Genomic DNA, 43,385 nt, shown 5'->3' on the forward strand with positions numbered 1-43,385 from the left:
CCGCGGGCCACTGCCTCGGGCGTCCGGCCCGCCCGAGGCGTCCGGACGGTGGGCACTGCTGCCGGCGGTCGAGAGCGAGCCGACGGTGCTCGCCGCGGCGCGTGCCGAGGTGCTGCTCGACCGGTACGGCGTGGTCACCCGGGGCAGCGTCGCCAACGAGGAGGTGACCGGTGGTTTCGCCGGCGCCTACCGGGTGTTCAGCGCGCTGGAGGAGGCCGGCCAGGTGCGCCGCGGCTACTTCGTCGAGGGTTTGGGTGCCGCCCAGTTCAGCGACCGGCACGCCATCGACCTGCTGCGCGAAGCGCCCGCGGCGCCGGGCGCGTTGGTGCTGGCCGCCACCGATCCGGCCAACCCCTACGGCGCCGCCCTGCCCTGGCCGGCGCGCGCCGAGGGTACCAAACACCAGCCCGGACGCAAGGCCGGCGCCCTGGTCGTACTCGCCGACGGCGACCTCACCCTCTACGTCGAACGCGGCGGCCGCACCCTGCTGTCCTTCGCCGACGACGCCGACCAGTTGGCCGCTGCCGCCCGAGCACTCGCCGAAGCGGTGCACGCCGGTGTGCTCGGCAGGCTCACGGTCGCCAAGATCGACGGCGCCGATGTCCTGGGCTCCGATCATGCGCTGGCGCAAGCCCTGGCCGCAGCGGGTTTCCGGCTGACGCCGCAGGGCCTGCGGCTGCGGCGGTAGGAGACCAACACGACCTCGGCTGCTAGCCTCATCCCTAGTCGAGTGGGTGCCGAGGAAATCCGCCCCAGCGACGGGCACTCCTCACGTAGGTGACTTCGACAAACGCGTGCCACTACGTTTCGTTTCACCTCGTCACCACCTTGGAGCGTCGATGACTGCCACCGGGCGATCTACCCGCGATTTTCTCCGCTCGATCAGTCCCACACTGCTGATCGCCGTCGGCTGCACTGTGCTCGGGCTGGTCGTCGGACTCCTGATCGGAACGCAGATCCCGGGCGGCACTCAGCCGGCACCCGTACAGGTCACCGTCCTTCCGCAAGCCGGAACAGGAGGCGAGACCGATGTCGTCATGCCCGATGTCCGCGGACTCACCGAGCCCCAGGCCCGCCAGGCGCTGGCCGACCACGGCGTTCCAAGCTCAGTGGTCACGATCAATCGGCGCCCTCACCTCGCCAATGAGGGAATCGTTGTCGCCCAAGACCCGATCGCCGGCACGGCGGGTCCAACGAAAGTGCTGCTCTCCTTGCCCGAGAAGGCTTTCGTACCGAAGCTGACCGGCACTCCCGAGGCGCAGGCGCGTGCGGCTTTGCAAGAGCAGGGTGCCGAAGTGTCGATTGCCCGTGAATATGACGCCTCAGCCGAGGTCGGCACGGTGTTACGCAGCAAACCGGCTGAAGGTAAACCGCTCACTGACGAAGTGACTCTGATCGTCGCGGCGCCACCGGCATCGGCGGCGCTCGGCGAGGTCGAGTCGTCCGGATCGTGCTCCGCGGGCAGTGCCGCTATCAACGGCAACGCGTTCACAACCGCGACCAACTGCTCCGCGTATGCGGCCGGCGCTGAAACTGTCTGGCTGCTCAATCGCCGAGTGGCCGCCCTCACTGCAACGGTCGGCCTTGACGATCATTCCGACCCGAACGCAACCGTTCAACTCACCATTACCGGTGATGGCAAGCGGCTCTATCGAAATAGTTTCGGCTACGGCGTCGACCGCCCGCTGAGCATCAAACTCAAGGGCGTCCTGCGCTTGGTGGTCACCATCAAACGCACCGACGCCGGAACTGATTCGGCCACGGTGTCGTTCGGTGACGCGGCACTCTTGGGCGCCCAGGCCGACCTCGACTCCTTGGAGCGTTGACCGTGCGCCGCGTGATCCTCCTCGGCCTTGCCGTGTCGCTGGCCGCTATCGGAGCAGTCGTTTCCGTCCCGCGCGCGGCTGCCGACGAGGTCGTCCGGAATACCGTGTTGCTGCTCCTTGACACCTCGGGCTCGATGGCCGAGGCCGACGACAACGGAAGAATCAAGATCGAAGGCGCGAAGGCGGGCATCGGCTCGCTCATCAACTCGCTGCCCAGCGCGGCCCGGGTCGGCCTGATGACCTACCCCGGCCAGGGGGACTGCGGCGCCCCGAAGACCATCTATCCGATCCGCAAGCTCGACAGCGCCACCTTCACCCGCGGAGTGTCGGCTCTGGCGAGCCCGAGTGGAGGCACGCCCACCGCGGACGCCTTGCGCGCGGCCGCCGACACTGTCCAAGCGGACGGCCACAGCGGCACGATCGTGCTGGTCTCCGACGGTGAGTCGAACTGCGATGCCGATCCCTGCGCTGTCGCAACCGACATCGCCGCCGCCGGCATCGATCTCACGGTCAACACCGTTGGCTTCAGCATCGACGACGATGGCCGCAAGGAGTTGGAGTGCATCGCGAATGCAACGAACGGCCGCTACGTCGACGTTCAGGACGGCGATGCACTCGGTGATGAACTCGCCAAACAGATGTCGCCGCTCCTCGCCCTGTCCACCCAGATTCCGGGCGATCCGGTCGCTGTCAACGCGACGTCCGTATCCGTTTCTGCCACCGTCACCAACGAGTCCGGTCTCACCGCGACCAATGTGCAGGTGAGTCTGGTGCCGACCACGACCGGCGACCAGCTTCTCGGTGTTCTTCGGCCGTTCGTGAGTCTGGGAAATCTGGCCGCCGGGCAATCCCGCACTATTACCTGGTCGGTTCAAGTATCGCATTTGCTGGCGGGGCAGAAGGCTTCCCTGCGCGTCCGCGCCCAGGCCACCAATGCAAAGTCGGTCTCAGCCGAAGGTGTCCTCAGCTTCGTCCAGCCTGGCGGTAGTTTGCTGAGCCCATCGTCGCCACTGGCCCAGGTGCGAAGGGCCGCGGTGCTCGGAGATTCCTTTTCCGCCGGCGACGGTGCCCATGCAACGGTGGGCGATTATGCGGACGCCGAATGCCGTCGCTCAGCCAAGCAGTACGCCTATCGACTGTTCCCCGATGCGGTGGACAACTTCGCCTGCACCGGCGCCGTGATGTCTGATCTGACGTCCCAAGGGCCCTCGCACCGCCCCTCCCAGCTCCAGCAGCTGAGGAACGCGCTGAACGCCGGCAGCAACTACGATGCGGTACTCCTCACCATCGGTGGGAACGACATCGGGTTCGTGAGCATCGCCCGCAACTGCTTGGCACAGCACATGCTGGTCGGACCGAGCAGAGGTGCGGCTTTCCTCCCGTTCCTCAACCCGTGTAGCGCAGACCCCGGCTCCGCCCTGTATTCGGAGCAGATGGCGTTGATCGATGCGCAGAAGGTGCTGCTGCAAGACACCTACGCGCAGATCGCGCAGACCTTTGTGAGCGCGGGCCGCCAAGCGCCTCCGATCATCGTTTCGCCGTACCCGCTGATGGTGCCCTACGAAGTAAGTCTGCGACGGTCGTGTGGTCGGTTCTTCAGCCTTACCAACGCAGGATTCAGTCTCGACCAACTGGGCGATTTCAACGCCCTCCAACGACGGCTCAACGCGGTCATCCAGCAGGCGGTCGAAAGCGCGCGAGCCGAGGACGGCGTACCGGTCTACTTCGCCGGCCCGGTCGAAATGGCGGTGCAGCCGAGCCACACGCTGTGCTCGGATGACCAATGGATCGTTCCCCTGACACTGGGCAACGCCTCAGGTGGCACCGGTGACACGCCGATGCATCCGAACGCGAATGGTCATCTCGCGATCGCGCTGGCGCTGTCCCGGTGGTCGGAGACCCCCGGGCTTGAGTTGAGGGGCGCCACAAGTGGAGCCTGGCCGGGCCGCTTCAGCCTGCTCGATGCTGCCCCGGTCGGCCAGTTGAACGGGAACACCGGTGGCAGGGTCACCTCGGGTCCGGTCGATTTCGTCGTCGACGGATTGGCACCGCATTCTCTGCTGATCGTGACGATCAGATCGAGCCCCTACCCGCTGGTATTCGGCGAAGCGGATGCGAACGGTCGCTTCGCCGCTCGCGTGACCATCGACCCGGCGCTGGTTCTCCCCGGTGACCATGAACTGCGACTCGGCGTAGTCAATCGCGACGGGGTCGCTGAAGTGCGTGCCGTGCCGATCACGGTGAGCAGGCCTATTCCCTACTGGTATTGGGCACTCGGTTTGCTCGGCTTGGGTGCGCTGGGCGCAGGCCTGATGCTTCGCCACCGCGCCAAGCGGTCGCCGTCCTCGGTCAGCCCCGCCGGATGATCAGGCGAGACCCAGCACCAGGACGTCGCCGTCCCGCCTGCTGGTGACGTCACCAGGTCCGGTGGCTTCTGGATCCGCGACGAGGCGGATGGTTCGCACGCCGTCCAGATCACCGGCGCGCTCGATCAAGAGCAGCTGGTCGTTCACCCTGCCCCGCAATGCCTCGATCGCGAATCTGGCGCCGGCACGGGCACTCCAACCGTCCAATAGCCGGTCGAGCGCTCCCGGCTCCCAGCGCAGCGCAAGCCCGCGAACTGCAGCTGCGTCTGCCAGTTCCCCGAGTTGCCGGGTGACCAGTTGGACGCCGGCAGCACGACTCAACGGCTGGAAGGTGAACCATTCGTCGATGCGGGCAAGGAACGGCTCCGAGAAGCCTGCATCGGTCAATGCCGACCTCGACGACCCGGGAGAGGCGGCGGAGGTCTGGCCCGTGGTTGAGAATCCCACCTCTGCCAATTCGCGATGGGCCATCCCCGCGTTGGTGGTGAAGACCACGAACGAACGCCGGAAGTCGAGGACGTTGCCGTCCGAGTCTGTTATCTGTCCCTCGTCCATCAACTGCAGCAGCAGGTCGGCGATCACCGGATGCGCCTTCTCTACTTCATCGAAGAGGACGATGCTCTCGGGTGCCTGCCGGATTACCGAGAGCAACCCTCCTTCGCCTCGCGAGTACCCGACAAAGCCTCGGCTGACCCCGATCAGGCGACTGATCGCCTGTCCCGGATCGGGTGATCGACCAAGGGTGTTGCAGTCGATTCGGATCAGCGCAGGCCGGCCCGAGCCGATGAGCTTGGCGAGTTGCGCGGCGGTCTCGGTCTTGCCGGTTCCCGTCGGCCCGCAGAACATCCAGCAGCCGCGCGGGCCGCGTCGTTCCAGCCACGGATCGGCGAGCCGGCTGACGAAGCGATCGGCCACCCGGGCGATCAGTGCGTCCTGCCCCACGATGGCAGCTGCCAAACGGGCACGGGCCGCCTCGACGGACAGTTCACCGAGTGCCTCCGGCCTACCGGCTTCCTCTGCGAGAGCGAGGTCGACATGGGTCAGGTGGACCTCGTCGCCACCCGCTGCCTGAACCTCGGCGCATGCCTCGTCGAGCAGATCGAGTGCCTTGTCGGGCTGGTGGCGGGCCGGAAGATACTTCTCGGACTGCTCGACACACACCTGCAGGATGCGGTCCGGCACCGCGATACCGCCGTAGTGAGCCTGGAACTCCGCGCGCCGTTGGCGCAGGATACGCAACGTATCGGTGGGCGTCGGTGGGTCGAGCCGCACGATCCCGAATCGCCGCACGAGAGCGCCGTCGGGCTCGATGAAGTGGCGATACTCGGCGAGCGTGGTCGCGCCGATCACCGCGAAGCGGCCGTCACCGAGTGCTTGCTTGAAGGCCTGGTCGCCCTGGCTGAAGGCCGACCGCTCGTGCATCGCGCTGGCCAACAACTGGTGGACTTCATCGATGAACAGGATGATCTCGGGGTTGGCGTTCAACGTGTCGATGAGGACGGCCATTCGGTTCTCATAGCGTCCACGCTCGGCAGAATCGCTGCGGAACCGCGTGACCGACAGCTCGAACACGTCGCGGTCACGCAGGGCGGGTAGCAGCTGGTCGGGATCGCGCGCGATCGTCCGCGCCAGCTCCCGCACCAGCGACGTCTTGCCGGTGCCCGGGTAGCCGAGCAGCAGCGCATGCGGGCGACGCATCTTGATCAGGTTCTTCTGCAGCGCAGTGAGCCGATGCGGTTGGTGAAACGGACGCCGGGTCGGGATCGGCTCCAAGGTGAGCGTGCGCCCCCACGGCGCAAGCGTCGCTATCGCAGCATCCCGGCGTTCGCTACGTCGCCATGGTTCGTCCGGCGAGCTCACGGCGCTGCGGCTGCGCCCGTCCTCGACCGCCTCGAGCAAGGCGGTCACCGCCGTCAGCAGTCCCTCCATCGCGGCCAGGTCCGGCGGTCGATAGTCAACTGCGCTGCTGAGCGCTCCGGTGGCCGGGTTCCACGCCGTTCGGACGGGAGCATGCCTGGTGTTGAGGCCGTTCAACCAGCCGGGCGCGACCGGCTCGATGCGCCAGGATTCGATCCCGGCCCGCACACCCTCCGCAGACAGTTCAATCGTCACGAAGTGCGGGCCGGTGGTGCCGTCGAGCACTGCGATCATGCCACCCTCGGCGGCGGGCACCACGGTGCCGCCGGCCCGCTCCACGAGGGCAACGGCACGTGCCAGGGTGCTGGTCGAGGTCATCGCTCGGGCCCGTCCGTCTCCTGACTGTCGCTCTGGTCGATCTCGTCGCGTTCGACCTGAACAGTGTGGTCGACGTCTGTGACGCGGGCGTCCCGTGCAGAGAGCTCCATGTGCCGCGTGATCAGATCGCGATGAAGCCGGGCTGTCACAGTGACGCCGGCAGCCAGCTCGCGGATCGCCTGCCGCGGTGGATGCTCCAGCCAATAGCCATGCAGCCACTCCGACAGGTTCGCGTCGTCGAGAACGGCCCGCGCCTGAAAGGCTGTGAAGCCGGTGAACGTGGCCTTGACCAGCTCGACCCGATGAAGTCCCGGCATGACTCCGAACGGATAACGCTCGGCTACGTCGGCCAACTCATCAATGAGGTCGTCATCGCTTAGAGTCTCGTCGCCTGGTCCGTCGGTCATGGTCAGATCTCCGTCGCACGGTTGACTGCGCCAGGTCTGGTGTGAGCGGCACAGACGGCGACACAGTTGGGCGAGCTGGCCCGGACGTGGTCAATGTAGCGAGTTTCCGCCTGGTGGACTTGTTCGGCCGCGCCACCCGGGCGCCCGGCGTCCCCATCGTCCAGTGCGCGCCGATCAACCCTGGTTCCGAACTCATCGGTGGTGTGCACCTTGCCCGCTGCCGACATCAGCGCGCGGCGATCCTCGGTGTAGCCGGCCGACATCCATGCGTCGGCCACATCGAGATGGCGTGCGATGCAGCGTGGGTGGCGCAGCGAGCCGCGGTGTGCCAGCACACCGGCCAGATAGCGGGTGAACCACACGGCATCCGCCACCTTCTTCAGGCGTGCCGCCACGGTCGTGGTGCTGATGCCCAGCGACTCCGCGGTGGCTGCCCGAAGGCCGTCGCGCCTCCTCCGCGAGCGCCCCGCGCGCCTGGCCGTCCAGTCTCTCGCCCATTCCTCTCGCTCCCGCTGGTTGCGGCGGATCTGTTCGGCGTGCAGCGTGTCGTCGTCGGCCGGACCAGACGCAGCCGACGGGCGCTCCGCATCGCGACGAACCTGCGCGTAGGTCTGCAGGGTCTGCCACTCGTCGGCGGTGATGTGCGTTGCGATTCCGGAGCCACCGCGAGCACACAGCACCCGCACGACCGCACCCAAAGCCTGCAGGCGACGCTCGCTGTCGAGTCGTTCGACCACCCCGCCCTCCAGATCCTCGGACTCGACGTAGGCAGGCTTGGGCTCCGGAAGACCACCGTCATCCTCACCTAGGGCGAGCTTCCTGTTCCTGTCGAAATCGTCGATGGCCGCGTTGCGCGCTGCCCGCACGAGCCCGCGCTGCCAGTAGGCGAGGAACTCCGTGTGAGCGGCCTCATCGTCGGCGAGCCCTTCCAGCTGCTCGAATGCTTGGGTGAGCGCCTCCGAGACCCATCGCTCGGCATCGAAGCCGGCGGGTGTCCGCCCGGCGACCGCCGTCACCTGCCTGGTCACTGCGGCGCACAACACCGGGTATCGCGCGATGACGAAATCGGCCAGCTCATTCTGGCTCTGGGCCGTCCTGGACTCGCATGCCGTCATCGCCGCCGCCCCGGTAGCCTCGGCGTTCGCTCAGCTCGGAAGATCACCGGGCTAGCTTGCGGCAGCTGCCGGTTGACGGACAACTCATGGACGCCTCGTGCTGATCGCTTGCCCCGTAGGCGCACGCGCTGTTTGCTGACCGAAGGCGACGGAAGGGGCGCATCGTGCCGAGTATCTGGGCAATCGACATTGCCGGCGTGCAGAGTGCGCATGCGCACCCGTCGGGTGTCCACAACTTCCTGTCCGAGTGGTTCGCCGAATCGCATGCCGAGCATCACGAACAGAAGAGCTATAGCCTTCGCGGACGGATTGATGACCCGGAGGGTAAGGGCATGCGGGTCATCCTGGGAACGACCAGCGACGCCCTGGCCGATTCCATCGAACGCATAGGGCCCGGCAAACGCATTACGTTCGGCAACTCGGGCCGACACATCGGCACGGTGATCGACTCGCCGACGCTGTTGACCAGGGCGAGCTGGAACGACCTTGCTCGCCCTCGCGCAGTGAACCAGTGGCGTATCTGGATGAGCACACCGCTGGCCTTTCGCCGCAACGGTGTCGACCAGCCGTGGCCCGCTCCGTTCCAGGTTCTCGCTGGCATGCAGCGGCGCTGGCCCCGTGACTCCGTTCCCGTCGATGCCGGTGAGATCGACCTGTTGGCGCGGGGAGTCGCAGTGACCGACGTCGAGATCCGGACCACGTTGTGCGAGTGGCCACCCGCCAACGCCTGGGGTGCGGAAGGAATGGTCGAATGGACGTGGCTGGGCCTCCGTGGCGATGCCACGGGTCCGTCGTCGGAGACCTTCGCAATAGACAGCCTGCTCCGCCTGGCGGAGTTCTGTGGGGTAGGCGGCTACCCGCAGCATGGAATGGGTTCGGTCAGGGTCGACGCATTCCGGGTCAAACCGCGGAATCCACGCGGAGAAGCGGTCGCTGTGGCTCATCACGCAGGCTGACCGACGTCGACCGGGGAATCCTCGAACATCCCGGCCGGGTCGTGAATCGCTACCAGTGCGAACTCATCGCTCCACGGGCTGGTGGCTGAATTGCTGGCAAGGAAGGTGGCGGGCATCACGCCTGCCTGCTTGGCGGCCTCCAGCAGCGTGATGGTGCACAGCGAGTTGTCAGTGGTGACGTCGACGATCGTGCCGTCGGCAGGCAACAGCCGGAGCTCCTGCGCCAGCTTCGCCACCGTGGCATCACCGGGCCGATGCCGGTCGACCTCGGTGTGGAGCCGCCTCACCGAGACGGCGGGCTTCGCTACCGTGAGCCATTGCTCCAGCTGATCGATCTGCGATTCCTCACCTGGGCAGATGACCGCGTAGACGGTCGCCACGTTCGACAGGTTCCGAACCAGGCTCTTGAAGGCCTTCTCGTGGGGGGCGTCCACGTTGGAGACCATCGTGACGACCCCGGTGATGATGCCCAGCTGGTCGTTGCTGATCTTGTTCGTGATCAGGTTCACCGCTTCTCTGCGCCGAACCGCGATGGAGTTGTACACCATGACCCCGAAGGTCGCCACCAACAGCGTGACGATGGCGGTGGAAACCAGCCAAGCCGGCACCGTCTCGTTGGCGAGCAGCAGGATCTGACTGATCAATGACGGCAGCATCCACAGCGTCATCCAGCCGCTGGAGAACGAGCCGCGCAGCACTTCCTTCGTGGTCGAGCCGACCCAGCCAGCCGGAAGTTGCTTGGCCATGACACCCCTTTCACACCGTCCTTGTGAGCGGCTGGCTCCACGGTAGGACTCGCCGAGTATGAGCCGCCTCTGCGATGGACAGTTTGGGGTCGAAATGTCCTGCTCCACTGCCATCCTGCCGCGGCGACGTGATCGCATAGCGCCTGACGGAGAGGGCGAGCATTGTCTGGAGCACTGTTCCACCGGTTGCTGTCGGCAGCGGCGCTGACGACAGCCTGGGAGGACGTGCTCGCCAATGATGCTGACGACGGTGAGATCCAGCCCGCAATCACCCGGTTCGCGGCGCAGGCCGATGCTCGTATCGCCGACCTCGCGGATGACCTCGCCCGCGGCACCTTCACCCCGAATGACCTTGTCGAGGTGCAGATCGCCAAGGCGAACGGCACTCATCGGGTGCTTCACATTCCGAGCATCGGCGATCGGATCATCGAGCGTGCACTTCTTCGCGGTCTGAATCCGATCATCGATCCTCACCTGGGCGCCAGCTCCTATGGATACCGTCCCGGGCTGGGGGTGGTGGACGCAGTGCAGGCGGTCGTCGCACTCCGCGACGAGGGCTTGGGGTGGGTGTTGCGATCAGACATTCACGACTGCTTCCCGTCGATCGATGTCACCCGCGTGATGCGGCTGCTGGAGGCATTCATCGACGATGCGGTGTTGCTCAGGCTGATTGACGCCCTGCTCGCCCGCTGCGTGGTGGGCGGTTTCCGCGGTCGGCGGGTCGCACCAGGATTGCCACAAGGCAGCCCGCTTTCGCCGCTGTTCTGCAATCTCGTGCTGACCTCGTTCGATGACGCTCTCCGCCGCGCCGGCTTCCCGATGATCAGGTATGCCGATGATTTCACCGTTGCCGCCCGTTCACGGTCTGCGGCCGAAGCCGCGTTGCACGTCGCTCGCACCGCATTGAAGGAGTTGGACATGGCACTGAGTGAGGACAAGACGCAGCTCATGTCCTTCGACGAGGGCTTCTGCTTCCTCGGGGAGGACTTCGGGGCGCGCTATCCCCCCATGGTGGTGGACCATCGTGTCGAGGAAGCGGCCGCCGGCAAGGTCGTGTATGTCGGACGCCAGGGCAGCCGGGTGCGGATTCAGTCGGGTCGGCTGCTGGTCGAGTCGAAGGACAATGCGGAGCTACTCAACCTGCCGCAGTCCCACGTCAGCCGGGTGGTCTGCTTCGGATCGGTGGGATTCAGCGCGGGCGCTCACGACTGGGCATTCGGATCTGGAACCTCGGTGGTCTTCCTCTCGCGGAGAGGCAGCTACTCCGGCCAACTCCTCGGCGGTGGAAAGACTCGGGTGTCTCGCCTTCGTTGTCAGCTGGGAGTGACCGCGGAACGTTCCCTCACGCTCGGACGGCGGGCGATCGAGGGAAAGCTCGTGAAGCAGGGCGTCCTGTTGCGGCACTTCGTCCGCGACGACAACGCCGCCGAGGTGTCACGCGCCATCGGTGTCATTGACGCCATGGCCGCGATGCTGCCCACCGCGTCCAGCACCGACGAGATCATGGGCCTCGAGGGTGCGGCGGCCAAGGCATATTTCGACGGCCTGAGGGCGATCCTGCCCAGTGAGCTAGCTTTCCGCGGGCGCAATCGACAGCCGCCGCTCGACGTGGTCAATGCCGCACTCTCCTACGGTTACACGGTGCTGCTCGGCGAGTGCACCTCTGCGCTAGTGGCGGCCGGTCTCGACCCTGCCATCGGAAACCTGCATAGCGAAGCCGGCAACCGTCCGGCTCTGGCCCTCGACCTGATGGAAGAGTTCCGGCCGCTCATCGTCGACCAGGTGGTCGTCCAGTTGTGCCGTGCCCGCAGCCTCACCGGCAAGCACGGCACGACAACTGCCGGCAAGCCCGGCGTGCTGTTGACGAAGGCCGGGAAGGAGGCGCTGCTGGGCAGCTATGAACGCCGAATGCTCACCCGAGTGCGGAACGCCTCGGACTTCGCTGGGTCGTGGCGTCGTCAGCTCTATCGCCAGGCTCAGCGCCTCGCCATGGGGATCGCCGGCGATGACCTTGCCTACCGGGGGCTCTCATGGCGTTGACCACCGTGATCGCCTACGACGTGAGCGAGGACGGACGTCGCGCGCGACTCGCCGCGTTGCTGCAGCGCTACGGCGACCGAATCCAGTTCAGCGTGTACCTCTGCCGCCTCGATGAGGACGACCTCAATCAGTTGGTACAGGCTGCCGAACGCATCATCAACCTCAACACGGACTCGCTGTACGTGTTGCGTCAGTGTCCGACATGCTGGGAGCGGATGGACTGTAGGGGCCAGTCCCGGCCCCCTGAGCGTGTGCTGTACTGGCTCGCGTTCTAATCGGAGGGGTGCGCGTGAGCTACCGTCAACGTGCTCGGGTCTGCATGCCAGCTGACAAGGGCAAACGCTCGGTTCGTTGGCTGTACGCAGGTTCCAGCAAACCTGCCGCCGTCAGGGTCTGCAGAATGCTAGTATCACCCCTAGTCGTATGGCCGTAAGAAGGCTAGGGGTGCGTAAGCACTTCCTCACGTAAGTGAATTGAGACACCTCGGGGTTGTCCTCGATGCCACAATCCGTGTCGTGCGTAAGCACTTCCTCACGTAAGTGAATTGAGACGAAATCTCGCGGCTTATCGGTCTCCCGAATGTAGGTGCGTAAGCACTTCCTCACGTAAGTGAATTGAGACGTCCGCGTTCACGGACAACTCGGTTGCACAGACTGTGCGTAAGCACTTCCTCACGTAAGTGAATTGAGACCCGACTGGGCCCAGTCGTTCAACCCCGAGGGGTCGGCGAACTGTGCGTAAGCACTTCCTCACGTAAGTGAATTGAGACTCTGGTGGGGGGCTCGCCACGTCAGGGCGTGGTGCGTAAGCACTTCCTCACGTAAGTGAATTGAGACCGTCCTGACCATGGTGTCACGGCAATCGCCGTGTGCGTAAGCACTTCCTCACGTAAGTGAATTGAGACTCTGCCATCTATAGTGACCAGGTCGGCGTACGCGTGCGTAAGCACTTCCTCACGTAAATGAATTGAGACACGACCCAGCGGGTGCTCCCGGCGGTCGCGAACGGGTGCGTAAGCACTTCCTCACGTAAGTGAATTGAGACGCGACCTGTCCGGCCGTCTGCTCCGACGTCGTGCGTAAGCACTTCCTCACGTAAGTGAATTGAGACAGGGCGAGGCCAAACGGTTCATTGCTCATAAGCCGTGTGCGTAAGCACTTCCTCACGTAAGTGAATTGAGACCGATCCCAGGCCGGATCGTTGGCGCGGTCGGTGCGTAAGCACTTCCTCACGTAAGTGAATTGAGACTACTCGAGTTTTGCGGGGAGAACACCCAGCAGTGCGCAAGCACTTCCTCACGTAAGTGAATTGAGACTGGCCAGCTCGTCGGCGAGCGAGCTGGCGATCTTCTGGTGCGTAAGCACTTCCTCACGTAAGTGAATTGAGACCCCTCCGGCCCCAAGTCGATCGCCATGCCGGTCTGTGCGTAAGCACTTCCTCACGTAAGTGAATTGAGACTGGAGCGTTGCGCGCCCGTTGGAAAGATCTTGTGCGTAAGCACTTCCTCACGTAAGTGAATTGAGACGAGTACTGGGGCCACTAGGCGTCGTCTCTTGTGCGTAAGCACTTCCTCACGTAAGTGAATTGAGACGTTGAACGGTCGGTGATTCCACGGACGAATGAACAGTGCGTAAGCACTTCCTCACGTAAGTGAATTGAGACCCGTCGACGTGACCGTCCCCCCGACGATGCGTGCGTAAGCACTTCCTCACGTAAGTGAATTGAGACGATTACTGTCGGTTCAGTTTAAGCGACCTCTCTACCGTGCGTAAGCACTTCCTCACGTAAGTGAATTGAGACGCAAAGTAACCAAGACTGGCATACATGCCACGAGGTGCGTAAGCACTTCCTCACGTAAGTTAATTGAGACATCCTTCAGGCGTCCGGCCCCATCGATGGTGACCAAATCAGGTGCGTAAGCACTTCCTCACGTAAGTGAATTGAGACTTCGTCCGCTCCTCATCCGACCTGACTGTCCACAGTGCGTAAGCACTTCCTCACGTAAGTGAATTGAGACCGGTTGCACACACGGCGGTCCAGCCGGCGTACTGGTGCGTAAGCACTTCCTCACTTAAGTGAATTGAGACAGGTGGTATCCTTCTTCGTGTCAGCGAAGTAGTGCGTAAGCACTTCATCACGTAAGTGAATTGAGACCTTCGGATCGGGGGCCGAGTCGGGCTTCTTTCGTGTGCGTAAGCACCTCCTCACGTAAGTGAATGGAGACGACCCGACCGTCGGCTACCGCGATCTTGATCCATGCGTAAGCACTTCCTCACGTAAGCGAATTGAGACGACGTCGCTCCAGCTGAACCCCGTCTTGGGAGTGCGTAAGCACTTCCTCACGTAAGTGAATTGAGACGTGGCGTCCTTGAACGTCTTCTTGGTTTCAGCCGTGGTGCGTAAGCACTTCCTCACGTAAGTGAATTGAAACGGGGAATGTCTCCACCTTGCCGTTCACCTTGACAATGTGCGTAAGCACTTCCTCACGTAAGTGAATTGAGACACATCACATCTTGCCGAAACCGTTGGACGCCCAGAGTGCATAAGCACTACCTCACGTAAGTGAATTGAGACTCGCTCATTCCTGAGCCTCTCTAATAGGGAACGTCGTGCGTAAGCACCTCCTCACGCAAGTGAATTTAGACTGGGACACCCAGCACAACTCCACCGAACTGTAGTGCGTAAGCACTTCCTCACGTAAGTGAATTGAGACTGGATTGCCCGTGAGGGCTGGGCGGGTTGCTACTGTCGTGCGTAAGCACTTCCTCACGTAAGTGAATTGAGACTTACGCTTGCGCGCCTTCGTCAGCGCGAAGGTCATCAGTGCGTAAGCACTTCCTCACGTAAGTGAATTGAGACGGTGTTGCCCTTGCGGGTCTCGACGTAGCGAAGTGCGTAAGCACCTCCTCACGTAAGTGAATTGAGACGGTCTCGGGGCTGCTGGAGACCATGGACGCCTCGAGTGCGTCAGCACTTCCTCACGTAAGTGAATTGAGACACGTCCTCCTCGTTCGCCGGTACGGTGAACGATCGTGCGTAAGCACTTCCTCACGTAAGTGAAGTGAGACAGAGCTGAGCGCAGTACTTTGTCTTTACCCTTCGCGATGCGTAAGAACTTCCTCACGTAAGTGAATTTGGACACAACGCCGCCACTCTTGGCCTCGATGACCCACGTGCGTACGCACTTCCTCACCCAAGCAGATTGCGATGCAGACAAGTCCGGCGAGTGGGAGACGCTTGGACCTGCTGCGCAAGCACTTCCTGGTGCAAGTGATGGCGACGTCGCCGTGGCTGTCGGAGTTGCGGACGGTGAGTGCGTACGCCCTTCCCTGCGCACGCGAATTAATGCATCCCTATCGTCGTCGCTTGGTCACTACTTTCGTGCCGTGCGCAGCACTGCCCACGTGGCTGACGGAGACGGGTCATGATCGTCTGATCGAGGAATCTCTATCGCGCCGGCGCATGCACCTGCTTCCTAACGGTGTCGAGCCAACGCTCCGAGATCCCGGCGTGCGCCGGGATGACGTACACAAAGCAGCACAACGCCCGAACCGTGTCGAGTCAACGCTCGCAGATGCCGGCATGCGCCGGGATGACGTACACAAAGCAGTACGACGACCTAACTGTGTCGAGTCAACGGTCGCAGATCCCGGCGTTCGCCGGGATGACGTACACCTGCCGTTCAGTTGGCCGCCGTCGCGCGTCGCGCCTTTCACGGGTACACGAGGTTCAGGGCCTCGCGTTCAGCCGGCAAGCGAGGGTGCGCAGCAGCCCTCAGTCCACGTCTAGGTTGGCCAAACGGTCACCCGGCGCCCAGCGGGGGTCATGGGAGACAACGACGATGTAGGCCGGCAGCTTCGGGTCGAACACCGCGACTGCGGCGAAGCGGTGCACCAGGTGGTGGGTAAGCACCGCCATGCCCGCCAGCGAGCAGGCACCGTTGATGCCGAGAAGGCCCCCGCCTTCCAGTTCGCCGGCCGCCTCGAGTTCATCGAGGCCGCGCACGATGTCCTTCACGATGAGGTCGCCGGGAGCCGAGACGCCGAAATTCAGCTTGAGCATGCGCCCATGGCGGGCGAGCACGAACGGACGGTCGGGTGCGGTCACGGGTGCCTCCAGGGAGATCTTGGTCATGGACAGTATGGCTGTGGCCAGCGAGTCGATCGCCGGATGTGGCTCGTCGAGCACTCCGCGCTCCAGGTGATGGATCACTGCCCGGAACGGCAGCCCGGCCTCCAACACCCGATCCTCGGTGGCGTCGTAGTCCGACTGAAGCTCGGCCAGGACGACCAGGTCGAGGGCGCGTGCGAACTCCCGCCACTGGGTGAGGTCTGGGTCCGCGCGGTACAGGATGACGATATGAGTGGCACCGGCACAGATCGAACGCTGCTTGTCGTCGATGAGGCCGCCGATATCGACCAGCACCAGCGGCTCCGAGCAGTCGGCCACGTGCTGCGCGATCCGTTCAGCGAACGCTTCGGTGAAGGGCCTCTTGTGACCCGATCGATGATGGTCGGCACCCGCGCGATCACGGCTGGCCGCCTCCTGATACCAGGACCCTTCACCGTCGGGGCTGGCATCGATTGCGTACGGATAGATGCCCTGGCTCGCGGCGCCCGGCACCAGCGCGCGTTTCAGATGCTCACGCAGGCAGCTCTTGCCGGTGTGCGGGCCGCCTGCCAACACAATCTTCATTTCACTCCCTTCGGCGTCCATCGATCGGCGTTCGGATTGTTCGGCAACATCTCCGGGCCGTTCGCGCGGTGCAGCAGCGGCAACGCGTGTTTACGTCCACGCTTCGGGTCGTCGTTCGCGACGAACCACTTGTAGGTCTCAACCTGGGGCGGTAGCTCCCCGGTCTGCTGGGCACCTTCCGGCACCCGCGGGTAGTGCACCACCATCCCCGTCCCGAGCGTGGCTGCGGCGATCGATCGGTAGACGGCGGGTGCGCGCGTACAGAACTCCTCCTCGAACCAGTCCGCCAATCGCTTGGCTTCAGCTTCGCTGTCGTTCGCCCCACCGGCGACGAGCATCCGGTAGGCCTGCCGCACCTGCTCGTGCGACTGGACGGTCGACTGTTCCCAGTTGATGCCGACCCGAACGCTCCCGAAACCAAGCGGCTTCCCCATGCCCAGCTTCAAGAAGTGCTCGCCATCGCCGGCCAAGCTCAGAATCCACAGCAGTGCAGCGAGTTCGCTCTCGGTCGCGTTGGAGACGTACAGGTTCACCGTGAAGGTAGTGCCGACGTCGACCCAGTCCGTGATGGCCACCGAGACCGCACCCGTGGCGCCTTCGCGAACGGACAGGAAGTTCTTGAAGTGCCCGTCGCTGTCCTTCGGGTGAGAGCCCGTGCCGGCTGTGGGCCAGCCCCCAGCCGGCAGCGTCCAGTATGTGCCGTCCCGGTGCTGATGCGGGTACACCTTGTGACCGGCCAGTTGATCACCCGGCTTGAAGCCGTCCCGCTTGGGACGGTCATGCGTCGGATTGCCAAGACCATCCCTGGTGTAGAAGCGGGCATGAGAGGGTTTGGGCGAGTTCAGCGTGGCCAACTGCCACGAAACGTCGCCGGACGGGCCGCCTCCCCCGGCACCGCAGACCGGGCTGCCCACACGCAACTGCCCACGATGCGCCGGCTCGCTGCTGCCACGTGGGGGAACCCAACCAAACAGGCGTTCAGCAGGAGTCAACGCCGCGCGTCCGTCAGCGGGCAGCAGAGCTGGATCGAGCAGGTCACTCGGCGCCTGCACCAGCGACTCGCGAGTGATGAGCGCCGGGTAGAACTCGAGCCGCCCGTTGCCCTTCTCGTAGCGGTAGTAGACCGTCTGCCCCGGCGCCAGCTTCGCCCAGTGCCGGTCGGTGACGTACGCACCCACCTGCAGCTGGGTGGCCGGCGGTGGTTCTGTGTTGAACGACTCGAGCTTTCCGCGCCACGCCGCGACCGTGCGCCGGTAGCCTTCCCCGGTCAACGCGGTAAGCAGCCGATTCGTGAGACTCGCCCCCGGCGTGAGCACCGCATCGACGAAGAGCCGTTCTGCCCGCTTCCTTCCGAACGTCGGCCCTGTAGCGTGCAACGTGCCCTTGATCAGGACCAGCGGTTGGCTCTCAACCTTCGTGTTCCAGCTGGACGGTGGATTCGGCTCCGACGGAGGGTTGGCCGGGTTGGGTGAGGTGTCGTGCAGCGTGCCCACCACCCGCCACCAGAAATAGTGGGCTGCACCCTTGCGGTGCTCGAGCAACTGCAGCCACGCGTACACCACGGCGCCCTGCTGCCGGCCACCAAGGATCGCCCGGGGAACTGTGACTGGCGAGTTGATCTGCTCACCGTCAAGTGTCAGTGCGCTGGGGAAGATTCGGCCCTGCTCACGCAGCACCAGTCGTTCCGCCTCGGAGTCGTGCGCTTCCACCTTGGCGAAATCCAGTTGCAGCGCGTCAGTGTGAACCGAGCGCACCGACAGCGGTTTGTCGTGGGCGAAGATGCCGAGCCGTGAACCGGTCGCCTGCTCGTACACGGAGCGCAGCATGCCCTTGACTGCTGAACCCGCGAGAATCGGCACACCGTCGGCGTCCCGCCGCACCGACAGGATGGTCGGCTCGTTGTCCTGTTTTCCTGTGATCTCCATGGTCAGCAGTGGGGTGGCCGTGGTCAGTTCGATGGCAAGCTTCGCCCGATAGGTCGTCGGTGCGGCTGACGCATGGAGGAACGGTGCGTGTTCGGACAGTCCTTCGAGTTCCCTGAGCTTGGTGCTGAACGGCACGAAGTTGTACGGGTTGGCGAAGTAGCCCGCACGATGGAGCGGCCGGCTCACGGATTCCTGGTTAGCTGTGGCCAGGCGACTGGTCTCCTTCGACGGAAGCGTCTGCCTAGCCCGGACGAGTTCGACCTTCTCAACCGCAGAACCGTTACGCGTCACCAACACGCGAGCGCCATTGGCGAGCCCCTGCCGGAGTGCGGTCGGGCAGGTCGCCTTGCTATGCCCGTGCGGCGGTGGGGAATCCTCCGGCACCAGGTACCACGTCCCGCGGGACCGCTGAAGTCGGTAGATCGCCTGACTCATGACAGCTCCTGCACCGTGGTGAACCGCTCGGCGATCACACCCACGTTTCCGTGCTCGTCCCGTTTCACGTACTCGACGACGCCCAGTGCGAGATGCCGTCCGACCACTGCCTCGACCGGCACCCACAACGGACGTGAGTGCCCGTCGTGTAGCTTCGACCAGCCGTCGGCGACGGCTTTCACCGGGCCGCGCAGCACGCGTTGAGCGGGCGGGTCGAGAGCCCACCACGACCGCGCCTTCGCCGCGGCATCGTCGAGAACGCTGTGACGACCCTCGCCGAGCGACTGATCCCACCACCAGTGGAACTCGGCGCCCGCGGTGAACAAGCGGGCGTCGTAGACCCAGTCAAGGTCGACCGAGCCGCGATGGTCGCGCAACGCTCCTGCTGTGCGCCGGACAAACATCGAGCCCTGCGGGGACTCGACGAAACCGACCTCAAACTCTGCCGGGAGCCCGGTCAGTGCCTCAACGAGTGACGCCATCGTGCGCCCCTTCCTTGTTCGCGTCCGCAATCGTCGACAGCTCGGCCAACCAGCCTCCGAGCAGCAACTCCCGCACGTCGTCGAGCGCTCCGTGGTCGGGGTCGAGTAGTTCGGCCAGAGTGAAGCTGCGACCGGCGACCGTCGCCAACCCGTCGGGAAGCTGAGCCCCGAACGTCCAGGTGACCTTGGCGGAGTCGACGTCCACCTCGCCGTACCCCCTGGTCGTGCCGTGCCCGATTCCGATCCATCCGTCACACAGGTCACGCAGCACAAGTGCGAGTAGGGCGAACTCGGAAGCGCGGTCACCCACGCTGTTCGGACGCGAAAGGTCGATCTCTAGCACGATTGGCTGCCAATAGTCGGGGTGCGGCAGCGGCGCGACGGTGGCGAAGAGCTTGCCGTCGTCGGCACCACCGGTCCACCTGCTGATGGCCACATGGTCGTTGATACGTAGCAGACCTCGGCCTTGCCGCAGCGCCTCGGCTGCCGCACGTCGAAGCTGCACGCGCCTGGTCAGTCCGGCCTCGCCCTTCTCGGTCGGCCGTGGCTCGACCAGGACCGCGAGGATGTCATCCCAGTTGTCGACCGGCTCGACCGCCAGCACCTCGGCGACGCGCATCGCGCCCTTCATGCCTGCCTTGCGCGCCTTGCCGCGTCCCATCGGCGGTTTGCCGAACAGCCGCTGGACCGGGCCCAACGGAGCCGCCATCTGATCGAGCGGCTCGACCGGCGCCCCGACGGACGCCGCGGTGCGGACGATCCATTCGGCTCGTGAGCGCAACGCCCCCTTCAGCGACGTTCCGGGGATCACCAACCGGCGCTCTTGACCGCGCAGCCGGGTGCTCTGCGGCATCCGGTCCACCAGTCCGTTCAGCGGCACCGAGACGAGCAGGGGCCCGACCGCCCGCCAAGGCACCTCGATCCGCAACCCCGCTGGTGCGGGTGGCTCGAGAGTCAGCGGCTCCCCTTGGGCATCGGGGTTGTCGAGAAACCGGAGGAGCTCTTTCCGATCGCCGATGCCGATCCATTGCAGGCGGCCGTTCGCCAGCCGGACGCGCCCGAGCCCGGCCGAGGTGCCTCCACCCAGGCTGATGCCCCCCGTCAGCACGTTGGCGATCGTGGTGACCCACTGCTTGGCGTCATCGCGGCCGAAGACACTGGCGCCGGCATCAGTAGCCTCGACCCGAAGCTCCCACGTGAAGCGCGAACCCGCGGGCACCACCTCGCGGCTGAACAGCAAACCTCGCGCTGCGGTACCCGTACGCCGGTCGATCGCCACGCCGTCACGGCGTTCCACCTGGATAGCGGTCTTGGCCAGCGGCTTGTGGACGGCGTCCTCGAAGTACAGGTTCGAGGCCCGCTCCTGCCCGCCCCAGGCGGTTTCGTTCTCGAACCGGGCGGCAAAGGCGCCGGCGAGCGCCGAGCCGGGAATCACCAACCGGCCCAGCCCATCGCGGACGCAGGTGATGTCGGCACTCGGACCCTCCATGCCGCTGCCCACCGACAGCGCGGAGTCGGTGACCAGATCACCCCGCAACACGAACTCGCCCGCTATTGCCCGGCTCATGCCGCCCCCTCGCTCTCGCCACTCTCGCGTCGATCGACGCGTGCCACCTGACTCAGGCAGGCTTCGATCAGTGCCTGCGCCACCAGCTGGTCCGAGGCCCCGGCCAGGTTGTTCGGAATCGTCACGGGGGCACCGCCGTGCCGGTTCAGCAGGGCGGCGAGCCGAGTCGGACGCCCCTTCGTCTCCGTCCCGCTCGGACGGCGCTTGGCAGACCCGATGTCGGCAATGAGGTCCAGCGCCTCGGCCGCCCACTCGGTGCGTCGGTGGCCATCGCCGCTGCCCAGCGAATCCAGCCACCGATCGATGGACTCCGAGTTCTCGGTCAGCTGTCGGGCTGCTTCGCGCAGTGTTCCCCGAGCGGCGTTCGAGGTGGCCTGTCCGACCAGAGCGCGGCGCAGGTCGTCGTCGGCCGATGCGGCCAGACATGCCTGCAGGATGGCGTCCTGCCAGGCGGAACGCGAGAACGACTGCCACGCGCCTTCGGTCGGCGCAGACTCGGCGGTCGTCGTGGCGCTCGCCGTGTCCACCTCGGCCCGGACCGCTCCCAACTCGACATCGGACGCCAGGGTGCGGGCCTGGCCGAAGCCCTCACCGCGCAGAACCCCGAGACCGCGATCCAGCACCCGGTGCAGTTCCGCTGCAGGAACGGCGGACGCGAACCTGATCCGGATCACCGAGCCGGCAGCCAAGCACACCCGCGAGTCTCTCGGCAGCGTCTGCGTCATCGTCCACGACTCACGCCGGACCACTCTGACCAGGCTGCCGCCGAGCGCCTCCGCCCCGATGCCCAGATTCGCTGCGAGTTCGCGCGCAACGGCCGCCGCGGTCGGCTCGGGCAGGCCGAGCTCGTCGTGCAAGCAGGTGTCCGAGGTCAGCCACACCGTGGCCTCGGTGAGCGTACCCGTCGCGTCCGGCTCGACTGCGCCTTGAGCCACAGTCACCCGAGCGGCACCGAAGTCGCTGCGACGATACCGGCCGAACGCCTGGTCTTCGGCGAGGCTCAGCACCCGCTCCCACTCCTCGTCGTTGACTTCGGACGAGGCACGCACCACACATCGCAGTCGGGTGCGGGGCGGTATCGCCTCGAAGGTGTAGAGGCCGTCCTCGTCGGGACGCTGTGAATCGTCGTTCACATTGGCGTGCGCGGTCTCCTGAAGCGACAGCTGCGCGATCGACCAGCCCGCAGATCCTAAGGCCCCCCAGCCGCGGACGCTCTTGGCGTCCTTCATCGCTGCGGCTCCCCCGGTCAGACTGTCGAGCAGCCGTCCGGAGGTCTCCCACTCGGTGCCTTTACCGGCCGACATCAGGCTCATCGGCATCGCAACGGCCCGCTCGTCGGCCACCACCGGCGTCGCGTCCGACACCACGAGGTGACCCTGCCGGATCAGCCCAGCTGACCGGGCTCCGACGGCCTCGGCTATCACCGGGAGCACCACGGAGCCCGGAATGTAGTCGTAGCCCGTCGCGACGTTGCCGCGGACGGCGCGAGTACAGATCACCGGCAGCACGGTCTCGATGGTCAGGACGGCAACCCTCGGCCGGTCGGTGGCCGCGCGGACGGGAGCGGCGGCGGGTTGCCGCCGGTGAGGCATCGCGAATCGCACCGTGCCGAGATCGAACGACGCCACGTCGTCGGCGTGCGCGGCAAGGAGGTCGGCCAATGGGGTCACCTTGTCGAGGGTGACCGTGCAACGGCCCGCCCCTCTACGGCGCGAGCCGCCGGTGTGATGCCACAGTCGCGCCCCGGCGTGCAGCAGGAACTCGACCGCCCACGCGGTCTCGGTCACCGGCACGCTGAAGCCGGTCTGCACGGTCAACCCCGCCCGGGCACGCTCGATCAGCCGCAAAGTATCGTCATCGGCGACCCCGGTTTGATCGTCGATCTTGACCCCGAACCGCGTTGTGGTCAGGTAACGGCGCAGTAGGACAGCCTCCGGATCGGACGGGGTCAACTGATCGCGCCATGCCTGCGGGAGCCTCGCCGGGCGCACGGTGAGCTGGCCGCGGGCCTCCTCGGGGACAGCGCCGTGGCCGGGCGCCGCACCGAACAACCGCGCCACCAAGCCTGCCCATTGGGGTGTATCGGCTCCCGCGTCCAGGCCGCGCGCCGCCTTTTCACAGGCGTCGCGCCACAGACCGAGAAGGGTCTTCGCCGGCACGAACGGCAACCCGTCGGCATCGCGTGCGACGAGTCGGTCGATGCCGCCGTGCCGGCCTTGCCCAATGCCGCAATGCCAATCGCTGGCGAAGGAAATCCTGAGCACACCACTCACGCCGCCCATGAGACGCTCCTGCTGTTCGGTCGTCACTGATTCCCGCCTTCCACGCGACGCGGTCCGGCAAGGACGCCGGACCGCATGTCCGCCGCATCGAGGACGGCCATGAACCGACTGCACCCGCCCTGCGCAACCCGCCCGGAAGGGAGGTTGCGGCCCAGGAAGTCGGTGACCCCCGCATCTGCGGACGACGCCGCCACGCGCTCGATGGTGCGTCGCAGTACCTCGTCGTGGGGCTGCATCAGGGCTTGGCGAAGCTGGTGCATGGCCGAGCCACTCAGGGTGCGGTCCACCTCGGCCTCCAGCACCAAGTCGACGTCGTCGATCAGGATCTGGTCTTCATGTTCGGCGGCCCACCCGGTGTTCGCAGCGGCCACACCGGACGGCGCGAGGAAGGGCCCAGACCAGAGATCCAACGTGGCTGACCCGGCGCCGGCAGGGCCGGGAGGACGCCGCAACCCTGCGCGTATCACCGACAGCGGCCGAACCACAGAGTCATGCACGACATGGAAGTCGTAGGAGGACCGGCCTTCGGCGTTCGCCTTCGTCGCGGTCTTGGCAGAGCGACACAACTGCTCCGCGAGTTCGTGTGCGGCGTGAAAGGGGAAGTGCGGCTTCACGAAGGCGATGCCCGCACAGGCCGTCAGGTGACGCCGTCCGGTCTCGCGCTGAGCAGGACCAGCGATCGCCTCCGTCGCGGCCGCATGTCGTTCGAAGGCAGCGAGGTAGGCGCGGGTGACCGCGAGCGCGTGGCGACCGTCGCAGACGAAGGTCACGTCGTCCCCGCCGATGATCAACGGGACGATCCAGTTCTCGCGCGCGAGGCTCTCGACCGCCTCACCGAAGGCGGCCTCGGTGACGGCCGTCAACGCCCTGCTGAAGCCTGCGAGCTCCTCAGGGCTGGCCAGGCTGGTGATCAGATTGCCGAGGCTGTTGCCGTCGGCATGCACCACGGCCACCCATCCGCCGTTGGTCAACTCCTCATCGAGATTCCGCTGAATCGCGCCGCCGAACCTCTTCTGAAGATCTTGAATGGCGCGGTAGGCGCGGTCGTAGGCCTTGTCGGTCAACGCCGAGGCGGGGATCCGGCGCCGGCTCTCCCGCTCCTTCTTGTCCTTCGCTTTTGCGGTAGTCGGGTCGGGAATCACGACACTCGGCGGAGTGGCTGTGATCGGACAGGTATCGAGGAACGGGCGCTGTGGAAAGCGCTGCTGCGGACTGGGCCGCGACCAGCGCAGCGCCGCGTGCCGCGCATGCACCAGCGGCAGGCGCTCCTGCGCGTCACCGGGCTCGGTGGATTCGTCGTCCACATAGCCCCAGATGTCGAGACCAGGGGCAGCCCGCAATGCCTTGGTGGTGACCTTCTCGACGACCTTCCGACCGGTGTCTCGATCAGTCACCCGCAGCAACGCCTTGCTGGACGTCTTGACCACCGGCGTCAGATCCCCGTTCACCGCGGCGATCGCTTCGTCCACCCACCTCTCCAGATCCTTGACCAGGCCGCTGGCGCCGACCTGAAATCGCCGCCGGGTCGACTGCAGGATGAACTCCTGATTGGAACCCGTCTCAATCAACACCCAGTAGCCGGGCTGATCGTCAGTTGCTTGCATACGCGCGCGCTCCACCGTTGAGAATCCTGCTGGCGTGGCGAGGCACGTCCCAACACGCTCCTTGGTGCCCCCCGGGACTCCCCAGCCGTGCTCAGGGTATTGGTGCCGTACGGCGCTACCGGGAGGCGACGCGAGCCTTTGTCGATGAAATGTCCATGATTGGATCCGGCTGCCGGCAACCCGCCGTGTGCGGCAAGATGGCGCGGTGGGGATCGCCGCGGAGTTGCGAATGGAACTCAAGCAGATTCCGGCCGGGTGGGGCGTCCACAAAGCCAACTGTGTTCAGTGGATCGGGCCCGAGCTGCAGCGAATTCTCCGCCTCGACGGCAGCTTGACCGACGCGGTGTGCCGCCAGCGCTTGATCGACCTGCTGATGAAAGAGACCGCTCGGCTCCCGGAACCACTGCGGCTGCTCTATCGGATCGCCAGCGGGATCAGCTCCGACGAGCGATTCCTCGCCGAGCGGCTGCTTCGAGCCGAGCCGTTGTTCCAACGCGAGTCCAAGACCCTGACCCGTCGGCTTCGCCGTGCCGAAGAGCTGATGGCGGCCGGTATCGCGGCCCGCTATCCGCGGCCGTCCGGGCCATACAGCGACCAGGGCTGGCATTGGGAGGAGTACCGCGCCGATCTAGACCTCGGGGCCCCGCACCCGACGGTGACCATGCGTCGGCACATTCGTGCGCTCGACGACGGTCAGGAGGTGATTCGGGAGGTCTTCGCCGTGCCACGCTCGGCGATCGGCCGGACTATCGGCATCACCGCACTGGAGGGATGCACCCTGACTGGTGTCACCCAGACCAGTCCGAGCACCTGGATAGCCACCTTTCAACTGGATCAGGCACTCCGAGTGGGTCACGTGACCCAGACGGTCGTCCGAGTCACTTTCGAATCCCTCGACTGCCTCCGGCCCTACCTGGTGATGGCTCCGCTGCGACCGTGTAGCCGCTACGAGGTGACCGTTCGAGTCGGACGACCCTCGGCTGCGGCACTGATCTGGACGATCGACGGCGCCACAACCACCAGCCTCGATGACCAGCATCCCGCCGCCGACGCCAGCCGGCCAGAGCCCGACTCAGTCCACTCAGCCACCTTCACCAACCTGATGAACGGCCTGGCCTACGGCCTGGGCTGGGTCTGGGCGGACCCCGCCAGCTGAGGATCGCTGCGGTCCCTCCGTTGGGCGGAGGAAATCCGTACCCCTGATGAGGGGGTGCCTGACGGGCAGGCCAAACCCCCTCTGAGAGGGGGTTTGGGAAATGGTGATCCACGGAATCATGACGCTGATCGCGCTGGCGATCGCGCTGCTGAGCATGTAGCAGCAGCAACGGGTGGGTCGGCAGACGCATGCCGACCCACCCGCCCGTCACAGCTTCCGCCGACCAGGTTCGCCTACAGTTCCTGGTTGCGCCGTCCCGCGCCAGATGATCGACTCGGAGCAACTCAGAAGTGACCTAGCGGGAGGGACATGCCCGAGGGTGACACCGTCTGGCGCACCGCCCAGCGCCTCAACCAGGCGTTCGCCGGCGAAACGCTGACCCGCAGCGAACTGCGCTGGCCCAGCCTCGCCACCCTGGACTTCACCGGAGCCACCACGCTCGAGGTGGTCAGCCGCGGCAAGCACCTGCTGCACCGGCTCAACTCCGGGCACACGATCCACTCGCACCTGCGGATGGAGGGCCAGTGGCTGATCGCGGACGCCGCCACCGCCCGCCCCAACGCCCAGACCAGGGCATTCCTCAGCACCACCCGGTGGGCCGGGCTGGGTCAACGCCTCGGGATGCTCGACGTCGTCGGCACCGATGAGGAGCACACGCTGGTCGGCCACCTCGGTCCGGACCTGCTCGGCCCCGACTGGAGTGCCGACCGCGCCGTCGCCAACCTGGCCGCCGCCGACACCACGATCGGCGCAGCGCTACTCGACCAGACCAACTTGGCCGGCATCGGCACCCTGTACGCGGCCGAAACCCTGTTCACCGAACGCCTCAACCCCTGGACGCCGACCGCCGAGGTGACCGACGCCCAACTCACCCACCTGGTCGAACGAGCGCACCGGCTGCTCGACAACGGCCGGCGACATGCCGTCCAGTCGACCACGGGCAGCCCCCGGCACGGCGAGAACACCTGGGCGCACGGCCGCTCCGGACGGCCCTGCCGGCGTTGCGGCGGCACCGTCCGGGTCGCGATGATCGGCCCGCCCACCCGGGAGCGGACGATGTTTTACTGCCCGTCCTGCCAGGGCGGCCTCGCCCCCACCGATGACGGACGTCCACAGCGCCCACTCGGTGCCGGCCGCAAAGCTCAGAGCTTGTCGCCGAAGCTGTAGGTGTTCCGCGGCGTCGCCATCATGTCGGCGACCGTGGCCCGCCAGGTCTGGTAGTGCGCGGTCTCCTTGTGGGCCAGCGTGTCGGCCTGGTCGACGTACTCCTCGTAGATGATGAACCGGGTCGGGTCGTCCACCTGCTGCATCAGTTCGAAGCGGGTGATGCCCGGCTCGGCCAGGCTGCCGGCCACGTTGGCCAGCGAGGCTGCCTTGAACGCCTCAATGCTGTCGTCCTTCACGTGCACGTTGCAGATCATGGTGATCGCCATCGTTGTCGAGCCTTTCGTCAGAGTCGGGTTGGTCACTTCTCCCCGATCCTTCCAGGAAGAATGGCGAATGTGACACCCGACGACCCGGTTGAGTCCTGGACACGTGCCCTGGCGCGCCGTCTCGGACGTCCGGGGAGCGGGCCGATCGAGGTGCGGGGCACCACCTCGGACACCGAGTTGCGGTTCCTCGACGACCTGGTGGTCAAGCTGCACGCGCCGCGCACCGATCCGGGGGCCCTGGCCCTTCGTCTCCAACTCGCCGCCGACACCGAGCAGTTCGTCCAACCGCTGACCACCAGCCCCCTCACCGCCCCCGACGGACGCCGAGCGAGCGTCTGGCCGCGCGTCGAGGTCGCCGATCCGGACGCCGACCGCCAGCCCTGGGCACAGTTCGGCGCTCTGCTTGCCGGCCTGCACCGGACACCCCCACCGCCGCAGCTGCCCGCCCACGGCTGGCCGCACCGCCTCACCAGGGCAACCCGGCGAGCGCCCGTCGAGCTGCGCGAGCTCGGCGTCCGGCTCAGCCGCGAAACCGATCAGCCGGAAGCCCGACGAGCCCTGCTGCACGGCGACTGGCACCTGGGCCAGCTTGGACGCGGCCCCGACGGTTGGCGGCTGCTCGACATCGACGACGTCGGCGTCGGCGACCCGGCCTGGGACCTGGCCCGGCCGGCCGGGTTCTGGGCCTGCGGTCTGCTCGACGACGACTCCTGGCACGCCTTCCTGGACGCCTACCGCGACGCCGGCGGCCCGGCCGTTCCGGCAGCCGGAGATCCGTGGCCGAGCCTCGATCTGCCGGCCCGCTGCGCGGTCTTCGTGGCCGCCGTCCGCGCCGTCCGCTCCGACGTTGACAGCCACAGCCGACGCACAGCGGAAACACTGCTTTCTGCTTGCCGACGCATGGCAGAGTGAAAGCATGTCCTCGCCGACCGACCCGATGCCCCGCTACGAGCCGTACGCTCCCGGTGGCAATGCTCCCGCCGGTTTCACCTGCCCCAAATGCGCGGGCAGCATGCGCACCGTTGACCGCAACGGCATCCACATCGAACAGTGCCTGAACTGCCGCGGTGTCTTCCTCGACTTCGGCGAGCTGGAGAACATCACCCAGCTGGAGGCCCGTTTCGTGGCCGCGCCGCCGCCGAACCCCGGCTACGGCTACGGGCCCGAGTGGGGCCATCGCGGCGGCAAGCGGTACCGCCGCCAGGGCCTGGGCGGCCTGTTCTTCTCCAGCTGACAAGCAGACCGGCTCTTCCCCGAAAGAGCACGTATCAGCGCGCGCAGACCGCGCACCTGTGGGGTGTCAATGCACACCACAGGGGGTCCCATGTCTCGCTCGCACCGGCTGGTTGCCGCCGTCCTCGGTCTCGGCCTCGGACTCTCCACCACCTGCCTGGCCCCGCCACGGGCCCAGGCCGCAGCCAACTGCGCAGCCGGTGAGGGTGTCGCCGGCGATCTGAACGGCGACGGCTTGGCGGACGTCGTGGTAGGCGTCCCGGCCTACGACGACGAGCGCGGCGCCGTCGACATCCTGTTCAGCGACGGCGAGCGCCGCCTGTTGAAGGCGTCCGATCTGGGCCTGCCCTCCAGCAAGGGTGACCGGTTCGGCCAATCGGTGGCCCTCGGCGACCTGAACGACGACGGCTGCGCCGACCTGGCCATCGGGGCGCCCGGCCGCTCGTCCAGCAAGGGCGCTGCCCATCTGGTCAAGGGCAGCGCCAGCAACGCCCTGACGCTGATGAACAGCTTCACCAGCAGCGCGGCCCACGGCAGCTTCGGCGCCCAGGTGCTGCTGCTCACCCCGCAGAAGCAGACCGGATCCGGCCTGGTGAACGCCGGTCAGCAGCTGGTGGTGTCGGCACCGACCGCTGACGACGGCAAGAAGTGGGAGGCCGGACGCGTCGAGGTGCTGCCGCTGACCAAAGGCTTCGCGCTGACCGGTTCGCGCACGGTGATCACCCAGAACTCACCCGGCATCCCGGGCAGCTCCGAGAACGGCGACCGGTTCGGCACGGCATTGGCCGGCCAGGGCCGGACGATCGTGATCGGCACCCCGAACGAGGCCGTCGGCAAGCGGACCGACGCCGGTTCGGTGACCCTGCTGTCGGCGACCGCCGCCAAGCCGACGACGTTCCGGGGCGTCGCCGTCACACAGAACTCCAAGGGTGTGCCCGGCACCGCTGAGAACGACGATCTGTTCGGCGCCGCGGTGGCCTTCCGGGACAACTACGTGCTCGTCGGCGCCCCCGGCGAGAAGATCGGGTCCGCCTACTTCGCCGGCCAGGTGCATGTGCTGAACTTCAATCCGAGCACCCGGAAGTTCCGCTCGCTGCGCGCCGTCCATCAGAACACCGCCGGCATTCCCGGCAGCAACCACACCGGCGACTGGTTCGGCTCGTCGGTCGCGCTCGGCGTCAACACCCTCGACCAGCTCACCGCGATCGTGGGCATCCCCGGCAAGTCGGTGGACAAGCAGTTCAACGCCGGCGCCGTGCTGATGTTCCGGGCCAACCGCAGCGGCGGTGCGGTCAAGGTGTTCCGTCAGGGCAAGGACGGCATCGCCGGCAAGCCCGAGCTCAGGGACGGCTTCGGCTCGGCCGTCGGCGTGCTCAACGGCAACCTCAACGACGGCGAAGCGATGCGCGACGGGGTGGTGATCGGCGCCCCCGAGGAAGACATCGGCAACACCGTGGATGCCGGCTCGGTGACCTACTCGCGCAATCTGACCAGCTGGTGGTCGCTGGTGCTCGAGGACACCGGTTCCGCCACGCCGCCGGCCGACACCCTGTTCGGCGAGGCCGTGGCAACCGCCGCCGCGGCCTGACCAAAAGCCCGGGCCGGATCCGCTCACCTGTCCCTTGAGCGGATTCGGCCCGTCCCTCGTGTTAGCGTCCCTCCATGGCAAGACGGGGTGCGGCGTTGGCGGTGATGCTGGCGGCCCTGCTCGCCGGTTGCGGCGGGCCGGGTTCCGATCCGGAACCGACGAGTTCGACGGGCAGCCCGCCGCCGACCGTGCAAGCGCCCCCGGTGAAGGGCACCGTCCGCACCAACAAGACCACGCCGCTGTCGCTGCGCGCCGAACCCACCACGCAGAGCAAGCGACTGGCCCGGATCAAGCACAAGACCGTGATCACGCTGCGCTGCAAGACGGTCGGCGCCACGGTCAGCAACGGCTCCCGCGCCTCCAACGTGTGGAACAAGGTCACCTGGAAGAAGAAGACCGGCTACGTCTCCACCGTCTTCGTCGACGGCGGCGATTCGGCGGCACTCTCGGTCTGCCAGGAGGCGGCACCCACGCCGTCCACGACGCCCCCGAAACCGGCCGATGTCGAGCAGATCATCGTCACCAAGGCCCGTAGTCAGGCCGGTGTCGGCGAACGCAAGGGGAACCAGAAGGACTGCACTCCCTACGGCGGCTGCATGCCGTGGGACGCTCTGTTCGCCACCTGGGTGTGGAACAAGTCGGGCGATGTCGTGCCGAAGTTCTCGTTCAGCGGCGACCTGTACACCTGGGGCCAGAAGCACAACCGCTCCCATCCGGGTGTGGACGGGGTCGGCGTCGGTGATCTGGTGCTGTCCGGCACCGGTCCGCAGAGCCCCAAGACCTCGACCCGGGTCGACATCGTGACCGAGGTGCTGGCCGATGGGACGCTGCGGGTGATCGGCGGGAACGTCAAGAACAAGGTCACCGAGCGGGTCATTCAGACCAAGGGCATCTACGGCTGGGTCGACGCCTAACCCTCGACACCGAGCCTCGCCTGTTCGCAGCGCCCCGCACTACACTCCCCCTGCGGCCGGCCCCTCGCCCGGTCGCCGGACGGGAGGACCGATGCGGTTCGACTTCGTGCCCTCGGGCGAGTCCACGATCGGGGTCGAGTGGGAACTCGCCCTGGTGGACGCCGCCACGCTCAGCCTGGTGCCGCGCGCCCAGCAGGTGCTGGACGCCGTCGACGACCCAAAGACCGGCCCGATCCGCCGCGAGTATCTGACCGACATGATCGAACTGGTCACCGGCGTCCATCACCGGGTCGACGAGGCGATGGGCGACCTGACCGAGAGCATGGAACGGGTGCAGCAGATCCTCGGCCCCGACACCCGGCTGCTCGGCGCCGGCGCTCACCCGATCGACAGGGCCGCCGATTCCGAGCCGTTCGACTTCTGGCGCTACAACGTCGTGAAGGAGCGCAACGCCTACTGGGGCCGGCAGATGGCGATCTTCGGCACCCACATCCACGTCGGCATCGACCATCGTGACAAGGCGTTGCCGATCACCTACGGGCTGGCCCGGTTCTCGCCGTACTTCATCGCGCTGTCGGCGTCCTCACCGTTCTGGGAGGGCGAGGACAGCGGCTACGCCTCGCAGCGCACGATGATCTTCCAGCAACTGCCGACCAACGGCCTGCCCTACCCGATGGACAGCTGGGACGAGTTCGAGCACTACGCGACCGAACTGGAGGACGCCGGGATGATCTCGGCGCCCAACGAGATCCGCTGGGACGTCCGGCCCTCCACCTTCGGCACCGTCGAGAACCGGGTGCTGGACTCGGTGCCCACCTTCGCCGAACTGGGTGCGCTGACCGCCTTCACCCAATGCCTGGTCGAGTACATGTCGCGCGAGCTGGACGACGGCCGGGCGATCGCCCGGCTACCGGTGTGGTTCATGAAGGAGAACAAGTGGCGGGCGGCGCGCTACGGCCTGGACACCGACGTGATCACCCCCCGGGTGAAGGACAAGCTGCGGTCGATCCGTGAGGGCATCGAGGACTGGCTGAACCGGCTGGAGCCGATCGCCGCCGAACTCGGCTGCCCCGACGAGTTGCGCTTCGTCGCCGAACTGATGGCCACCGGACCCAGCTACCTGCGGCAGCGCGCGGCCGGTGACCCGGCGGCGGCGCTGCGGCAACTGGTGGACGAAACCGGTGCCGCCACACCCGCACGGCTACCCTTCTCGGCGTGAAACCGTTCGTACTGCTGGCCACCCGCGACCACGACAAGGCGGCCGGCGACGAATACGAGTCGGTCCGCCAGCACGCCGGCCTCGCGCCGGAGGAACTGATCCAGATCCGGGTCGAGTCGGGTCCGCTGCCGAAGCTGCGGCTCGACGACTACTCCGGGGTGTTCCTGGGCGGCGGGCCGTTCAACGTCTCCGACGCCGAGAAGTCCGACCTGCAGTTGCGGGTCGAGGCCGACCTGCGCACCGTGCTCGACCAGATCGTCGACGCCGACTTCCCGTTCCTGGGCATGTGTTACGGCATCGGGACGGTCACCGTCCACCTCGGCGGCACGGTCGACCGGACCTACGGCGAGGGCCTCGGCGCGATCGAGGTGACGCTGACCCCGCAGGCCGCCGACGACCCGCTGCTGGCCGGCATCCCGGCGACCTTCCAGGCGTTCGTCGGCCACAAGGAGGCCTGCAACGGGGCGCCCCCCGGGGTCACCCTGCTGGCCACCGGCACCGCCTGCCCGGTGCAGATGTACCGGCACGGCAGCAACGTCTACGTCACCCAGTTCCACCCCGAGCTGGACGTCGCGTCGCTGGAGCAGCGGATGGCGATCTACCGCAACGCCGGCTACTTCCACCCCGACGACTTCGAGATCCTGATCGAGATGGCCCGCAAATCCGGGGTGGACGAACATCCGCACCGGTTGCTGCGCAACTTCGTCACCCGCTACGCGCGGGACTGAGCTAGTCGACCACCAGGTCGGCGTACTCCGGATGCCGCTTGACGAAGATCGCCACGAACGGACAGCTGGCCCGAATCTTCCACTGCCCTGCTGAGCGCACCTGATCGAGGGCGGCGCTGACCAGTGTGGTGCCGAGGCCTCGTCCGTTGAACCGCGGCTGCACCTCGGTGTGGTCGAAATCGGCGACCCCGTTCGAGAGGTGGTAGTGCGCGAATCCGGCCAGTTCGCCGTCCGCGCGGATCTCGAAACGGTGCTTGCGTTCGTTGTGCTCGACTGTCTCGCTCACCCACATCCCTCTCGCCCGATGGGGTGAAAACTACCGGCTGACGTCCGGAACTGTCAGGGGCACCGGGAACAATCGGGGCGAGATGGGGTTAGGTAGGAGCAAATGATCCGCTTCGACAACGTGAGCAAGTCGTATCCGGACGGCACCGAGGCCGTCCGCGACTTCAGCTTGCAGGCGCCCAGCGGCCAGACCACCGTTCTGGTCGGCTCGTCGGGCTGCGGCAAGACCACCCTGCTGCGCATGGTGAACCGGATGGTCGACCCGACCTCGGGCTCGGTGTGGATAGACGACGACAACGTTGCCGACATCGCGCCGGTGCCGCTGCGCCGCCGGATCGGCTACGTGATGCAGAACGCCGGCCTGCTGCCGCACCGCAAGGTGATCGACAACATCGCCACGGTGCCGCTGCTGAACGGAACCCCCAAGGCCGAGGCACACCGCCGGGCACACGAGCTGATGGAACTGGTCGGGCTCGAGACGTCGATGGCGAACCGCTACCCCGATCAGCTCTCCGGCGGCCAGCAGCAGCGGGTCGGGGTGGCCCGCGGGCTGGCCGCCGACCCGAACATCCTGTTGATGGACGAACCGTTCGGCGCCGTCGATCCCCTGGTCAGGGCCGATCTGCAGACCGAGTTGCTGCGCATTCAGCGGGAACTGCACAAAACCATCGTCTTCGTCACCCACGACATCGCCGAGGCGCTCGCCCTGGGCGACCAGATCGTGATCCTGGCCAAGGGCGCCCGGATCGCGCAGGCCGGCAGCCCGCAGCAGGTGGTGGCCGAGCCGGCCGACGATTTCGTCGCCGACTTCCTCGGCCTGGGCCGCGGCGGCCTCGATCTGCATCTGCGCGAGACCCCCGGCGGCACCCTGGTGGTCGACAGCCACGGACGCCCCGCCGGCCGGCTCGCCGACCCACCGCGAGCGGAGAGCTGAGATGGGCTGGGTGCTGGCGAACCTGGAGCTGATCGGCTCTCGGACCGTGTCCCATCTGCTGCTCGCCGTGCCCGCCATCGTGCTGTCCTTCGTGCTTGCCGTGCCGCTGGGTTGGTTCGCGGCCACCCACCACTGGTCGCGGGCCACCCTGCTGACCGCCGCCGGGCTGCTCTACGCCATTCCGTCGCTGCCGCTGTTCGTCGTGCTGCCCACGATCTTCGGGTTCGGCGTCCGTGATGCCGCGAACGTGATCGTGGCACTCACCCTGTACGGGTTGGCACTGATGGTGCGCTCGGCCGCGGACGCGCTGGCCTCGGTCGGCGCGCCGGTGCGGCTGTCGTCCACCGCGCTCGGCTACTCGGCGGTCGGCCGGTTCTGGCAGGTCGAGCTGCCACTGGCCGGGCCGGTGCTGCTGGCCGGGCTGCGGGTGGTGGCGGTGAGCACGATCAGCCTGGTCACCGTCAGTTCCTTGCTGGGCGTGGACAACCTGGGGCTGTTGTTCGTGGACGGCTTCCAGCGCGGCATCCTGGCCGAGGTGCTGACCGGCATCATCGCCACCGTCGTGCTCGCACTGGTGGTCGACGCCCTGCTGGTGCTGCTCGGCCGGGCGCTGATGCCCTGGACGCGGGCGGCACGCCGATGAACTACTTCACCGAGGCCGTCGCCTGGATTCTCGACCCGGCCAACGCCGAGGGCAGCGGCGGGGTGTGGGCACGCTCGGCCGAACACCTGGAGTACACCGTGCTGGCGGTGCTGCTGGCCAGCGTGATCGCGATCCCGCTCGGCTATCTGGTCGGGCACACCGGCCGCGGACGCGGACTGGTGGTGGCCTCCACCGGGGCCGCCCGGGCGTTGCCCACGCTGGGCGTGGTGACGTTAGTGGGCCTGATCCTCGGCATCGGCCTGGTGGCGCCCCTGGTGGCGCTGGTGCTGCTGGCGGTGCCGTCCGTGCTGGCCGGCGCCTACGCCGGCATCGAGGCGATCGACCCGCGCACCATCGACGCCGCCCGGGCGATGGGCATGTCGGACTGGCAGCTGCTCACCCGGGTGGAGATCCCGCTGGGCCTGCCGCTGCTGCTCGGTGGCGTCCGCTCGGCGACGCTGCAGGTGGTCGCCACGGCCACGCTGGCCGCCTACGTCGGCGCCGGCGGCCTGGGCAGGTTCCTGTTCCTCGGCCTGAAGACCCAGGACTATCCGCAGATGCTCGCCTCCGCCCTGCTGGTGGTGCTGATCGCCCTGATCCTGGAGGCACTGTTCGAGATCGCCGAGCGGGTCACCGCCCGCCGGCTGCACGTCGTCTGACCCGAAACCGAGACCCGACCGAAAGGAACCTCATGAAGATCCGCATCGCCGCCCTGGTGGCGGCCGGAGCGTTGGCGTTGACCGCCTGCTCGTCGTCGAATCCACTCGGCTCGGCCAGCCCCGCGCCGTCCGCCCCAGCCTCGGCCGGCGGCACCCTGATCGTGGGCTCGCAGCAGTACTACTCCAACGAGATCATCGCCGAGTTGTACGCCCAGGCACTCGAGGCCAAGGGCTTCACGATCACCCGGCAGTACCAGATCGGCCAGCGTGAGGTGTACCTGCCCGAGCTGCAGGCGGGCAAGATCGACGTCTTCCCCGAGTACTCCGGCAACCTGCTGCAGTACCTGGACAAGAAGGCCACCGCCAGCACCGGCGAGGAGGTGCTGGCCGCGCTGCCGGCGGCCCTGGGCCAGAGCCTGCGGCCGTTGACGGCGGCCGCCGCCACCGATCAGGACTCGTACAACGTCACCGCCGACTTCGCCAAAGCCAATTCGCTGACCAGCATCGCCGACCTGGCGAAGCTGAACCGCACCATCAAGGTGTGCGGCAACTCCGAGCTGGCCAAGCGTCCCTACGGCCCGACCGGGCTCAAGTCCGCCTACGGGGTCGACGCCGAAGTGGTGCCGGTGGAAGATTCCGGCGGCCCGCTCACCATCAAGGCGCTGAAGGACGGCAAGTGCGACACCGCCGACATCTACTCCGCCGATCCGTCGATCGCCAGCAACAACCTGACCACGCTGAGCGATCCGAAGAGCCTGGTGCTGCCGCAGAACGTGGTGCCGATCGTGTCCGCCAAGGTGAACGAGGCGGCTGCCGCGGCGATCGACGCGGTCGACGCCAAGCTGAGCACCGAGGAGCTGGTGCAGCTCAACGCGCTCAGCGTCACCAAGCAGCAGTCGTCCGCGGTGATCGCCAAGGATTGGCTGACCAGTAAGGGGCTGCTCGGCTGATTCAGTCGTTGGTCGAGCTTGTCGAGACCCGGTTGCCGAGGCCAGGTTTCGACAAGCTCAACCAGCATCAAGCGGCGTCGAGTTCGCAGAACGAGGCGTAGTGGTCGGCGGTGTAGAACCACACCGCCGGCTCGGCGCCCGCCCGTGCCTGGCCGCCGGTGATCAGCCGCCGCGGCCCGGGGAACCGGACGCCGGGCGCACGCACGGTGTATTCCCGGTAGTACCCGCGTGGTTCGGCGGGCAGCAGACCCTCCCGGTTGGCGAACGTGCCGCCGTCGTCGTCGGGTCGCAGGTAGGGGCCGTCGTTGCGCACCGCCGCGACGGCGGTGGTCACCTCCCTCGGCACGTTCTGGCACGCGGGCAGGCCCGAGGAGGCCGGTGTGCTGGTCCGTGGGCTCGGCGTCCGGGTCGCGCGGTTCGAGGCGGGCGACGCTGAGACCGGAACCGTCGCGCTCGGTGGCGGCGTCGTGGAGCGGTCTGAGCCGCCGTACCACCACTGCAGGCCGGCCAGCACCAGCACGACGAGCAGGCCGAGAACGACCAGCGGACGCCGAACGGCCGGACGGCGCCCCGGGGCGGGCCCGCTCACTGGTCGAAGATGCCGTCCAGCCGCGCCCGGCGTCCGGGCGACTGCTCGTCGATGCCCCGGCGCACCACCAACACGTCACAGGTGGCGTGCTCGACGACCTGGTCGGAGACCGAGCCCATCAGCAGCCCCTTGAAGCCACCGGCGCCGCGGGTGCCGACGACCAGGATCCGGGCACCCTGGGAGGCCTTCAGCAGTTCCCGTCCGGGTGGACCGTGCGGCGTCTCCAGGGTCACCTCGACCTCGGGGAACTCGGCGAGCAGCGCGGCGACGTCGCGTTCCAGCCGCTCGCGAACCGCGGCCTCGAAGTCGTCGGCGGGGGGCACGTAGCCCGGCGACCAGCTGGCCGGCCGCGGTGCGGTGCTGATCGACCAGGCCCGGACGATGTGTACCGGTGCCTGCAGTTGATGGCCCAACCACAACGCCCGATGCGTGGCGAGCTTGGCGAAATCCGAACCGTCGTTGCCGACGATGATGGGCAATGGCGCTTCCATGCATTGACTCTAGTGGCCAGCCCGGGCGGGGCGGGCTGGCTTCGGGCTTGATCGACGTGGTCAAGTGGAGGCATGAGCGATCGACCAATCACCCCGGCGATCCCCACCCCGGTCATCGAGGTGCAGGACTTCCGGATGGCTTTCGGCGATCAGGTCGTCATCGACGATCTGAGCTTCGACGTCCGCGCCGGCGAGACGTTCGGGCTGCTGGGTTCCAACGGCTCGGGCAAGACCACCACGATCCGCGCGTTGCTGGGCATCTACCAGCCGACGGCGGGCCGCCTGCTGGTCGAGGGCCGCCGCTTCGACCCGGCGCAGGGTTCCCGGCTCGGCTACCTGCCGGAGGAACGCGGCCTGTACCGCAAGGAGTCGGTGATCGACGTGATGGTCTACTTCGGACGGCTCAAGGGCCTCAGCCGCGATCAGGCCGACGCCTGGTCACGGACCTTCCTGGAACGGGTCGGCCTGCAGAACCACGCCAAGGTCAGGCTGGACAAGCTGTCCGGCGGCCAGCAGCAGAAGGTGCAACTGGGGGTCACGATCATGAACGCCCCGAGCATCCTGATCCTCGACGAGCCGACCAAGGGTTTCGACCCGGTCAATCGTCGGCTGCTGATGGATCTGGTCGACGAGCAGCGCGCCCAGGGCTCGACGGTGATCATGGTCACCCACCAGATGGACGAGGTGGAGCGCCTGTGCGACCGCATCCTGCTGCTCAAGGACGGCCGGGCCGAGGCCTACGGCACGGTCGCCGAGGTGCAGGACGCGTTCGGCGGCCGCCGGATGCGGCTCTCGTTCAGCGGCGTGCTGCCGGACTCGGCGAACTACCGGGTGGCGGTCAGGGAACGCAACTACGCCGAGCTGGAGCTGCCCGAGGGCACCGACACCAGCACGGTGCTGCGCGAACTGCTGGACGCCGGCGTCCAGCTGCGTGACTTCTCCACCGCGCGGGTGTCGCTGGAGGAGATCTTCCTGAAGGTGTACGGCGACGAGGAGGTAGCCGCATGAGCGACGGACGCGCCCCCGGACGGCACAACCTGGGCACGGTGATCTCGTTCGAGTTCCGCCGCACCGTCTCGAAGCCGCGGTTCTGGCTCATCTCGCTGTCGGTGCCGCTGCTCATCGCGGTCGTCGTCGGTTTGATCGCGCTCAGCGGCCAGACCACCGCGCAGCGCGTCGAGAGCCAGGACTCGGCGTCGGTCACCTTCACCTACACCGACGCCTCGGGGCTGATCGACCCGGCGGTGGCCAAGGCCGCCGGCGGCACTCCAGTCAGCGACGCGACCGCCGCCCGCGAAGCCGTGGCGGCCGGCACCTCGCAATGCCACATCGACTATCCGAAGGATCCGCTCAGCCAGCCGATCGACGTCCAGGGCCAGGATCTGGGGCTGTTCGACTCCAGCCGCTACAACGCCGTTGCCGCGGCGGTGTTCCAGGCGTCCATCGAGAAGAAGATCGGCGATCCGACGCTGGCCAAGCTGGCCGTCCATCCGCCCGAGGTGCAACTGGTCACCTATGCCGACGGAGCGCCGACCGCGGGCATCGCCGGGGTCATCGCACCCGGCATCTTCCTGGTGCTCTTCTACATGGCGGTGCTGATGCTGGGCAACCAGATGCTCAACGTCACTCTGGAAGAGAAGGAGAACCGGGTCACCGAAATGATCCTGACCACGATGAACCCGACCACGCTGATCGTCGGCAAGGTGCTGGCGCTGGTAGGCATCGGGATCGTCCAGGGCCTGGTGGTCGGCATTCCGGCGAGCATCGTCTTCGGCCTGTTCAGTAGCAGCCTCGGGTTGGCCGAACCGTCGGCGGGCGTGCCGATGCTGGGATCGTTCCCGATCAACGCCGGTTCGATGGCGATCGGCTTCCTGCTCTTCCTGTTCAGCTTCCTGATGTTCACCGGGCTGCTGGTCGCCATCGGTGCGGTGATGCCCAGCGCGAAGGAGGCCGGCAACACCTTCGGCATCGTGGTGATGTCGATGTTCATTCCGCTCTACGCGGCTTCGCTGCTGGTCTCGGACCCGCACGGGGTGGTGTCGCAGATCTTCACCTTCTTCCCGCTCACCGCTCCAGTATCGGCACTGCTGCGCAACGCCACCGGCGGCCTCTACTGGTGGGAGGCGCTGATCTCCCTGGTCATCCTGGCCGTCTGCGGCTGGCTGTTCCTGACCCTCGGTGTGCGGCTGTTCCGGACCGGGTCGATCAGCTACGGCAGCCGGGTGAAGATCGGCCGGGCTTTGGGGTGGAAGGCGGGACGGTAACCTTCTGACTACTTCCGCCTAGCGCGTGCGGACGTCCTCCGCTACCCTTACGCTCGGCGCTTTATCGCGTCCTAAAACGTTTCGACCGTAAGTATTGCGGTCGAAGAGGTAACCGAGCGGAGGATTTCGCATGACAGACCGTCGAGGACTGAGCTCCACGCAGCAGCAGGCAATCGAGCAGACCGAGACCTGGGGTGCGCACAACTACCTGCCGCTGCCGGTCGTCATCGAATCCGGCTCGGGCGCCTGGCTGACCGACATCGACGGCAACCGCTACCTCGACTTCCTCTCGGCCTACTCGGCGGTCAACTTCGGGCACTGCCATCCTGCTTTGACCAAGGTCGCCGCCGAGCAGCTGCAGAAGGTGACCATCACCTCCCGCGCGGTGTTCTCGGCCACCTACGGCCCGTTCATCCAGGCGCTGGCCGAACTGTGCGGCAAAGAGATGGTGCTGCCGATGAACACCGGCGTCGAGGCGGTCGAGTCGGCGATCAAGCTGGCCCGCAAGTGGGGCTACGAGACCAAGGGTGTCGAAGAGCGGCACGCCAACATCATCGTGATGGCCAACAACTTCCACGGCCGCACCACCACGGTGATCTCGTTCAGCAACGACGAGACCGCCCGGCGCAACTTCGGCCCGTTCACCCCCGGCTTCCGGACGGTGCCCTACGGCGACATCCAGGCCATCGCCGACGAGATCGACGCCAACACCGTCGGGGTGCTGGTCGAGCCGATCCAGGGTGAGGCCGGCGTCATCGTGCCGCCGAAGAGCTTCCTGCCGGCGCTGCGTGAGCTGTGCACCGAGCGGAACATCCTGTTCATCGCCGACGAGATCCAGTCCGGACTGGGTCGCACCGGCACCACCTTCGCCTGCGACCACAGCGGCGTCGTGCCCGACCTCTACATTCTCGGCAAGGCGCTCGGCGGCGGCATCATGCCGGTCTCGGCGGTCGTCGGCAACCGCGACGTGCTGGGCCTGCTGCACCCGGGTCAGCACGGCTCCACCTTCGGCGGCAACCCGCTGGCCGCGGCGGTCGGACTTGCCGCGATCGAGATCCTGCGCACCGGCGAACTGCAGCAGCGCTCCGCCGAGCTCGGTGCCCATATGCACTCCCGGCTGAAGGGCCTGATCGGCCACGGCGTGGACGCCGTCCGCGGCAAGGGCCTGTGGGCCGGCGTCGACATCGACCCGTACCTGGGCAGCGCCCGGTCGATCTGCTACCGGCTGCTGAACCGCGGCGTGATCGCCAAGGACACCCACACCAAGACCATCCGGCTGGCGCCGCCGCTGGTCATCGAGCGGGAAGAACTCGACCAGGCGATCGACGCGTTGATCGACGCCCTGGCCGAAGCCCGCGCCGAAAAGGGCTGAGCCCGAGAAGGCTGAGCCCGAGAGGGCTGGGCCGCGCAGCTACTGCAGGATCGCCATCAACCGGGTGACGTTCTCCTTGTAGCGCTGTATGCGCGGCCTGGCCGCCCACTCCTGCGCCGTCAACTCCCGGCAGGTCTGCCGATAGCCGTCCGCGATCTGCTGCAGGTCGGCGACGAACTCCGGCGCCGTTCCCAGCAGCGAGATCTCGTAGTCGAGGCCGAACGAGCGGTAGTCCATGTTCGACGAGCCGATCACCCCGGCCACGTCGTCGACGGTGAAGAACTTCGCGTGCAGCACGGTCGGCTTCGGATAGAGATAGATCCGGACGCCGGCCTCGAGCAGCGCCTCGTAGTACGACGCCTGGGCGTTGTGCACGACGAACTGATCCGCCTCCTCGGAGACGAACAACTCGACGTCGACCCCGCGGTAGGCGGCGGTCGTCACCGCCTCGAGCAGCGAGTCCTCGGGCACGAAGTACGGGCTGGTGATCGACAGGCTGTGCTGCGCCCGGTGGATCAGCGCGGTGAACAGCCGCAGGTTCGGCATCGTCCGGTAGCCCGGACCCGAGGGCACCAGCTGCATCGGCTGGCCACCCGGATCGGCCCCGGGCTGCTGGACGTGCTCGGCCAGCGAGTCACCGGTCTCGGTCAGCCAGTCCAGCGCGAAGACCGCCTCGATGGAGGCCACCACCGGTCCGGTCAGTTTGATGTTCAGGTCGAGCCAGTGCCGTCCGGTCTTGAGGTTGGCCGGCATCAGGTAGCTGGAGTCGATCATGTTCTGCGAACCCATGAACGCCACCTCGCTGTCGACCACCAGCAGCTTGCGGTGGTTGCGCAGGTCGGGCCGGCGCCAGCGTCCTTGCAGCGGCTTGATCGGCATCATCTGGCGCCACTCGATGCCGTGGGCGTCCAGCCACGCGTTCATCTGCTTGAACCCCGGGTACTTGCGCGACCCGATGTGGTCGTAGAGCACCCGCACCGTCACGCCGCGCCGGACGGCGTCCGCCATCGCGTCGAAGAAGTCCTCGGTGGCGTGGTCGCGGGCCATCGCGTACATCTCGACGTACACCCGGGCCCGGGCGTCCCGGACCGCTTCGGTCATCGCCGCCAGCGAGGCGGTGTAGTCCCCGTACAGCCCGTGACTGGTGCCGGCCAGCATCGGCAGCGAGGTGAGCTCGCGGTTGAGTCGCACCAGGCTGCTCAGCCCGTCCGGCAGCTCGGCACCCTTGGGCACATCGGGCAGAGATTCCGCGCGGCTGGTGATCATCTTGTCGCCGCGTTCCTGAACGAGTTGGCGCCGGCCGCGGACGAACGGGCTGCCGATCAGCAGGAAGATCACCATGCCCAGCAGCGGCGTGATCATGATCAGCAGCAGCCAGCCCAGCGACGACGACGGACGCCGATTGTGCGGAATGGTGGCCACCGCGACGACCCTGATCGCCAGATCGATGATGGTCATCGTGATGCCGAACCATCCGGTCCAATCCATCCTGCGCCCTCCAGACCGGAGGACTGGCCTCCCCCGTCGTTGGGAGGATAGTGGCCGCGCAGCCGAGCGTCAGGGACGCCGCCGGCGGACGAGCAGAATGCCGGAGGCAGCGGTCAGCACCACGGCCAGGATCGCCAGGCCCGGAAGCAGCCAGCTCGGCGCCTCGGCCGTCCGCGCCGGCGGGGGCGAAGGCGGCATTGTTTCGGAAGGGGTGACAGACGGTGGCGTGCCGCTCGGGCGACGCGCGGCGCCGAGCGCCTTCACGTCCAGCTTGATCGGGGCGGCACACAGACTGGTCTGCAGGGCGTCCACCGTGCCGGTGGCGAACACAGTGACCTTGCCGGCCAGCCGGATGCCGCAGCTGGGCTCGCCGGCGGCTGAGGAGACCACCACCTGTTCGGGTAGCTCGCCCTTGTAGACCCGGTCGACCCGGATCCGGTAGAAGACCGGGTCACCGACGGCGAGGCTGCTCGGCTCGGTCGTCGAGATCACCTCGCCGCCGAAGACCACGGACGCCGCGTCCACCGCCTCACCAGCGGTGAAGCCCTTGCACGAGCAGGCGCAGGCCACCGGGGCCGGGACCGCGGCCACCCCACCGACCGCGAGGACGGCCATGACCAGGAGACGCAGCAACGCTCGCATACCCGAACAACGCCGCAACCGGCCCCGGCGTTGCACCTGCTGCAGAAAGCCGAAGTGCCCGGCCCAATCCGGGCCCAACCCCACGAAAACAAAAGCCACCGGCAACTACGCCCCCC

36 protein-coding genes, 1 pseudogene and 1 CRISPR repeat array are annotated in these 43,385 nt (G+C 66.8%); of the genes and pseudogenes, 21 read left to right on the top strand and 16 right to left on the bottom strand.

The genetic code is table 11. The features are described from left to right. The 3 genes and pseudogenes from QM624_RS18955 to QM624_RS18965 form a co-directional block, all read left to right on the top strand. Positions 1 to 688 (top strand): annotated as a pseudogene (locus QM624_RS18955) (DEAD/DEAH box helicase); the annotation flags it as partial. A 151-nt stretch (positions 689 to 839) separates the two neighbouring features. Then, positions 840 to 1,826 carry a PASTA domain-containing protein gene (locus QM624_RS18960; protein WP_415094730.1) on the top strand — a complete coding sequence of 329 codons (987 nt, stop codon included), beginning with the start codon at positions 840 to 842 and terminating at the stop codon, positions 1,824 to 1,826. A gap of 2 nt (positions 1,827 to 1,828) precedes the next feature. Continuing rightward, positions 1,829 to 4,192, top strand: coding sequence for a VWA domain-containing protein (locus QM624_RS18965; RefSeq protein ID WP_415094732.1), 2,364 nt, complete (start codon positions 1,829 to 1,831; stop codon positions 4,190 to 4,192). Here QM624_RS18965 and QM624_RS18970 read toward each other — a convergent pair whose 3' ends face one another. The 3 genes from QM624_RS18970 to QM624_RS18980 form a co-directional block, all read right to left on the bottom strand. Next, the gene (locus tag QM624_RS18970) at positions 4,193 to 6,091 is read right to left on the bottom strand and encodes an AAA family ATPase (protein ID WP_415094734.1); all 1,899 of its coding nucleotides are present in this window, start codon (positions 6,089 to 6,091) and stop codon (positions 4,193 to 4,195) included. A gap of 332 nt (positions 6,092 to 6,423) precedes the next feature. Then, positions 6,424 to 6,834, bottom strand: a complete 411-nt coding sequence (locus tag QM624_RS18975) for a hypothetical protein (protein ID WP_415094736.1) — start codon at positions 6,832 to 6,834, stop codon at positions 6,424 to 6,426. A 2-nt stretch (positions 6,835 to 6,836) separates the two neighbouring features. Next, a complete protein-coding gene (locus QM624_RS18980) occupies positions 6,837 to 7,949 on the bottom strand; it encodes a hypothetical protein (RefSeq protein ID WP_415094738.1) in 1,113 nt (370 codons plus the stop codon). A gap of 164 nt (positions 7,950 to 8,113) precedes the next feature. Between QM624_RS18980 and cas6 the strand changes: the two genes are divergently transcribed. Further along, entirely contained in the window at positions 8,114 to 8,905 is a 792-nt protein-coding gene (cas6, locus tag QM624_RS18985) for a CRISPR system precrRNA processing endoribonuclease RAMP protein Cas6 (protein WP_415094740.1), read from the top strand. Here cas6 and QM624_RS18990 read toward each other — a convergent pair. Beyond that, entirely contained in the window at positions 8,893 to 10,125 is a 1,233-nt protein-coding gene (locus QM624_RS18990) for a hypothetical protein (protein WP_415094800.1), read from the bottom strand. The two genes, cas6 and QM624_RS18990, sit on opposite strands and share 13 nt — an antisense overlap. Here QM624_RS18990 and cas1 point away from each other — a divergent pair. Together cas1 and cas2 are read left to right on the top strand one after the other, a co-directional pair. Continuing rightward, positions 10,045 to 11,691, top strand: a complete 1,647-nt coding sequence (cas1, locus tag QM624_RS18995) for a CRISPR-associated endonuclease Cas1 (protein ID WP_415094798.1) — start codon at positions 10,045 to 10,047, stop codon at positions 11,689 to 11,691. The two genes, QM624_RS18990 and cas1, sit on opposite strands and share 81 nt — an antisense overlap. Then, the gene (gene cas2 / locus QM624_RS19000) at positions 11,682 to 11,966 is read left to right on the top strand and encodes a CRISPR-associated endonuclease Cas2 (RefSeq protein ID WP_415094742.1); all 285 of its coding nucleotides are present in this window, start codon (positions 11,682 to 11,684) and stop codon (positions 11,964 to 11,966) included. Before cas1 ends, cas2 begins: the two co-directional genes overlap by 10 nt. Before the next feature lie 169 nt (positions 11,967 to 12,135). Next, a CRISPR array of direct repeats spans positions 12,136 to 14,831; the repeat unit is 36 nt; unit sequence GTGCGTAAGCACTTCCTCACGTAAGTGAATTGAGAC. Between the two features lie 634 nt (positions 14,832 to 15,465). Here cas2 and QM624_RS19005 read toward each other — a convergent pair. The 6 genes from QM624_RS19005 to QM624_RS19030 are packed head-to-tail and all read right to left on the bottom strand — an operon-like array spanning position 15,466 to position 24,696. Beyond that, on the bottom strand, positions 15,466 to 16,407 hold the full coding sequence (locus QM624_RS19005) for a CRISPR-associated protein Csx3 (protein ID WP_415094744.1): 942 nt from the start codon (positions 16,405 to 16,407) through the stop codon (positions 15,466 to 15,468). Beyond that, positions 16,383 to 18,746, bottom strand: coding sequence for an RAMP superfamily CRISPR-associated protein (locus tag QM624_RS19010; protein WP_415094746.1), 2,364 nt, complete (start codon positions 18,744 to 18,746; stop codon positions 16,383 to 16,385). Before QM624_RS19010 ends, QM624_RS19005 begins: the two co-directional genes overlap by 25 nt. Further along, a complete protein-coding gene (csx19, locus tag QM624_RS19015) occupies positions 18,743 to 19,228 on the bottom strand; it encodes a CRISPR-associated protein Csx19 (protein WP_415094748.1) in 486 nt (161 codons plus the stop codon). The genes QM624_RS19010 and csx19 overlap by 4 nt, the downstream gene beginning before the upstream one ends. After that, entirely contained in the window at positions 19,212 to 20,795 is a 1,584-nt protein-coding gene (locus tag QM624_RS19020; RefSeq protein ID WP_415094750.1) for an RAMP superfamily CRISPR-associated protein, read from the bottom strand. The genes csx19 and QM624_RS19020 overlap by 17 nt, the downstream gene beginning before the upstream one ends. Then, the gene (locus QM624_RS19025; RefSeq protein ID WP_415094752.1) at positions 20,792 to 23,077 is read right to left on the bottom strand and encodes an RAMP superfamily CRISPR-associated protein; all 2,286 of its coding nucleotides are present in this window, start codon (positions 23,075 to 23,077) and stop codon (positions 20,792 to 20,794) included. Before QM624_RS19025 ends, QM624_RS19020 begins: the two co-directional genes overlap by 4 nt. Positions 23,078 to 23,100: 23 nt before the next feature. Continuing rightward, positions 23,101 to 24,696 (bottom strand): Cas10/Cmr2 second palm domain-containing protein, encoded by a 1,596-nt coding sequence (locus tag QM624_RS19030; protein ID WP_415094754.1) that lies wholly within the window; start codon positions 24,694 to 24,696, stop codon positions 23,101 to 23,103. Positions 24,697 to 24,910: 214 nt separating this feature from the next. On the opposite strand from QM624_RS19030, the gene QM624_RS19035 reads away from it, so the two are divergent. After that, a complete protein-coding gene (locus QM624_RS19035; protein ID WP_415094756.1) occupies positions 24,911 to 25,837 on the top strand; it encodes a hypothetical protein in 927 nt (308 codons plus the stop codon). A 309-nt stretch (positions 25,838 to 26,146) separates the two neighbouring features. Further along, positions 26,147 to 27,004: an Fpg/Nei family DNA glycosylase gene (locus QM624_RS19040; protein WP_415094758.1), complete on the top strand. Its 858-nt coding sequence runs from the start codon at positions 26,147 to 26,149 to the stop codon at positions 27,002 to 27,004. Here the strand turns inward: QM624_RS19040 and QM624_RS19045 are convergent. Continuing rightward, complete coding sequence (locus tag QM624_RS19045; RefSeq protein WP_415094760.1) at positions 26,980 to 27,306, bottom strand: putative quinol monooxygenase; 327 nt, start codon at positions 27,304 to 27,306, stop codon at positions 26,980 to 26,982. The two genes, QM624_RS19040 and QM624_RS19045, sit on opposite strands and share 25 nt — an antisense overlap. A 33-nt stretch (positions 27,307 to 27,339) precedes the next feature. Here QM624_RS19045 and QM624_RS19050 point away from each other — a divergent pair, with 33 nt between their 5' ends. The 6 genes from QM624_RS19050 to QM624_RS19075 all read left to right on the top strand — a co-directional run bounded on the left by QM624_RS19050 (position 27,340) and on the right by QM624_RS19075 (position 32,952). After that, positions 27,340 to 28,182 (top strand): phosphotransferase family protein, encoded by an 843-nt coding sequence (locus tag QM624_RS19050; RefSeq protein ID WP_415094762.1) that lies wholly within the window; start codon positions 27,340 to 27,342, stop codon positions 28,180 to 28,182. A 4-nt stretch (positions 28,183 to 28,186) separates the two neighbouring features. Further along, the gene (locus QM624_RS19055; protein WP_415094764.1) at positions 28,187 to 28,504 is read left to right on the top strand and encodes a zf-TFIIB domain-containing protein; all 318 of its coding nucleotides are present in this window, start codon (positions 28,187 to 28,189) and stop codon (positions 28,502 to 28,504) included. A gap of 90 nt (positions 28,505 to 28,594) precedes the next feature. Next, on the top strand, positions 28,595 to 30,091 hold the full coding sequence (locus QM624_RS19060; protein ID WP_415094766.1) for an FG-GAP repeat domain-containing protein: 1,497 nt from the start codon (positions 28,595 to 28,597) through the stop codon (positions 30,089 to 30,091). A gap of 74 nt (positions 30,092 to 30,165) precedes the next feature. Further along, the gene (locus QM624_RS19065; RefSeq protein ID WP_415094768.1) at positions 30,166 to 31,005 is read left to right on the top strand and encodes a hypothetical protein; all 840 of its coding nucleotides are present in this window, start codon (positions 30,166 to 30,168) and stop codon (positions 31,003 to 31,005) included. A gap of 91 nt (positions 31,006 to 31,096) precedes the next feature. Then, positions 31,097 to 32,224 carry a carboxylate-amine ligase gene (locus QM624_RS19070; RefSeq protein ID WP_415094770.1) on the top strand — a complete coding sequence of 376 codons (1,128 nt, stop codon included), beginning with the start codon at positions 31,097 to 31,099 and terminating at the stop codon, positions 32,222 to 32,224. After that, complete coding sequence (locus tag QM624_RS19075; protein WP_415094772.1) at positions 32,221 to 32,952, top strand: glutamine amidotransferase; 732 nt, start codon at positions 32,221 to 32,223, stop codon at positions 32,950 to 32,952. The genes QM624_RS19070 and QM624_RS19075 overlap by 4 nt, the downstream gene beginning before the upstream one ends. Position 32,953: 1 nt before the next feature. On the opposite strand, the gene QM624_RS19080 is transcribed toward QM624_RS19075, so the two are convergent. Next, the gene (locus tag QM624_RS19080) at positions 32,954 to 33,238 is read right to left on the bottom strand and encodes a GNAT family N-acetyltransferase (protein WP_415094774.1); all 285 of its coding nucleotides are present in this window, start codon (positions 33,236 to 33,238) and stop codon (positions 32,954 to 32,956) included. A gap of 102 nt (positions 33,239 to 33,340) precedes the next feature. On the opposite strand from QM624_RS19080, the gene QM624_RS19085 reads away from it, so the two are divergent. From QM624_RS19085 to QM624_RS19100, 4 genes are read left to right on the top strand one after another with little or no spacing between them, the layout of a single operon-like run. Further along, positions 33,341 to 34,171 carry an ABC transporter ATP-binding protein gene (locus tag QM624_RS19085; protein WP_415094776.1) on the top strand — a complete coding sequence of 277 codons (831 nt, stop codon included), beginning with the start codon at positions 33,341 to 33,343 and terminating at the stop codon, positions 34,169 to 34,171. 1 nt (position 34,172) lies between these two features. Next, positions 34,173 to 34,814, top strand: a complete 642-nt coding sequence (locus QM624_RS19090) for an ABC transporter permease (RefSeq protein ID WP_415094778.1) — start codon at positions 34,173 to 34,175, stop codon at positions 34,812 to 34,814. After that, entirely contained in the window at positions 34,811 to 35,473 is a 663-nt protein-coding gene (locus QM624_RS19095) for an ABC transporter permease (protein ID WP_415094780.1), read from the top strand. Before QM624_RS19090 ends, QM624_RS19095 begins: the two co-directional genes overlap by 4 nt. A gap of 32 nt (positions 35,474 to 35,505) precedes the next feature. Continuing rightward, positions 35,506 to 36,423, top strand: a complete 918-nt coding sequence (locus tag QM624_RS19100) for an ABC transporter substrate-binding protein (protein WP_415094782.1) — start codon at positions 35,506 to 35,508, stop codon at positions 36,421 to 36,423. 67 nt (positions 36,424 to 36,490) lie between these two features. Here the strand turns inward: QM624_RS19100 and QM624_RS19105 are convergent, their stop codons facing one another. Both QM624_RS19105 and QM624_RS19110 read right to left on the bottom strand, forming a co-directional pair. After that, complete coding sequence (locus QM624_RS19105) at positions 36,491 to 37,012, bottom strand: ribonuclease domain-containing protein (RefSeq protein WP_415094784.1); 522 nt, start codon at positions 37,010 to 37,012, stop codon at positions 36,491 to 36,493. Then, entirely contained in the window at positions 37,009 to 37,503 is a 495-nt protein-coding gene (locus QM624_RS19110; protein WP_415094786.1) for a universal stress protein, read from the bottom strand. The genes QM624_RS19105 and QM624_RS19110 overlap by 4 nt, the downstream gene beginning before the upstream one ends. A gap of 72 nt (positions 37,504 to 37,575) precedes the next feature. Here QM624_RS19110 and QM624_RS19115 point away from each other — a divergent pair, with 72 nt between their 5' ends. The 3 genes from QM624_RS19115 (at position 37,576) to rocD (ending at position 41,139) form a co-directional block, all read left to right on the top strand. Next, positions 37,576 to 38,511: an ABC transporter ATP-binding protein gene (locus QM624_RS19115; RefSeq protein ID WP_415094788.1), complete on the top strand. Its 936-nt coding sequence runs from the start codon at positions 37,576 to 37,578 to the stop codon at positions 38,509 to 38,511. After that, positions 38,508 to 39,767 (top strand): ABC transporter permease, encoded by a 1,260-nt coding sequence (locus QM624_RS19120; protein ID WP_415094790.1) that lies wholly within the window; start codon positions 38,508 to 38,510, stop codon positions 39,765 to 39,767. Before QM624_RS19115 ends, QM624_RS19120 begins: the two co-directional genes overlap by 4 nt. A 130-nt stretch (positions 39,768 to 39,897) precedes the next feature. Further along, complete coding sequence (gene rocD, locus QM624_RS19125; protein WP_415094792.1) at positions 39,898 to 41,139, top strand: ornithine--oxo-acid transaminase; 1,242 nt, start codon at positions 39,898 to 39,900, stop codon at positions 41,137 to 41,139. Between the two features lie 39 nt (positions 41,140 to 41,178). Here the strand turns inward: rocD and QM624_RS19130 are convergent, their stop codons facing one another. Next, positions 41,179 to 42,597 (bottom strand): phospholipase D-like domain-containing protein, encoded by a 1,419-nt coding sequence (locus QM624_RS19130; RefSeq protein ID WP_415094794.1) that lies wholly within the window; start codon positions 42,595 to 42,597, stop codon positions 41,179 to 41,181. A 99-nt stretch (positions 42,598 to 42,696) separates the two neighbouring features. Then, positions 42,697 to 43,242 carry a hypothetical protein gene (locus tag QM624_RS19135; protein WP_415094796.1) on the bottom strand — a complete coding sequence of 182 codons (546 nt, stop codon included), beginning with the start codon at positions 43,240 to 43,242 and terminating at the stop codon, positions 42,697 to 42,699. Positions 43,243 to 43,385: the final 143 nt, after the last annotated feature.

The sequence above is a fragment of the Micropruina sp. genome (genome assembly GCF_047606365.1).
Classification (GTDB): domain Bacteria; phylum Actinomycetota; class Actinomycetes; order Propionibacteriales; family Propionibacteriaceae; genus Micropruina.

Coding starts and splice junctions, on each gene's coding strand:
- QM624_RS18960 (WP_415094730.1), top strand. CDS start 840: ATGACTGCCACCGGGCGATCTACCCGCGATTTTCTCCGCTCGATCAGT.
- QM624_RS18975 (WP_415094736.1), bottom strand. CDS start 6,834: ATGACCGACGGACCAGGCGACGAGACTCTAAGCGATGACGACCTCATT.
- QM624_RS18980 (WP_415094738.1), bottom strand. CDS start 7,949: ATGACGGCATGCGAGTCCAGGACGGCCCAGAGCCAGAATGAGCTGGCC.
- cas2 (WP_415094742.1), top strand. CDS start 11,682: ATGGCGTTGACCACCGTGATCGCCTACGACGTGAGCGAGGACGGACGT.
- QM624_RS19005 (WP_415094744.1), bottom strand. CDS start 16,407: ATGGACGCCGAAGGGAGTGAAATGAAGATTGTGTTGGCAGGCGGCCCG.
- QM624_RS19010 (WP_415094746.1), bottom strand. CDS start 18,746: ATGAGTCAGGCGATCTACCGACTTCAGCGGTCCCGCGGGACGTGGTAC.
- csx19 (WP_415094748.1), bottom strand. CDS start 19,228: ATGGCGTCACTCGTTGAGGCACTGACCGGGCTCCCGGCAGAGTTTGAG.
- QM624_RS19020 (WP_415094750.1), bottom strand. CDS start 20,795: ATGAGCCGGGCAATAGCGGGCGAGTTCGTGTTGCGGGGTGATCTGGTC.
- QM624_RS19025 (WP_415094752.1), bottom strand. CDS start 23,077: ATGGGCGGCGTGAGTGGTGTGCTCAGGATTTCCTTCGCCAGCGATTGG.
- QM624_RS19035 (WP_415094756.1), top strand. CDS start 24,911: ATGGAACTCAAGCAGATTCCGGCCGGGTGGGGCGTCCACAAAGCCAAC.
- QM624_RS19040 (WP_415094758.1), top strand. CDS start 26,147: ATGCCCGAGGGTGACACCGTCTGGCGCACCGCCCAGCGCCTCAACCAG.
- QM624_RS19055 (WP_415094764.1), top strand. CDS start 28,187: ATGTCCTCGCCGACCGACCCGATGCCCCGCTACGAGCCGTACGCTCCC.
- QM624_RS19060 (WP_415094766.1), top strand. CDS start 28,595: ATGTCTCGCTCGCACCGGCTGGTTGCCGCCGTCCTCGGTCTCGGCCTC.
- QM624_RS19065 (WP_415094768.1), top strand. CDS start 30,166: ATGGCAAGACGGGGTGCGGCGTTGGCGGTGATGCTGGCGGCCCTGCTC.
- QM624_RS19070 (WP_415094770.1), top strand. CDS start 31,097: ATGCGGTTCGACTTCGTGCCCTCGGGCGAGTCCACGATCGGGGTCGAG.
- QM624_RS19085 (WP_415094776.1), top strand. CDS start 33,341: ATGATCCGCTTCGACAACGTGAGCAAGTCGTATCCGGACGGCACCGAG.
- QM624_RS19090 (WP_415094778.1), top strand. CDS start 34,173: ATGGGCTGGGTGCTGGCGAACCTGGAGCTGATCGGCTCTCGGACCGTG.
- QM624_RS19095 (WP_415094780.1), top strand. CDS start 34,811: ATGAACTACTTCACCGAGGCCGTCGCCTGGATTCTCGACCCGGCCAAC.
- QM624_RS19100 (WP_415094782.1), top strand. CDS start 35,506: ATGAAGATCCGCATCGCCGCCCTGGTGGCGGCCGGAGCGTTGGCGTTG.
- QM624_RS19110 (WP_415094786.1), bottom strand. CDS start 37,503: ATGGAAGCGCCATTGCCCATCATCGTCGGCAACGACGGTTCGGATTTC.
- QM624_RS19115 (WP_415094788.1), top strand. CDS start 37,576: ATGAGCGATCGACCAATCACCCCGGCGATCCCCACCCCGGTCATCGAG.
- QM624_RS19120 (WP_415094790.1), top strand. CDS start 38,508: ATGAGCGACGGACGCGCCCCCGGACGGCACAACCTGGGCACGGTGATC.
- rocD (WP_415094792.1), top strand. CDS start 39,898: ATGACAGACCGTCGAGGACTGAGCTCCACGCAGCAGCAGGCAATCGAG.
- QM624_RS19130 (WP_415094794.1), bottom strand. CDS start 42,597: ATGACCATCATCGATCTGGCGATCAGGGTCGTCGCGGTGGCCACCATT.
- QM624_RS19135 (WP_415094796.1), bottom strand. CDS start 43,242: ATGGCCGTCCTCGCGGTCGGTGGGGTGGCCGCGGTCCCGGCCCCGGTG.